The 57,671-nt window shown below is 35.7% G+C and carries 54 protein-coding genes, 1 pseudogene and 2 riboswitches (1 of these 57 running past the window's edge); of the genes and pseudogenes, 2 read left to right on the top strand and 53 right to left on the bottom strand.

All coding sequences use genetic code 11. The features are described from left to right. Positions 1 to 265 precede the first annotated feature (265 nt). The 47 genes and pseudogenes from BJL90_RS22930 to BJL90_RS00205 all read right to left on the bottom strand — a co-directional run bounded on the left by BJL90_RS22930 (position 266) and on the right by BJL90_RS00205 (position 50,500). Positions 266 to 589 (bottom strand): ABC transporter transmembrane domain-containing protein, encoded by a 324-nt coding sequence (locus BJL90_RS22930; protein ID WP_083329688.1) that lies wholly within the window; start codon positions 587 to 589, stop codon positions 266 to 268. After that, the gene (locus tag BJL90_RS22935) at positions 586 to 1,134 is read right to left on the bottom strand and encodes an ABC transporter transmembrane domain-containing protein (RefSeq protein ID WP_083329689.1); all 549 of its coding nucleotides are present in this window, start codon (positions 1,132 to 1,134) and stop codon (positions 586 to 588) included. The genes BJL90_RS22930 and BJL90_RS22935 overlap by 4 nt, the downstream gene beginning before the upstream one ends. Positions 1,135 to 1,151: 17 nt before the next feature. Then, on the bottom strand, positions 1,152 to 1,706 hold the full coding sequence (locus BJL90_RS00010; RefSeq protein WP_236904985.1) for a class I SAM-dependent methyltransferase: 555 nt from the start codon (positions 1,704 to 1,706) through the stop codon (positions 1,152 to 1,154). After that, positions 1,681 to 2,037: a hypothetical protein gene (locus tag BJL90_RS22625; protein ID WP_236904986.1), complete on the bottom strand. Its 357-nt coding sequence runs from the start codon at positions 2,035 to 2,037 to the stop codon at positions 1,681 to 1,683. The genes BJL90_RS00010 and BJL90_RS22625 overlap by 26 nt, the downstream gene beginning before the upstream one ends. A 248-nt stretch (positions 2,038 to 2,285) precedes the next feature. Continuing rightward, complete coding sequence (locus tag BJL90_RS22980; RefSeq protein WP_257786392.1) at positions 2,286 to 2,417, bottom strand: hypothetical protein; 132 nt, start codon at positions 2,415 to 2,417, stop codon at positions 2,286 to 2,288. A gap of 77 nt (positions 2,418 to 2,494) precedes the next feature. After that, the gene (locus tag BJL90_RS00015) at positions 2,495 to 3,640 is read right to left on the bottom strand and encodes a hypothetical protein (RefSeq protein WP_070963194.1); all 1,146 of its coding nucleotides are present in this window, start codon (positions 3,638 to 3,640) and stop codon (positions 2,495 to 2,497) included. 101 nt (positions 3,641 to 3,741) lie between these two features. After that, positions 3,742 to 4,176 carry a sigma-70 family RNA polymerase sigma factor gene (locus BJL90_RS00020; protein ID WP_236904987.1) on the bottom strand — a complete coding sequence of 145 codons (435 nt, stop codon included), beginning with the start codon at positions 4,174 to 4,176 and terminating at the stop codon, positions 3,742 to 3,744. 369 nt (positions 4,177 to 4,545) lie between these two features. Beyond that, positions 4,546 to 5,379: a nickel transporter permease gene (gene nikC, locus BJL90_RS00025; RefSeq protein ID WP_070963196.1), complete on the bottom strand. Its 834-nt coding sequence runs from the start codon at positions 5,377 to 5,379 to the stop codon at positions 4,546 to 4,548. After that, positions 5,376 to 6,323 carry a nickel ABC transporter permease gene (gene nikB / locus BJL90_RS00030; RefSeq protein WP_081562147.1) on the bottom strand — a complete coding sequence of 316 codons (948 nt, stop codon included), beginning with the start codon at positions 6,321 to 6,323 and terminating at the stop codon, positions 5,376 to 5,378. The genes nikC (BJL90_RS00025) and nikB (BJL90_RS00030) overlap by 4 nt, the downstream gene beginning before the upstream one ends. Before the next feature lie 23 nt (positions 6,324 to 6,346). Beyond that, positions 6,347 to 7,954: a nickel ABC transporter substrate-binding protein gene (nikA, locus tag BJL90_RS00035; RefSeq protein ID WP_236904988.1), complete on the bottom strand. Its 1,608-nt coding sequence runs from the start codon at positions 7,952 to 7,954 to the stop codon at positions 6,347 to 6,349. Between the two features lie 266 nt (positions 7,955 to 8,220). After that, positions 8,221 to 8,997 carry a class I SAM-dependent methyltransferase gene (locus BJL90_RS00040; protein ID WP_070963198.1) on the bottom strand — a complete coding sequence of 259 codons (777 nt, stop codon included), beginning with the start codon at positions 8,995 to 8,997 and terminating at the stop codon, positions 8,221 to 8,223. A 412-nt stretch (positions 8,998 to 9,409) separates the two neighbouring features. After that, the gene (locus BJL90_RS00045; RefSeq protein WP_070963200.1) at positions 9,410 to 10,096 is read right to left on the bottom strand and encodes a class I SAM-dependent methyltransferase; all 687 of its coding nucleotides are present in this window, start codon (positions 10,094 to 10,096) and stop codon (positions 9,410 to 9,412) included. A gap of 189 nt (positions 10,097 to 10,285) precedes the next feature. Then, positions 10,286 to 11,875 carry an ABC transporter substrate-binding protein gene (locus BJL90_RS00050; protein WP_070963202.1) on the bottom strand — a complete coding sequence of 530 codons (1,590 nt, stop codon included), beginning with the start codon at positions 11,873 to 11,875 and terminating at the stop codon, positions 10,286 to 10,288. Positions 11,876 to 12,131: 256 nt separating this feature from the next. After that, positions 12,132 to 13,130 carry an ABC transporter ATP-binding protein gene (locus tag BJL90_RS00055; protein WP_070963204.1) on the bottom strand — a complete coding sequence of 333 codons (999 nt, stop codon included), beginning with the start codon at positions 13,128 to 13,130 and terminating at the stop codon, positions 12,132 to 12,134. 20 nt (positions 13,131 to 13,150) lie between these two features. Further along, a complete protein-coding gene (locus BJL90_RS00060) occupies positions 13,151 to 14,125 on the bottom strand; it encodes an ABC transporter ATP-binding protein (protein WP_070963205.1) in 975 nt (324 codons plus the stop codon). Next, complete coding sequence (gene nikC / locus BJL90_RS00065) at positions 14,126 to 14,974, bottom strand: nickel transporter permease (RefSeq protein WP_070963207.1); 849 nt, start codon at positions 14,972 to 14,974, stop codon at positions 14,126 to 14,128. Next, the gene (gene nikB, locus BJL90_RS00070) at positions 14,971 to 15,912 is read right to left on the bottom strand and encodes a nickel ABC transporter permease (protein WP_070963208.1); all 942 of its coding nucleotides are present in this window, start codon (positions 15,910 to 15,912) and stop codon (positions 14,971 to 14,973) included. Before nikB (BJL90_RS00070) ends, nikC (BJL90_RS00065) begins: the two co-directional genes overlap by 4 nt. Positions 15,913 to 16,311: 399 nt before the next feature. After that, positions 16,312 to 16,496: riboswitch (cobalamin riboswitch) on the bottom strand. Between the two features lie 80 nt (positions 16,497 to 16,576). Then, a complete protein-coding gene (locus BJL90_RS00075) occupies positions 16,577 to 17,530 on the bottom strand; it encodes a M14 family metallopeptidase (protein WP_070963210.1) in 954 nt (317 codons plus the stop codon). A 418-nt stretch (positions 17,531 to 17,948) separates the two neighbouring features. Next, entirely contained in the window at positions 17,949 to 18,923 is a 975-nt protein-coding gene (locus BJL90_RS00080; protein ID WP_070963212.1) for an ABC transporter ATP-binding protein, read from the bottom strand. Positions 18,924 to 18,925: 2 nt separating this feature from the next. After that, positions 18,926 to 19,711: an ABC transporter ATP-binding protein gene (locus BJL90_RS00085; RefSeq protein WP_070963214.1), complete on the bottom strand. Its 786-nt coding sequence runs from the start codon at positions 19,709 to 19,711 to the stop codon at positions 18,926 to 18,928. A gap of 55 nt (positions 19,712 to 19,766) precedes the next feature. Continuing rightward, on the bottom strand, positions 19,767 to 21,326 hold the full coding sequence (locus BJL90_RS00090) for an ABC transporter substrate-binding protein (RefSeq protein WP_070963216.1): 1,560 nt from the start codon (positions 21,324 to 21,326) through the stop codon (positions 19,767 to 19,769). Between the two features lie 288 nt (positions 21,327 to 21,614). Continuing rightward, positions 21,615 to 22,433 carry a nickel transporter permease gene (gene nikC / locus BJL90_RS00095; RefSeq protein ID WP_236904989.1) on the bottom strand — a complete coding sequence of 273 codons (819 nt, stop codon included), beginning with the start codon at positions 22,431 to 22,433 and terminating at the stop codon, positions 21,615 to 21,617. Beyond that, on the bottom strand, positions 22,423 to 23,385 hold the full coding sequence (gene nikB, locus BJL90_RS00100) for a nickel ABC transporter permease (RefSeq protein ID WP_236904990.1): 963 nt from the start codon (positions 23,383 to 23,385) through the stop codon (positions 22,423 to 22,425). Before nikB (BJL90_RS00100) ends, nikC (BJL90_RS00095) begins: the two co-directional genes overlap by 11 nt. A gap of 204 nt (positions 23,386 to 23,589) precedes the next feature. Next, positions 23,590 to 23,772: riboswitch (cobalamin riboswitch) on the bottom strand. Positions 23,773 to 24,062: 290 nt separating this feature from the next. Then, on the bottom strand, positions 24,063 to 25,319 hold the full coding sequence (locus tag BJL90_RS00105; RefSeq protein WP_070963217.1) for a glycerate kinase type-2 family protein: 1,257 nt from the start codon (positions 25,317 to 25,319) through the stop codon (positions 24,063 to 24,065). A 355-nt stretch (positions 25,320 to 25,674) separates the two neighbouring features. Beyond that, a complete protein-coding gene (locus tag BJL90_RS00110) occupies positions 25,675 to 26,649 on the bottom strand; it encodes a carbohydrate kinase family protein (RefSeq protein WP_070963219.1) in 975 nt (324 codons plus the stop codon). A gap of 163 nt (positions 26,650 to 26,812) precedes the next feature. Then, positions 26,813 to 27,835: a zinc-dependent alcohol dehydrogenase family protein gene (locus tag BJL90_RS00115; protein WP_070963221.1), complete on the bottom strand. Its 1,023-nt coding sequence runs from the start codon at positions 27,833 to 27,835 to the stop codon at positions 26,813 to 26,815. 236 nt (positions 27,836 to 28,071) lie between these two features. Continuing rightward, a complete protein-coding gene (locus BJL90_RS00120; protein WP_070963223.1) occupies positions 28,072 to 29,088 on the bottom strand; it encodes a LacI family DNA-binding transcriptional regulator in 1,017 nt (338 codons plus the stop codon). Between the two features lie 225 nt (positions 29,089 to 29,313). Beyond that, positions 29,314 to 30,045, bottom strand: coding sequence for a DUF881 domain-containing protein (locus BJL90_RS00125; RefSeq protein WP_070963225.1), 732 nt, complete (start codon positions 30,043 to 30,045; stop codon positions 29,314 to 29,316). A gap of 21 nt (positions 30,046 to 30,066) precedes the next feature. Beyond that, complete coding sequence (locus BJL90_RS00130) at positions 30,067 to 30,732, bottom strand: cysteine hydrolase family protein (RefSeq protein WP_070963227.1); 666 nt, start codon at positions 30,730 to 30,732, stop codon at positions 30,067 to 30,069. A 232-nt stretch (positions 30,733 to 30,964) separates the two neighbouring features. Continuing rightward, positions 30,965 to 31,624 carry a 7-cyano-7-deazaguanine synthase QueC gene (queC, locus tag BJL90_RS00135; RefSeq protein WP_070963229.1) on the bottom strand — a complete coding sequence of 220 codons (660 nt, stop codon included), beginning with the start codon at positions 31,622 to 31,624 and terminating at the stop codon, positions 30,965 to 30,967. A gap of 17 nt (positions 31,625 to 31,641) precedes the next feature. Beyond that, the gene (locus tag BJL90_RS00140) at positions 31,642 to 32,274 is read right to left on the bottom strand and encodes a 7-carboxy-7-deazaguanine synthase QueE (RefSeq protein ID WP_236904991.1); all 633 of its coding nucleotides are present in this window, start codon (positions 32,272 to 32,274) and stop codon (positions 31,642 to 31,644) included. Continuing rightward, positions 32,261 to 32,455: pseudogene (locus BJL90_RS23225) on the bottom strand (6-pyruvoyl trahydropterin synthase family protein); the annotation flags it as partial. The gene BJL90_RS00140 and the pseudogene BJL90_RS23225, both read right to left, overlap by 14 nt. 563 nt (positions 32,456 to 33,018) lie before the next feature. Continuing rightward, entirely contained in the window at positions 33,019 to 34,281 is a 1,263-nt protein-coding gene (locus tag BJL90_RS00145) for an MATE family efflux transporter (RefSeq protein ID WP_070963231.1), read from the bottom strand. A 123-nt stretch (positions 34,282 to 34,404) separates the two neighbouring features. Then, positions 34,405 to 36,147, bottom strand: coding sequence for an ABC transporter ATP-binding protein (locus tag BJL90_RS00150; RefSeq protein WP_070963233.1), 1,743 nt, complete (start codon positions 36,145 to 36,147; stop codon positions 34,405 to 34,407). Between the two features lie 7 nt (positions 36,148 to 36,154). Further along, positions 36,155 to 37,705, bottom strand: coding sequence for an ABC transporter ATP-binding protein (locus BJL90_RS00155; RefSeq protein ID WP_236904992.1), 1,551 nt, complete (start codon positions 37,703 to 37,705; stop codon positions 36,155 to 36,157). Continuing rightward, positions 37,705 to 37,989: a hypothetical protein gene (locus tag BJL90_RS22630; protein WP_236904993.1), complete on the bottom strand. Its 285-nt coding sequence runs from the start codon at positions 37,987 to 37,989 to the stop codon at positions 37,705 to 37,707. Before BJL90_RS22630 ends, BJL90_RS00155 begins: the two co-directional genes overlap by 1 nt. Before the next feature lie 157 nt (positions 37,990 to 38,146). Further along, entirely contained in the window at positions 38,147 to 39,136 is a 990-nt protein-coding gene (locus tag BJL90_RS00160; protein ID WP_070963235.1) for a helix-turn-helix transcriptional regulator, read from the bottom strand. Between the two features lie 274 nt (positions 39,137 to 39,410). Next, positions 39,411 to 39,803 (bottom strand): 6-carboxytetrahydropterin synthase QueD, encoded by a 393-nt coding sequence (queD, locus tag BJL90_RS00165; protein WP_205684264.1) that lies wholly within the window; start codon positions 39,801 to 39,803, stop codon positions 39,411 to 39,413. Then, a complete protein-coding gene (locus BJL90_RS00170) occupies positions 39,796 to 40,575 on the bottom strand; it encodes an acyl-CoA dehydratase activase (RefSeq protein ID WP_070963236.1) in 780 nt (259 codons plus the stop codon). The genes queD and BJL90_RS00170 overlap by 8 nt, the downstream gene beginning before the upstream one ends. A 4-nt stretch (positions 40,576 to 40,579) precedes the next feature. After that, positions 40,580 to 41,575: a 2-hydroxyacyl-CoA dehydratase family protein gene (locus BJL90_RS00175; protein WP_070963238.1), complete on the bottom strand. Its 996-nt coding sequence runs from the start codon at positions 41,573 to 41,575 to the stop codon at positions 40,580 to 40,582. 276 nt (positions 41,576 to 41,851) lie between these two features. Then, positions 41,852 to 42,481, bottom strand: a complete 630-nt coding sequence (locus BJL90_RS00180) for a class I SAM-dependent methyltransferase (RefSeq protein ID WP_070963240.1) — start codon at positions 42,479 to 42,481, stop codon at positions 41,852 to 41,854. Between the two features lie 172 nt (positions 42,482 to 42,653). Beyond that, positions 42,654 to 42,776 (bottom strand): hypothetical protein, encoded by a 123-nt coding sequence (locus BJL90_RS22985; protein WP_257786393.1) that lies wholly within the window; start codon positions 42,774 to 42,776, stop codon positions 42,654 to 42,656. 671 nt (positions 42,777 to 43,447) lie between these two features. Continuing rightward, entirely contained in the window at positions 43,448 to 44,200 is a 753-nt protein-coding gene (locus BJL90_RS00185; RefSeq protein WP_070963242.1) for an ABC transporter permease, read from the bottom strand. Beyond that, entirely contained in the window at positions 44,175 to 45,209 is a 1,035-nt protein-coding gene (locus BJL90_RS00190; RefSeq protein ID WP_070963244.1) for an ABC transporter substrate-binding protein, read from the bottom strand. Before BJL90_RS00190 ends, BJL90_RS00185 begins: the two co-directional genes overlap by 26 nt. Before the next feature lie 2 nt (positions 45,210 to 45,211). Beyond that, the gene (locus tag BJL90_RS00195) at positions 45,212 to 45,922 is read right to left on the bottom strand and encodes an ABC transporter ATP-binding protein (protein WP_070963245.1); all 711 of its coding nucleotides are present in this window, start codon (positions 45,920 to 45,922) and stop codon (positions 45,212 to 45,214) included. A 199-nt stretch (positions 45,923 to 46,121) separates the two neighbouring features. Beyond that, a complete protein-coding gene (locus BJL90_RS00200) occupies positions 46,122 to 46,469 on the bottom strand; it encodes a cupin domain-containing protein (protein ID WP_070963247.1) in 348 nt (115 codons plus the stop codon). A 20-nt stretch (positions 46,470 to 46,489) separates the two neighbouring features. Then, positions 46,490 to 50,500, bottom strand: a complete 4,011-nt coding sequence (locus BJL90_RS00205) for an acyl-CoA dehydratase activase (RefSeq protein WP_070963249.1) — start codon at positions 50,498 to 50,500, stop codon at positions 46,490 to 46,492. 172 nt (positions 50,501 to 50,672) lie between these two features. Between BJL90_RS00205 and BJL90_RS00210 the strand changes: the two genes are divergently transcribed. Continuing rightward, entirely contained in the window at positions 50,673 to 51,350 is a 678-nt protein-coding gene (locus tag BJL90_RS00210) for a Crp/Fnr family transcriptional regulator (RefSeq protein WP_070963251.1), read from the top strand. 112 nt (positions 51,351 to 51,462) lie between these two features. Here the strand turns inward: BJL90_RS00210 and BJL90_RS00215 are convergent, their stop codons facing one another. From BJL90_RS00215 to BJL90_RS00240, 6 genes are all read right to left on the bottom strand, one after another. Further along, the gene (locus tag BJL90_RS00215; protein ID WP_070963252.1) at positions 51,463 to 53,322 is read right to left on the bottom strand and encodes an HAD-IC family P-type ATPase; all 1,860 of its coding nucleotides are present in this window, start codon (positions 53,320 to 53,322) and stop codon (positions 51,463 to 51,465) included. A 14-nt stretch (positions 53,323 to 53,336) separates the two neighbouring features. Continuing rightward, the gene (locus BJL90_RS00220; RefSeq protein WP_070963254.1) at positions 53,337 to 53,609 is read right to left on the bottom strand and encodes a hypothetical protein; all 273 of its coding nucleotides are present in this window, start codon (positions 53,607 to 53,609) and stop codon (positions 53,337 to 53,339) included. A gap of 299 nt (positions 53,610 to 53,908) precedes the next feature. Then, positions 53,909 to 54,166: a hypothetical protein gene (locus tag BJL90_RS00225; protein WP_070963256.1), complete on the bottom strand. Its 258-nt coding sequence runs from the start codon at positions 54,164 to 54,166 to the stop codon at positions 53,909 to 53,911. Beyond that, complete coding sequence (locus BJL90_RS00230; protein ID WP_070963258.1) at positions 54,153 to 55,412, bottom strand: HMA2 domain-containing protein; 1,260 nt, start codon at positions 55,410 to 55,412, stop codon at positions 54,153 to 54,155. The genes BJL90_RS00225 and BJL90_RS00230 overlap by 14 nt, the downstream gene beginning before the upstream one ends. A gap of 2 nt (positions 55,413 to 55,414) precedes the next feature. Next, entirely contained in the window at positions 55,415 to 55,906 is a 492-nt protein-coding gene (locus tag BJL90_RS00235; RefSeq protein WP_070963260.1) for a DUF3450 domain-containing protein, read from the bottom strand. Positions 55,907 to 56,312: 406 nt separating this feature from the next. Further along, complete coding sequence (locus BJL90_RS00240; protein ID WP_070963262.1) at positions 56,313 to 56,972, bottom strand: hypothetical protein; 660 nt, start codon at positions 56,970 to 56,972, stop codon at positions 56,313 to 56,315. Between the two features lie 198 nt (positions 56,973 to 57,170). Here BJL90_RS00240 and BJL90_RS00245 point away from each other — a divergent pair, with 198 nt between their 5' ends. Further along, positions 57,171 to 57,671, top strand: partial view of a cation-translocating P-type ATPase gene (locus BJL90_RS00245; protein ID WP_070963263.1) — the start only. It continues 2,391 nt past the right edge of the window; 501 of the gene's 2,892 nt are visible here — the first part of the coding sequence; the start codon lies at positions 57,171 to 57,173; its stop codon lies beyond the right edge, outside the window.

A 57,671-nucleotide genomic window follows, 5' to 3' on the forward strand; every position in this document is an offset into this window, starting at 1 on the left:
GGGTAGATTTCCCAGAACCAGATTTTCCTACGAAGGCCACCTTTTCTCCTGGCTTTATATGTAGGGAGATGTTTTTTACTGCTGGTCGTTTGCCGCCAGAATAAGCAAAGGTCACTTCTTGAAGGTTAATTCTGGTAAAGGTCTTTCAATAGATTGATGTAAAAACTGACTTTTTTCCTCTACAATCAATGGTTCATCCAACAAACTAAAAATACCTCTAGCAGCTGCAAAACCTAGAAAGCTTTGATGCCATAATCGATTTAAGTCATTTAAAGGGCGGAAACACTACCACTAAAAAAAGAATGACAAAGAGACTTTGTACAGGCAAATCGCCAGTGGTTACCCTTAGTGCCCCTACTCCTGTAGCAAAGGCAGCCCCTGCTGCAGTACCCCATTTTACAATAGCGGAGTCCAACAGGGATACACCTAAACTTTTCATAGAGCGATTATATACCCCTTTTGCTTCCTCTTCTAATTCCTGTCCTTTGTGTTTGCTGGCTTGAAAAACCTTTAAGGTCGTCATACCCTGCATAGCATCAATATACTGAGCATTTAATTTGGCATAGGATTGCCAGTATTCTAAAATTATTTTTTTGAAAAGTTACTGCCTAGCTGTGGTGCTCCTACCGCAATCAGAAGTCCTGCTGCAGTAATCCATCCCACTATAGGGTCTAATGTCCAAATGTAAATAACAACAGCCCCAGATCCTAGCAAAGATACCAACAGCTGAGGAACATATCCTGTCAAAAAAGGTTCTAGAGATTCAACACCATCGATTAGTACCGATTGTAAATTTCCGCTTCTATAGTTTTCTTGATAGCCTGGGCCTAAATCCATCAATCGCATCAACAGCCGCTCTCTAAGTTCATTTTTAATAAAGTAGGCAATTTTCTTTCCATAGATCTCATCGATCTTAACAAGAAAAGCTCTTATCACAATCAAAACCCCAATGATTATAATAAGAGGAATAATCTCATGAAAACTTCCTCCTGCAAATAATGTCTTCATTGTGGCTGCAGTGGCAAAGGCTTGTCCAACATAGGTACCCATGATCAGTAGTCCCAATGAAATTTTCAGTGCCAGTTGTACTCTTGCTCCTTTGAGAAATGTAAATAATCTAAAATACAAGTTCAAAGTTCATCAACCTCCATCTACTTCTTCTCAGCTCCTACCATAAACATAGGTGTAGAGCGAAATAATATCCTATCTTCTTCACTATGAACCCTATGAGAGATATTGGTTTCTACAAAAACCTTAGCATAACCGCAGTCTATCAAAGCTGCTGCATCCCATTGAGGTCTTCTCTTACTGCTTAAAAACAACTGCTTTGCAATGGCATCACTTTCTTTCATATCTGCCTTATCATGAGCATCAACAATCCCCAGCTCAGCTGCCCTTTTCTTATCTTCCTCATACTGCTTTTGCATTTCAGGATCATGAAGCCTTAGAGCCCAGTTTGCATCAAAAATAAGCAGTCTGCCTTTAGATTTTAGTACCCTATGCCATTCTTTATAGGCATCCATAGGTGCCCTTAAGGTCCATGTCAAATTTCTGCATAAGATCAAATCAAAACTTTCATCAGGAAAATCTAATTCATGGGAGTCCATTTTATAAAAATCTACCTTTACCCCTATACGTTCTGTATTATGTCTGGCCTCCTGCAACATGTTTTCTGTACAGTCAATAGCAGTTACCTGATGACCCATCAAAGACAGTATCATAGCAAAAAAAACCAGGGCCTGTGCCTATGTCCAGTACTTTTAAAGATTGTCCCTCTGGACGGTATTCAGCAATCATCTTCATCCATGCATCTTTTTTAAAGCTTTCCATCTCTCTCCATATCGATGTACTATAATCCGTTGCTCGGTCTTCCCAATAATTTTCTATTTTACTTTGAATACTCATTTTTATCTCCTCCATGTCTATAATATGTAATATAAAACAGCCTTCCACATCAAACAAACGCAAAAAAACCATGAGGAATAAACTTGCTTTAGCAAAGTTATTGGCCTTCATGGCTGTGTTCAAGAAAATCATATTCTTGCCTTATTTGTTTTAAGTTTCATACTTTTCTCTATTTTTGTACTATATTTCCATCTGATCTTCAATATCTATACGAAAATTTGTAGAAATTTTAACGATTTTTTTAAAAGTTTAGTTTTGAAAGATTTCTCCTTTTGCACTTTTTTATCATTAGCGTTAACTTAAGCCCTACCTGAAGAAAATTTTGGAGATAATAGGGTTAAGTTAACGCCTATGACTTTTTTATAAGGCTTTCTATCTCTCTACTTTATATCAATGCTCCAATTTCCGTTCATTACAAATTGAGGATAACTTATTTCAAAATTAATATCAGTAAGACCTTCAGTAAATTCTAAAATCATTGTAGCATCATCACCATTAAATTCACTGGTCATTTTTTTAACATCAGGGCTATACAAATCAAAAGATCTTATATTGATATTCTCATTTGTACCGGTATTTAATTGAAATTTTACCTCTGCCGATGTTGGAGATATTCTTCTAACATTTTAACAATAGCCTTCTGAATCCTTAAATCAATTTCTTGATTTAAAGTCACTTCCCCTTCATTAGGAATACCAAAAGAAAGTGAAGCAACTGTTTCCTCATAGAAGGTAGTGATTGCAGGTAACTTTAGTGTCAGGGCTTTGTTTTTTGGTGCATTTGTTTCAAATATACTTACCGGATGACCTTTTGAATTTTCTGGAATTTCAAGCTTATATTCATTGCCTATTTCATCAAATACATAAAGATCATCTGTTACTAACGAAGTACCTGAACTAAACAAACCATCTTCACCTCGATTTTCAAATGTTGATGAAGTCTTTATTTCTTTTGGTTTTCCGAACTTTAATAATTTTAGTTTTTCATCTTCAAATGACGCAACTAACTGAATACCTAATTTTTCCCTTTCTTCAAGGATTTTAGCACCGATATTTACGCCTTCCAAACCCTTTGCTGTAACATTAGAAGCATAAATTTTGCTATTTAAATCTAAACTTTTAGCTTTTTCTAATGAGATTTCATAGGAATTTCCTGCAATATTAAGTGTAAATTCTTTAAAAGGTGTAATGTTATAATTTTTTTCTGTTTCATTCATAAAAGAGAGAAAATGTTTATTATTATCCTCGGAAAAACTTCCATATCCTCCTACAGAATAGACTGTACTAGAATTATCTTTTGCTATAATATTTATAGGGGCTACTTCATCATCAAAATTTAATTCTGTAACTATTTCCATTTCTAAATTTCCTTCTGACACCATTATACTTTCTATGGTAATATTATCATTCAAAGGGTAGCTTTCTTTTAAGTAATAAGCTTCTCCATCAACAATCGTTGAATATATTGGCGTTTTGTTTAAAAATGACTTGATTGCTTGTGAAATATCATTGGCATATATAGTCGTTATACTTAATAAAAATAGGCAAACTGCTGCTACATATAAAAGTCGTTTCTTACCCTTAATCTTTTTATCATTGTTGTTTAGCTTTTGGTGAGCTTTCTTGTTGATAGCATCCATATCGATCTCCACGCCTTCTAATAATCTATCAATTTCCTTTTCCACCAAGTCATCATCCAAACTATTTAGCAATTGAATCAATTGATCTTCCTTCATAATTTAATGCCTCCTTTATAACTTTTCTACCTCTCAAAAGTCTATTGTCTATAGCGGATCTAGATAAATTAAAGGTTTTTGCCAAATCACTTATTTTTTCATCAAAAAAACCTTCTGAAAAATATTTCTTTATCTATTGCATTAAAAGAGTTGATTACTTCTATCACCTTTTCCTGGTCTTGCCTTAAGAAGAATTGTTTTTCTAAGTTATAGTTATCTTCTATTTGAAACGCCTCAATATCAACGAGATTTCTTGTTGCTTTTTTGCGTTTATAGGTAAGTGATTTATATTTTGTCAAAACTAAAAGCCATGTTCTAAAATTTCCTTTTTCCTGATCAAATTCATCAATTTTCCTCCATGCATCTAAAAACACATCAGATACACACTCTTCGATATCTTCTTTATTAAGTGATGGAGATAAAATATTATAAGCCAGATAATAAATTGTTTTTGTATATTTATTGATCATATAATTGTAAGCAGGCACATCTTTAGCTTTTATTCCTTCAACAAGTGCACTTTCTGTATATTCCAATCTTGTCACCTCCTATTGATTTCTTATGGCTAGCCTTTCATATATTACTACGCATTAAGCGTTGCTTTTCTCTTAAAAGTTTTCATATCAATCTCCAAAAAATTTATCCTAATTTTGTTTTTAGGGCATAAGACCTCTACCTCTAAGCGTTAACACAGGTGGAATTTTTTCATCAAAAAAACGCCTATAACCGCTTCTATTCTGTCATAGACGTTTTTTACACTTTAAATTTCTCAATAACCGTCTGTAAGCCCTGTACTAAACGTGATAAACCTTTACTAGCACCTGCAATCTCTATTGTTATTTTTGTCAATATTATTATCTTAGCTCTTTTTAGGTATCGTGTTAACTTAAACCTACTCTGTCATCCTAAGAAGTTTTTTGTATTTCCCGAGGATCTAAAATGTCTCGAAGTCCATCTCCTATTAAATTAAAAGCCAACACTGTAATAAGAATAGCTAACCCTGGAAAAATCATGATCCAAGGAGCTATATACATATAAGGTCGACCATCGTTCAGCATGGCACCCCATTCAGGATTAGGGGGTTGAGCCCCTAATCCTAAAAAGGATAATCCAGAGATGGCTAAAATGGTTGAACCCATATCTAGAGTAGCCAGTACAATGACTGGTGATAGGACATTCGGCAAGATATGGCGGAAAATCAAAGGAAAATGCTTACATCCCCCCGTTCTAGCCGCCAATACATAATCCTTTTCTTTGACAGAGGCAATCATTCCTCGAAGGATTCGTGCATAACGTACCCATTGAACAGAAGCCATAGCAATCATTACATTTCTAATACTAGGACCCAACATGCCTGCAATAACCAAAGCCAGTATCATTTCTGGAAAGGCCAGCAGCATATCTATCATGCTGACGATAATATCATCCACTTTTCCACCTACATAGCCTGCAATGCTGCCTACCAGCACGCCAATGGACATGATGATCACTAAAACCAAAAAAGATATGCTAAGAGAAGCCCTTGCCCCATGCATAATACGGGATAAAATGCATCTTCCTAGATGATCTGTTCCTAGGGGATAACTAAGAGAGGGTTTTTCCAGTCTATAATTTGCATCCATCTGTATTGGATCCTTAGGTGTAATCCATGGAGCCAGTAGTGCAACACCTAAAATGAGTAAAATCAAAATCAATCCTATAAAAGCCATGGGGTCTTTGATCAGTCCCTTTAACCTCATTTACTTCCCCCCTTCCCTGACAGCCGCATCCTAGGATCTATAAAGGTATAAGATATATCTATCATCAAATTTACTGTAACAAAAATAAGTGCCATCAGTAATACATATCCCTGAACAACGGGATAGTCCCGGGTGAATATAGCCTCCACCAAATATTTCCCTATACCCGGCCAGGCAAATATGGTTTCCACAATTACCGTACCACCCAGCAAATGTCCTAGACTCATGCCAAAAACAGTCACCAAAGGCAACAGGGCATTCTTCAGTGCATGACCTATAAGAATTGTTTTTTCTTTTAACCCTCGTGCACGGGCTGCTTGAATAAAATCCTGTCCTAAAACCTCCAGCATACTGGCTCGCAGTAAGCGAGCATAAGTAGCGGACATTCCCAGCCCTAGGGTCAGCCCAGGCAAAACCAAATGAAGCATACTTCCACGACCCATCACAGGAAACAAGGAATATTTTACAGCAAAAAAGTAAATGAAGATAAGCCCCAACCAAAAAGAAGGAAGGGAAGCCCCTATTAAGGCAAAAAAACGGCTGAAATGATCAATCTTAGTATTCTTATAAAAGGCTGAAAGCAAGCCTAAGGGAATAGAAACCAAGAGTAGTACTACAGTGCCCGCCAAGGTGAGTTCCACCGTGGCAGGTAAACGCTGCAGCAGTTCCTCCAGTACCGAACGTCTGGTACGGAAAGAAACTCCGAGATCTCCTTGTACCGCTTTTAATAACCATTTGCCATATTGAACAAGTACTGGATCATTTAGTCCCATCCTTTCACGCATAAGCGCCACAGCCTCTGGGGTAGGATCAATACTATCCATTCGTAAAATCACTTCTGCTGGATCTCCTGGTGTAAGATGACTCATACTAAAAGCCAAGAAGGACACCCCTAGCATCACCAGTAGTAAAAAGACCATTCTCTTGCAAATATATCTAAGCACTTTTTTCTCCTTTCCTAGCAACTTTATTCAACGATTCTTACATTGGTCAGTCCCTTCCCTAGTTCCCAAACATTGGCAGAAAACTCGAAGCCTTCAACAGATTTATTATACACTGCTATATTAGGTGTAATGGTCATAGGTATAATCACGAACTCCTCATTCATGAAAATATCCGCTATACGATCAAACTTTTCCCTTCGTTGATTGTCATCTAATGTCTGAAGTGCCTGCTGAAACAAAGTGGCTGCTTCACCTTGAAAGGCTGGAGCAAAATAAGGTCTTGCATCTCGTAATGACTTGTAAATACTCTGAGGGTCATACTGGATTCCCCATGAAACATCCGGCATTATACCGAAGTCACCAGTATTTCTACGGTCAAAATATACAGTAGACTCTACAGGGCTGATGTTGACTTTAATGCCTATTTCTGCAAGCTGTGCTTGTACAACTTCTGCTACAGTTCTTTGTGTGGTTACATCTGAACGTATGTTGTATAATACTTCTAGATTTTCTCCATTTTTTTCTACATAACCATCTCCATTAAGGTCTGCCCAACCAGCTTCTGCAAGAAGTTCTTTGGCTTTTTCTAAATTCCGTTTACTTCTTTTAGCGTTTCCTAAAACTTCTGGTATCTTGGTGGAAAACATCGTTTCTGACAGACTTTCCATACCTTCATAAGCCACAAGGTTGATTTCTTCAGGATCTATTGCTAAAGCTATGGCCTGACGTACACTCTTGTCCTTTAGCAGTTCTGTACTAGGATTTAGTGCAAGAAACTGTGCTACATCTCCCATTGCTATTTTGCCTTCTACGTTAGGATTACTTTCAAGACTTTTAAAATCCATATAAGATACTGCAGTTACACCACTGCCTATAATCAAATCTACTTCTCCCGCCATTAATGCATTTAAACGGACATTAGAGTCAGGTACAGGGCGTATAACGATTTTTTCAAGATTAGGCTTTTCGCCCCAATAATTTTCGTTCCTTATGAAAACGGCTCTTTCATCCTGTACATATTCTGCCAATATATAAGCACCTGTTCCCAATGGCTTGTCAAAGGCTATGTCGTCAGCACCAAAGCCTCCTGGACTAAGAAAACGTATGGGACGAACCATTGTTAGTTCAAGAAGGCTAAAAGGATATGCTTCCTTCATGTGCAATGCCACTGTATAGGGTGCTACGACTTCTACTGTTTCTAAATTATCAATCAAAGGCAGCCAGTTATGTCGGGTAGCATTGGACAAAACAGCATCAAAGTTTTGTTTCACCACTTCCGCATTAAAGGCTTCCCCATCGGAAAACTTTACATCTTCTCGAAGCTGAAATACTAAGCTTCGTCCGTCATTTTCTATTTTCCAAGAAACTGCCAACCAAGGGATGATATTTCCCTGCTGATCTAAGTTTACTAAAGGTTCATAGACTAAAGTTTGTGCCCCCATATCGCTGTCATAGAGGTGAGGATTCATACTGCCAATATCACCTACTCTGGCAATCGTCAATATTTGAGGAACCTCCTTCACTTCTCCTGAAGTGATGGGTTCTTTTTTTGTACAACCGGTATAGGCAAAGGAGCTTATTAAGATTATTAAGCAAAGAAGTATAAGGGATTTTGATTTTTTAATTTTCATTTTTATTCCTCCAGTCATCTAAAGATCATCTACTTGACTTGTGCAATTTTTAGCTATTCCTAAAGAAAATTAAATATATTAAGCGGAAGCATTTGAAAGTATTGTAACAACTACATTAAATCATTGCACAACTCAAATAACCTATTTATATAGATAAACAACATCAGGACTTAATTTTGATATACTAAGGGCTACATTTGCAGCCCACGGTTTTGGGGCGAAACCGTAGACCGTGTATATCAAAATTAAAGTTTGAACTTGCTTATCTATAACTGTCCGTATAAATATTTTTTATCTGTTTTTTCAGCACGGATCATAAAAGGCGGAATGGTACGATAACGAGCCTTGTTGACTTCGTTATGAATCTTTTCACTGACATCTGCATCCACTACAATTTTACCAAAGCCAATGTCCAGTAAATGAGGGATATCCCATTGAGGTCGGCGAACTTTGCTGAAATAAAGTTCATCAGCGATTTTAGTTCCTTCCTCTTGGGATTCCTTAGAGAACTTTTTGAATCCTAGTTTTGCTGCTTCCTCTTGATCTCTTTCAAAGGCTTCCTTCCATTCATTGTTATACATCCATAAGTACCAATTGCCATCAAAGATTAAAAGTCGTCCTCCCGGCTTTAAAACCCGATACCATTCTTTATAGGCTGTAATTGGGTCATACATTAGCCAGGTTACATTTCGTATAAGAATCATATCAAAAGAATGATCATCAAATGTAAGCTTATGTGCATCCATCAAATGAAAGGATACATCAAAGCCAGCCATCCTCACATTTTCTTTTGCGGTCTCCAGCATACTCTCCGTGCAGTCGATACCAGTAACATGATGTCCCATCTCAGAAAGCAGCAACGGGAAAAATCCAGGGCCTGTACCAATATCTAATACCTGTAATTTTTCTCCTGGAGGGCGGTTTTCTTCAATGAGTTGCACCCATACCTCTTTCTTTACGCCATTTAATTCACTTTGAATTACCTCATTGTATCTCTCATTTTCATTTTGCCAGTACCCTTCAATACGTTTTTGAATTTGCATTTTTTCATCCTTCCTTTCTTATATTTAATAGTAAAAACCTACTGTAAATATAAAAACGGTCACAAAAAGAAGCTTCCATGTCAAGGAAACAGTCTTCATGACCGTTAGTTTCTATCATCTGTCTTAGTTTATCATCTCAAGACCTTTCAATGCCTTCATAGCATCTACTATAAAATTTATATTATATATATAAGTTGCAATAAAACTTTTACAACTTAGTGTGAGATAGCGGAGTCATGGGGACGGTTCATCTGGCACGTATGGTTTTTATGTGCCTGAGGAACTGTCCCCATGGCGTAGCGGATGTAACATATTTACTACAACTTTTATAACAAGTTTGAGGACAGTACTTTTTTATGGTGTTATAAGCATACCTTATTTTATAGATTCTCCATCAGTATATCCTCTATCTTTAGTCCTTTAAAGAAAAACGGAAAATATATGCCTGTTCATATTCATACTGTATTCGATCATTTAGACTTCTAAAAAATCGATCATTACTATTTATTTCTATATAATCATCTGGTATCATTTTTCGAATACCCACATTAAATCCTTCCTCAAGAAATGCATTAGAGATATCTTCAAGATCATGTAAAAGCATTGGTATAGAAGCATTTTCATCTATCTTTTTCTTCATATAGGGTAAGCTAGGGTTACCATTGTAGTCTGTATAAGTGGCATAATAAACACCTTTAGATTTAAGGATCTTTTTTATCTTGGATGCATGTTCTTTTAAGTCAGCGATTAAATAAATCACCGATATACTAAAAGCCAGATCAAACTGATTTTCATATTTTTCAGGGGTATTAGTAGCTTCATATTGAATTGGCAAATTTCCTTTTCTGCTATTGGCTACTTCAACTGATTGACGAGCTAGATCTATTCCCAAAGCATTTTTAAAGGGTTTCTCGTAATATAAAAATCTTAAAAAACCACCTTGATTACAACCAAAATCGAAAACAGAAAGATTGGATAAATCCTCCTCCTTGATATAACTCAATACTTTCTTCCAAAATCTATTATGGGTCTCCTCCATAGCTTGTTCTGTTTCTGCTTGGTCCTTCCACCAAACATTGTACAAAAAATTAGCTGTCATCAATGATGCTCCTTTCGGTATTTAAAATTTAAAGCTTATCAAAAAAACATTTCTATTCCTATGTATCAACATGAATTTTAATACACTAAGGGCTACAGTTACAAATCTTGACTAGATCTTCCAACTAATATGAAACCGTAGACCATAGGTATTAAAATTCAGTTGCACAATCACCTATATAGATAATTCTTATTCTACATAAACACCTTTTAAATCTACTGCCCATACAGAAGAATGGGGTTGAAAACCTTTGACTCTACTATTTACAATAACAACCTCTTCATCATGCACATATGGAATCAATGCTGCGTCTTCATAAATGATTTCTTGTACTTTTCTATACATTTCTTCTCTTTTTTCTTCCTTAAGCTCTTTTCTTGCTTCTTCCAACAGCGTTTCTATTTCCTTATTTACATAGCCAGGGGAAGCATGGGTAGAAGCACCAAATAGTTCAGAATGAAATCTGCTCATAAGCTGATAATCCGCCCCACCATGAACACCTGGTGTTGTGCTGGCAAAAATATCATACTTTCCAGCATCTCTCAATTCATTAAATGCTCCTCTCTCCATAACCTGTACATTCACCTTGATGCCAATTTGCTGAAGCTGTGCTTGTATCACTTCTGCTGCTGGTTTCCAATAAGAACTCCATGGTTGAATAATGATATCAAGTTCTAAAGGTGTACCATTATGTTCCATAATATTGTTACTATTCAGGGTATATCCAGCTTCTTCAAATAAACCCATTGCAATCTCTGGATCATAAGGATACCATGCTTGTCCTAAATGTCCAGGTATAGCAGGAGATACAATCCCTGTGATATTATGACCATATCCCAGTAAAACTTTTTCAACAATGGCATTTCTATCGATGGCATGGTTGATAGCCTTTCTAACCCTTACATCTTTAAATACATCTTTAGTTGCATTAAATCCAAAATAATGTGTTCTTACACCTGGAACACTGAGGATCTGGTACTCACTGTTCTTAAATGCTTCAATCTCTGGGGCATTTAAGTCCCTTATGATATCCACTTCTCCAGCTCTTAAAGCCATTGTACGGGCACTTGAATCTGTGATAATCTTGTAAATTACTTTTTCTAAGACAGGCTTTTCACCCCAATAATCATCATTTCTAACTAAAACAATCTCTTGTTCAGGAACAAAAGCTTCTACTTTAAAAGGTCCAGTACCACAAGGATTCATCTCATATCCATCACCCTGCTGTTGTACTGCAGTTGGGCTGACAATAGAGGCAACAGGGTTCATTAACCACTCTAACAAAGGAGAAAAAGATTCTTCTGTTATGATTTGAATCGTATAATCATCCTCAACAATGATTTCTTTTATAGGTGGCGTTGTCCATGCAGGACCTTCTTCTTGCTGTCTTTCGAGGGAAAATTTCACTGCTTCTGCATTAAAAGCTGTTCCATCGTGAAAAGATACCCCTTGTCTTAGTTTAAAGCGCCAAGCCACTTCATCGATTCTTTCCCAGCTTTCTGCCAACAAGGCTTCTGGTTTCATGTCATGACCGGGATACACCAATGTCTCATTAATGTGATGTCCTGGAAACCATACCAGTGGATCTGGTGTCTTCAACACATCTAAAGTTGCGGTGTTTTTATCCATACCTATCGTTAACACTTGCTCACTGGTTATTGTTTCACTGCTGGCATCAACATCATTATTACTGTTGCTGCTGCAACCAACAGCTAAAAACACAATAGCCAGTATAATTAAAAGCCCTACCCCCCGTTTAAATTTCAGTACTTTTTTCATTTCATCATCCTCCTAGATTAAAAATAATTGCTTGAAGATCATATAAAAATCACAGATTTTCTTAAAATTTATTTTATTAGGTAAAGATTATTAATAGTTTCTATATAAGTTGTAGTAAATATATTACATCCACTACGCCACGGGGACAGTTCCTCAGGCACATAAAAACCATACGTGCCAGATGAACCGTCCCCATGACTCCCCTATCTCACACTAAGTTGTAAAAGTTTTATTGCAACTTATTATATCTGCTTTTTCAATATCTATGACAAGCAACATAGTGCATTGGACTTATTTCTCTTATATCCGGCTCTGAATAGCTACATATATTTAACGCTTTTCTACAACGAGGATAAAATTTACAGCATTTCGTAAAGCTTACAGGGTTTAATGCTTCGCCACAAAGCAATTGTTCTTTACTTAATCTATTATCAGGATTAACGCTAGGGATAGCTTCAATTAAAGAGATAGTGTATGGATGAGCTGCATGCTCTAACAAATCCTGACTTTTAATTATCTCAACAATTTTTCCAAGATACATAATAACAATACGGTGGCTTAATAGCTTTACAGATGCTAAATCATGAGAAATAAATATATAGGAAATTTTATATTTACTATGAAGCTCATATAGTAATTTCAAAATTTGCACCTGTATTGATACATCTAAGCTTGCAATCGGTTCGTCACAGATGACTATTTTGGGATTTATTGCCAATGCTCTTGCTATTGCGATCCTTTGTCTTTGCCCCCCACTGAACTCATGTGGATATCTTGATAAGTGTTCCTCTTTTAATCCTACAAGTTCAATAAGATATTTAATCTTTTCCCTCTGATCTTCTTTACTAAGCATTTCAAAGTTGGCTATAGGTTCTTTAATTATTTCTTCAATTTTCATCCTTGGATTCAGAGAAGCATATGCATTCTGAAAAATTATCTGAAAATCTTTTCTTAGCTCTCTAAGCTTCTCTCCACTTAAACTTGTTATGTCTTCTCCTTTAAATAAAATTTTTCCCGCTGTGGCTTTTTCTAGTCTTAATAGTAATCTTGTCAACGTACTCTTCCCACAACCACTTTCTCCTACTAATCCTAAAATTTCATTTTCATACAGGGTTATAGAAACCCCCTCGACTGCATTTAAAACATTATTTTTAAAAGAAAAATAATTGTTTTTCGTAAAATAACTTTTTTTCAGATTTATCGTTTCTAATATCGGTATTTTGTTTTCAAATAGGATCTCCTCTTTACAATTCATAGGTATGTACCTTTCTAATATTAGATTGGAAAAAAGCAAGAAACAAAATGGTTAGAATTAATTTTCTCCATCAAGGGTTGATTGTTTTCACAAAACTCTTTTCTATATGCACATCTAGGGTAAAATGAACAGCCTTTTCTTTCTTCATATATCTCCGGTGGTTGTCCTAAAATCTGTTGCAGAGAATTTATATTGTTAGCAAAATCAGGAATAGAACACAATAATCCCTTTGTATATGGATGTGATGCTTTATAAAAAATTTCCTTTACTAAACCATATTCAATAATTTCACCAGCATACATCACACAAACCCAGTCTGACAATTGAGCTATAACACCAAAATTATGAGATATTAGTAAGACTCCCGTATTATATTTCTCTTTCAACTTCTCAATTTCTATTAATATCTGGGCTTGTATTGTTACATCTAAAGCAGTTGTAGGCTCATCAGCAATAAGGAAATCTGGCTTCATTGCTAATGCCATAGCAATCATTACTCTTTGTTTCATTCCTCCACTAAGCTGAAAAGGATAACAAGACAATATCTTCTGAGAATCAGCAAGTCCCATTTCCAATAAAGATTGACTTGCTACGGCCAAAGCTTCTTTTTTAGATAATGACATCCTATATTGAAGTGTTTCAATAAATTGTCTGCCTATGCTTCTTACAGGATTAAAAACCGAATGTGGATCTTGAAATATCATTGCTATACGCTTACCTCTTATTTGTCTCATATCTCTGCTGCTTAATTCCAGAATATTCATATCATTAAAAAAAATCTTGCCGCTGGGGGCACTGATTTCAGGAGGAAGCAGTTTCATAATAGAAAGGGCCGTCATACTTTTGCCACAACCACTTTCTCCAACTAACCCTAAAACTTTTCCTTTTGGTATTTCAAAGTTTACCCTATTGAGTACTATATTTTTTTTGCCCTTATTCGTGAAAACTACTTCGAGATTTTCAATTTTAAGAAAGGGATTAGTTTCTAATCTCAATCAATCACTCCTCTCTTTTTCGGTTTGACTTTTAGGATCAAAGAAGTCCCTCAAACCATCTCCCATAATATTGAAGGAGAATACCGTTAACAAAATCGCCAATCCAGGATATATCATAAGATCTGGTTTCAATAAAAAATAGGCTTTTCCATCATTTAGCATAGCCCCCCATTCTGGTGCAGGAGGTTGTGCCCCTAAACCTAAAAATGACAATCCGGAAATCGACAAAATGATTCCTCCCATATCTAAAGATGCTAATACAATTATAGTCGATAAGATGTTGGGTAATATATGTCTTGTAATAATGTGGAAATGATTGGTTCCTGAGGTACGGGCGGCTATAACATATTCCCTTTCTTTTATTGAAATCACCATACTCCGAACAACCCTTGCATATCCAACCCAATGAACAGCCATAATGGCAATCATAACATTCACCAGACCTGGTCCAAGAATACCTGTTATAACGATTGCAAGAATCAAACTAGGAAAGGCCAAAATGATGTCTATAATGCTTACGACAATTCTGTCAAATCTTTTTCCTATGTAGCCAGACATCAAACCTATGGTTGTTCCAATTGTCATCACTGTAAAAACGATGATAAAAGAAACACTTAAGGAAATTCTTGTTCCATAAATAATTCTAGAGTATACACATCTGCCTAGATGGTCGGTGCCAAAGGGATAATTTCTTGATGCACTTTGTAAAGCATTGCTCAAATCAATCTGTAGAGGATCCTGCAACACTAGATAAGGAGCAAGAAGACCAATAAAAGTTATCAAGATAATGATGATGGATCCTACTAAGGCAACTTTATATTGAAAAAAAAGTTTCAGTCTCTCTATCAATCATCACTCCCTTCAATGTTTATTCTTGGATCAATGAATTTATAGGTAAGATCAATTAGCAGATTAATACCCGAAAAAACCACCGCCATGAACAATGCATATCCTTGAATCATAGGATAATCTCTGCTAAAAATTGATTCCACGATTAGTTTTCCTAATCCCGGCCAGCTAAAGATGGTTTCTACGATGGTTGTCCCTCCTAATAAGTGGCCTAAACTTATTCCCAGTGAAGTTATTACAGGCAGTAAAGAATTCTTAAAAACGGTGAAAATAATAATCATCGACTCTTTTAATCCTCGGGCTCTTGCGGCTAAAACAAAATCCTGACCTAACACTTCTAACATACTTGCCCTTAGCAACCGAGCATATTGTGCTGACATCCCTAATCCTAATGTAATAGAGGGTAGAATAAGATGAATAAGTCCCCCTCTGCCCCTTACCGGAAACATAGAAAATCTCACTGAAAAAAAGTAAATCAGTACAATACCCAGCCAAAAGGAGGGTATGGATGAACCTAATAAAGAAAAAAGTCTTATGATATGATCAAATACAGTATTTTTGTAAAAACAAGAAATAATCCCAACAGGTATGGAGATGAAAAGCATCACCAAAAATCCAGCTATTGTAAGCTCAATTGTAGCAGGCAGTTTGTTTAATAATTCCTCCAATACCGGTCGACCTGTTCTGTAGGAAATACCTAGATCCCCCCTTGAAACTTGTTTCACCCAATCTTTGTACTGCATAATAAAGGACAAATCCAGACCCAGGTCCTTACGTGTTTCTTCAATAATTCTTTTTTCTGGTTCAATTCCTCTTGATATTAATACTAGCTCTGCTGGATCTCCCGGCGTAATGTAGGTCATTAAAAAAGTTAATATTGAAACACCTATTAAAACCAAGAACATATAGCTAATTCTTTTTAAAATGTAGCTTTTCATTTTTCACCTTCCTTAACTAACCACCGCCACCAACTGTCTTGTATACTCATATCGATCTTTGCTCATGATTTGATTGCTCATAAATTCATCTACAATAAGATAAAATGAATGCATAATAAATCCTCTCATTGTCCTTAATAGATTATATTGTTTCCCTCACAATCTTCAGCATTAAAATAAGTACAAAAACCATGAAGGAAAAACTCCCTTTTTAGTAATTTCATTAGCCTTCATGGCTGCATTATAGAAGATCATCTTCTTATTTGTATGTTAAGGTTTCATATCTTTACCAATGTGCTCTAAAAACATAAAAAAGTCTCTTAGTATTGAATACCAAGAGACTTCCCCATCTAAAGTCACCAAATTTATTTACAGCAGAAATTGATCCCCTTTCTATCTGAACATCATCAATTTAAGGCAGGTCTCCTGACTCACGGTTCATACGCCTCTTCGCCTTCCCAGGTTTCATACCCAGTGGCTTTTTGAAGACTTGTCCCCGATTACAGTGGTGGGTCCGTGCTGGATTTCAACCAGCTTTCCTATTCTCCCTTTTTCAAAAGGGCACCTTAAATCTAGTTTTATTAAATTCTTATTATGTTCATGGTAGCACTTTATGTATAATTTTGTCAATAATAACTTGTATATTTTTTAACATATTTTCCTGCTATTCTGGTTTTCCATAGCAGACAATACCGCCGTCTTTGTCTACCCATAAGGCAGAGGTTCGGTATAAAATAACACCATCATATTCTGCATAATAGGTAGCCAGGAGATTGCTAAAGTAATCTCTGATTTCTCCTAGTTTTTGACCTTCTTTCACTTCATCTCCTGCATCAACACTGGGGTACCAGCATCCTGCAACATCAGAATTCAAATAAATCAAATCCACCAAATCCTTTGGCTTGTTTTGAACTTCCGTCATAGGACCCTTTATTAATCCAAGATGTATTAAAATGTTATAGACGTCTTTTTTGTATAAATCTACCGTTTCTTGATCCCATATACCACTACAGCCTCGTTCCATCAATATACTAGGTGTCCCCTGTAGGCCACAATAGTTGTAAGCCCCTGTAGTGGCCATGGAGCGAACCATATATTTACAATCCATCACGCTTGCAGCGTTTCTAGCGATTTCAACTGCTTCTTCTGTAGAATTTCCTACATAGTATACATAAGGTGTTAACTGTTCATGGGCCTCTCCACCATGCATATCAATATAAAAGTCTGCCTGATTTTGAAATTCATTTACCTGCATATAGGCAATTTTATCGGCTAATGTACCACTTTTATTTCCCGGAAATACACGGTTTAAATTTTTTCCGTCCTCGGGGACAATGCTAGGTCTTCTGGCTTCAAACCCATTTTTATTTAAAGGGTGACAGATCATTAAACGGCCTTTTATATCCTCTGGTTGAACTTCCTTAGCTAATTCTATCGCTGTTTGAATCCCCGCATATTCACAACTATGCACACCACCAGTGATCAGCACAGTTTTTCCTTCTTCACAACCATTGATCAATGTTACAGGAATGACTGTGTCGGTGTCCATGACGGTTACAAAACCCTGTACTTTTATTCCTTTTTCAGTGCTTAAGTTTCCTACTTTTAGTAATGCCATATCCTCAACTCCCCTATGTATTTTCGTAAATATGTATCATAAATATAAACGTATCTAAGCATGCAAAGAGTCTCGTAACTCTACAGCCATCCATTTTTTGCTATAAAATCGTTTGAAGCAAAAAACATCCCCAGGGTTTAGTCTGCAATTAATACCATCCATGCTCCATATAGTTCAAATCCTAAAGGAAAACATAGCATCCAGGTTAGGGTGGGTCAAAACACCGCTATAATAGCTAATGAATGTAAGACCCTGTATTAAAAAGCTAAAATACTACTTCTTGTGCAACCTACCCACTTAGCAATGTGTTGATAATGAATTTCATTTACTTAATGATTATATACTATTTATACACGTATGTAAATAATTGCATATATCTATCTACACAAAATTTTTTATGTAAAAGCTTATCCCTTTTCTATACTACCGAAGCAATCCTTCTAACTTCTTCATACTTTCTACAGGCAACGCTAACATATTGATTCACCTTTACCAAATGGGGTTTTTCTTCTAAACATCTTCTTGATTTATTTAGGCACCCTTCTGCAAACACACATCCCTTTGTACCGTTAAATGCCCTATCTATCTTTCTATTCACTTCAATTCTCTTATCAAAGTTTTTAATGGAAAATACTGAATCTAAGAGCATGCGGGTGTATGGATGTCTTGCCTCGCTAAGAAGATTTTGTCCTTCCAGCACCTCGACAATTTCTCCTAAATACATAACATATATCTTATCACATATGCTTTCTGCTAGGGCTAAATCATGTGTGATAAATATAGATGAAAAATTTGTCTTTTTCTTTAAATCTATGAGAAGCGCTATAATCTGTTTTTGTATGGATACATCAAGAGCAGAGGTACATTCATCACATAGGATAATATCTGGTTCAAGACCAATGGCCCTGGCTATAACTACTCTTTGAAGTTCTCCGCCACTTAATTCATTGGGATATTTTTTCATGTAATCTTTACTAAGACCCACCTTCTCTAACAATACCTCAGCATATTGATATGCCTTCTTTTTGCTCATTATTTTAAAATTAACAAAGGGCTCAATTAAATAGGCCCCTATTTTCATTCTTGGACTAAATGTGCCTAGAGGATCTTGAAATATCATCTGTACATTTTTATAGTACATTTTAGTAGATTTTTTAGGAAGAGCTGTTATATCTTCTCCTCTGTAAATGATCTTGCCTTCTGAAGGAGCAGTTAGCTGAGCGATTATTCTAGCAAGTGTACTCTTACCACAACCACTTTCTCCAACGATACCTATGCATTCTCCTTTTCCTAAGGCAATATTTACATTATTCATAGCCTTCATGGTTTTACCATTATTATCGCTAAAAACTTTATGAATATTTTCTAACTGAAGTATTATATCTCTCTCCATCACTAGAATCCTTTCAGTTCAGGTATCGTTTGCAACAATGTCCTGGTATATTCGGCTTTAGGTTCTAAAATAATCTGCGACTTATTGTCACACTCTACTACTTTTCCGTCATGCATCACCACAATTCTATCTGCTATGTATGCAGCAAAGCCTATATTATGTGTAATCATTACAATGCTAGTTTTGAATTTATCCCTAAGATCCAACAGTTCATTAGCTATCTGGGTTTGTGTTATTACATCAAGGGCGCTGGTTGGCTCATCAGCTAAAATAAGTTTTGGCTCCATCGCCATGGCCATAGCAATAGCAACTCTTTGCTTCATACCACCACTTAATTGATAGGGATAAGAATTCATCATCCTATCCCCATCATCAAGACCCATTTTTTCTAGGGTATCTTTAGCTTTTTTTACTGCCTGAGCCTTAGAAATATCTCTATGACTTCTGATACTTTCTATAAATTGCTTTCCTATTTTCATAATAGGGTTCAAGTAAGAACCAGGATTTTGAAAAATCATGGCTATTTCATTACCACGAAGCTTCCTCCACTGCTCTTTATTGTATTTTCCTATATTTTCCCCACAGAATACTACTTCCCCAGAAACGATCTTAGCATTGGAGGAAAGTAGATTGATGATGGCTCTTACTAGGGTTGTTTTTCCACTTCCACTTTCTCCTACAATACCAATAATCTCTTGATCATTTACATCTATATTTATGTTCTCTATGGCATAGCCCCCACCGTCATACTGGACAGTAAGATTCTTAACTTCCAATAATTTATCCATTGATCTTTGAGCTCCATTCCAGTCATAGACTTCTAAAACCATTTCTACAACATCATTACTTTATCTTAACTCTATCATCGATATAGTATATTTCTGATATAAACCTGTGTACACCTTCTAGATTTTTTCTAGTTACTACTGTACCCTCTTGATAGTATAAGAATAAAGAAGCCACATCCTCCATAAGAACTTCTGATCCTTTTATTCCTAATCTATCTCTTTCCTCTTTATCAAAGGTATTCCCTAACGCATCACAAATCCTATCAAGCTCTGGATTACTGTAATTTCCATCATTTCCCGCACTACCTGTTTTATAGCTGGCTTCAAGGAAATATTGAGGATCTGCCGTTGGTGCAGAAGTCCATCTTTCCCATAGCAAATCAAAATCTCCTGCCGCTGCCATATTGGCATAGTTTTCTACCTGAATAACTTCAAGTCCTATTCCTATTTCTTTGTATTGGGCCTGCATAGCTGTGCCTATATTGTTGGCATCATTTCCATGGTTGGTTCTGGAAACAAATCTCAGTACAATATTTTCACCATCTATTTCTCTAATACCGTCTCCATTGGTATCGATAAATCCTGCCTTATCCAACAGCTTATTTGCCTTATCGGGATCATAAGGATAAGGATCATCCTCTGTATAACCAAAGGAAAGCATGTCATTAAAGGGTCCTTTAGCAGCCACACCATTGACTATTTGTGTAGCGTAGGTCTCTTTATCTATACCATGGGCAAGGGCTTGTCTAAATTCTAAACTCTGCATATAAGGTTTATCCATATTTAATCTTAATAAAAATATTCTTAGATTAGGTCCCTTCTGTACGATAAACTCATCATTATTCTCAAATAAACTTAAGTCCCTAGCCTGTATTTGGGTAGCCAAATCAATCTCACCTGATTGTAATGCCATAGTGCGGGTAGCACCATCAGGTATGTACTTTACATTAACTCTATCTACCCCAATATCTCCACGCCAGTGCTCTTCATGCTTCTCAAGAGTTAAACCAAGGTCTGAACCAAACTCAACCACTTTAAAAGCACCGGTGGCAATAGGCTTATATTTAAAATTTTCATCGTCAGCTACTGATGCATCAATGATGACATATACAGGATCTGCTAGATTGTTAAGCAACATAGGAAAAGGTGCTTCTGTTTTTATGGTTAGCTTTTGATCTTCTGCTGTAATAGATTCCACAAAGAATTTCACATCATCTCTATCGGATATCTTAAGGGCTCTTTCTAAAGAAGCTTTAACAGCCTCAGCATCTACAGGGTTGCCATTATGAAACTTCACCCCTTCCCTTATATCAAAAACCATGGTTCTATCATCAACCCATTGGTAAGACTCTGCAATCACAGGCTTCAAATTCATATCCTCATCAAATTGCACAAGATTTTCCCCTATACCACAACGGGTCAATGTCCAACCGTTCCATCCTTCCGTAGGCTCTATATTACTATCTAGCCAAAACAAAGCCATATTTAAGGTTTTAACCTCTTCAGCTTCATCTCCATTGCTACTTCCCACTTTAAGAGATTCTTCTTGTTTACTGCAAGCAATTAACATAAAACATAGCAATAGCATAAATACCCTCGTTAGAATTTTTTTCATTTCTACACTCCTCGTATGATTTAGTTTACTCGACTTGTGCAATTTTTTCAGTTATTTTGAGGGAAAATCAAATATATAAAGCGAAAGCATTTGAAAGTATTGCTACAACTCTTAACGACTGGAAATATTAAATCCGTTAAGAAATTCGCATGTTTGAACGTCAGTGAGTTTGCGAATTTTAGGATTTGATATTGAAAGGAGTTTTAGAGTTGTCAATACTTGAAACTAAATGAGCGTATATATTTGATTTTCACTTCTACATTAAATAATTGCACAACTCAAGTTAATTTATAGATGTTTGGGGTCAAGTAAATCTCTTACACTATCTCCCAATATATTAAATACCGCTACTACAATAAATATCGCTGCTCCAGGATAGATCAACAACCAAGGAGCCGTTTGAAGATAGGATCTACCTTCATTTAGCATATTTCCCCACTCAGGTATGGGAGGTTGTACCCCTAAGCCTAAAAAGGATAGACCTGCAATAGCCAGCATCATCCCCCCCACATCTAAGGCCAGTTGTACTACCAAAGGCGATATAATATTTGGAAAAATATAATGGGTGATAAGTTTTACCTTACCTGCCCCAGCCATTGTTGCTGCATGTATGTATTCTTTGTTTTTAACCGTCATAACCAAAACCCTTGTCAACCTAGCATACTTTGTCCACCAAATGACAGATAGTGCTAATATGGTATTTCTCATGCCAGGGCCCAAAATTCCTACGATAGCAATGGCAAAGACGATATCAGGAAAAGAAAGTACTGTATCTGCTATTCTCATGATGATGGTATCTATAGTACCTCCTGCCATACCAGCAACAGTACCCATCATCAATCCTAGAATGAAAATAATACTTAAAAGTAAAAAGGTAGTTCCAAGAGAAACCCTAGCACCGTAAAGCACTCTGGAATATATACATCTACCCACTTGATCGGTACCAAAGAGGTATTCACTGCTGGGTTTCTGTAAAATTTGAGAAAAATTAGTGTCTAAAGGATCATTAGGTGCAAGTATGGGAGCTATCATAGCTAATATAACCATGGAAATAGCTAGCAATAGCATTACCACAAAAACAATTTCTTTATTTTTTCTATTTTTCACTTACTTTTTCCCCTCCCTTCAAACTAATTCTAGGATCGAGAGTTTGTGTTATGATATCCACAATAAAATTGATGGTGACATAAATCAAAGTCATAAAAACTACATAGGACTGTAGTAAAGGATAATCCCTATAGGTTATAGCCTCTAAAGCCATAGACCCCAATCCTGGCCAAGAAAAAATATTTTCTACTATCACAGTTCCTCCTAAAAGTGATGCTATAGATAGCCCTAAAAGTGTAACGATTCCTAAAAGAGCATTGGGTAAGATGTGCTTGATTATTATTTTGCTTTCCTTTATACCTCTAGCTCTGGCTCCTATAACATAATCCTGAGAATACTGTTCTAATATCGCCTCCCTTATTTGTCTTATATATCTTCCCATCAATGGTATAGCTAAAGTCATAGCTGGCAGGATAACACTTTTAAGGGATGTTTGCTGGGTTATTTTAAACCAACGAAGCTCCACCACAAATACATACATCAACATAAGCCCCAGCCAAAAAGCAGGAATAGATATTCCCATAAGGGAAAGTCCCCTCACTATATAATCTAATACTGTATTCTTTTTAACAGCCGATAAGATGCCAAGGACAAAGGAAAAAAATATCAAAAACAATAATGAAGCAACAGCCAGCCTCACCGTCATAAAAATCCTTTGAGGCAGGATATCTGTTACCAATCCCCTTGTGAAATAAGAATAACCAAAATCCCCCCTCAGCAAATCCTTAAGCCAGTTTCCATACTGCATTATAAAGGGATCATTTAACCCCATCTCCTCCCTTGTCCTTTCCAACAGTTCCTGAGTAGGAACAATATCATGAGCTGTCAGCAGCATCTCAGCAGGATCACTTGGGCTGATATAGGTAAGACTAAAGGTAATCAAGGATGCTAACATCATAACACTCATTAACTGCAATATTTTCTTTAGCAAATTACTTTTTATCATATTCATTCACCATTTCATCCTATTTGAGATTTGAATCTCCTGTTCTAGTTTCTTTCCTGATTTTATAAGAAAGTTCTTCGTTATTTTAAGATCCTTCGCTATGCTCAGGATGACAAAATAAAAAAAGTCTCTTAGCATTAAATACCAAGAGACTTTCCCATCTAAAGTCACCGAATTTATTTACAGTAGAAATTCATCCCCTTTCTATCTGAACATCATCAATCTAAGGCAGGTCTCCTGACTTGCGGTTCATACGCCTCTTCCCCTTCCCAGGTTTCATACCCAGTGGCTTCATGAAGATTTGTCCCCGATTACAGTGGTGGGTCCGTGCTGGATTTCAACCAGCTTTCCTATTCTCCCTTTTTTAAGGGCACCTTAAATCTAGTACTATTAAGTTGTCATTAGGTTTATGATATCACTCGATGTATAATTTTGTCAACTATAACTTGTAGTTTTTTTAACACTCAGTACCGTTCTTCCAGTTTTCTACAGCAAGCAATACTATCTTCTTTCTCTGTTCATTAAGTATCTGTAGGATATGAAACATTTTTCCATGAAATATGCACCTTTATAAAAAACAACTTAGCTATCAACTTTGCGAAATTTTTTACGACAATTAGAACGCAAACCACTTAGTAAATAAAACTAAGTGGTTCGATTCTTTCGTCTTTTTATCTATTTTTTTATTTACATAACACAACCGCAATATCATTTACATTTGTTCCTGTTGCACCAGTTATAATCAAGTCTCCACTTGCCTTTAATGCATGATAGGAGTCATTGTTGTCTAAGTATATTTGCGGTGATATATTTGCTGATCTCATTCTTTCTGAAGTTTTTCCATCCACCATGCCTCCAGCTGCATCTGTTGGTCCATCTGTTCCATCCGAGCCTATAGAAAACAAGACAACATCTTCCATCCCTTCAATTCCTAATGATGCCGCTAAAGCTATCTCTTGATTTCTTCCACCTTTGCCCTTGCCTGTTAAATGTACTACAGTTTCTCCCCCAGCGATGACTGCACAAGGAGGCTGTAAAAATGTTCTACTGGTTTTACTATTTTTAATTTCTCTAGCAATAGAGGCCATAAATTTTCCCGCTTCTTTTGCTTCGCAATCCAGTGTAGAAGAAATAATTACTGGTTTGTATCCAAGCTTTTCTGCACTAGCAGCGGCAGCTTCGCATAAGGCGGTGACACTTCCAGTAACGACAGTTTCACAGTTTTCTACCTTTTTAGGTGTTTCAATATTTAATATCTTTCTTAAATGATCTGCCACCTGCAGCTTGTATTTTTCTACGATCCCTAGGGCTTCTTTTGATGTTGAACTGTCAGGATAAGCTGGTCCGGAAGCAATGGCATCTAGTCGATCTCCAACTACATCTGATAAAACAATAGCATAGATATTAGCTTTTCCACATTGAGAGGCAAATCTTCCTCCCTTCACAGCTGAAAGATGTTTTCTTATAGCGTTGATTTCAACAATATCTGCTCCGCAGGCTAACAGTTGATTTGTAATATCCATGATATCCTCAAGGGTTACTCCCTCCATTGGCTTCTCAAATAATGCTGACCCCCCTCCAGATATTAAGAAGATCACATGATCCTTTTCTGTTAGATTCTCAACTAATGCCAAAGCTTTACTAGCTCCTTTAATAGAGTTTTCATCTGGTACTGGATGTCCTGCCTCAATGATTTCAAAGCCTTCTATGGGACCCTTCGAATGATCATATTTTGTCACTACAACGCCCTTTGAAACCTTGTCGCCCAGTGTAGTTTTTGTAGCTTTTGCCATATTCCATGCAGCCTTTCCGATAGCAATAACAACGACATCTCCTGTAAAGCTCTTTTTTTCCAATGCTTTTATTACCGCTGCCTCTGGCAAAACAGATTTTATAGATTCATCTATTATCGTTAAAGCATCTTGTCTAATTGTATTCATTAGCATCCTCCTTGCCGTATAGGCCAATTTCATAATTTTTTATACCCCACTTAAGCCTTAAAACCCTTCATTCACATACTTTACTATGATTTTTACATTTTTCCACTTGCAAGAGTCTATAGTTTTTTATATACACTAGTCTACCCACTCCTTTTTATTTTCACTTGCAAGTTTCAGCATTCCTTGAAAAAAAATTATTAAAAAAGAAGCTTTCTATAAGGAAAGTTTCTTTTTAGCAATAAATCATTCTTCTAAAGACTATTTTACAAAAAATTTTCTTTATTTACCATTAAAATATAAGTATAAATTACAGTTTTTGTGTTAATAAAATTTATTGCATATCTTAATTGACTTATTACGGTTCTATCTTAGATATATTTTTTATACAGTAAACTACCTCTTCTATTGAAGGCACCGCAGGCGTCGCACCCTTCTTTGTCGTTGTTAAAGCACCAACCGCATTTCCAAAATCAACAAGATCCTCTACTTCAGCTATCGTCAAAGTTTTTAAGTCCTCCAGCGACAATCCTCTTAGTTTATAAAGTATGCCGCCAAGAAAGGCATCTCCTGCACCTGTAGTGTCAACTACCTTTACGTCATAGGTATGAAGTTTTCCAGTTTTGCCCTGATATCTATAATAAGTGCCAGCAGCGCCAAGTGTAACAAATATCAAACTGATTCCCAAGTCCTCCAGAATTTTTGTTCCTATATCAAGATCCTTTTCTTTTGTAATAAATACAAGCTCTTCCCATGAAATTTTTAGTACATCAGCATAGACTAATCCTCGCTTAATTTCACCTTCTGCCTCCTTTATAGACTTCCACAGAGGAGGTCTAAGATTTGGATCATAGCTGATAATCAACTGATTTTCTTTAGCAAGCTTCAAAGCGTTAAGGGTAGCACTTCTAGAAGGCTCATCGGTCAATGATATAGAACCAAAGTGAAAAATTCTAGAGCTTTTGATAATATCTACTGGCACATCCTCTGACATCAGCATCATATCTGCCCCCGGATTGCGATAGAAACTAAAAGACCTATCACCATCATCTGTCAAATGGACAAACGCCAGCGTAGTAGAAACATCTGGACTTGTCTTTAAACCTGAGGTATCTATTCTATTTTTTTGTAAACAGTTCTTTAAAAATTTTCCAAACTGATCATCGCCCACTTTACCAATAAAAGCTACATCTGCTCCCAACTTTGCCAAAGTAGTCAATACATTTGCAGGTGCACCCCCAGGGTTCCTTTCAAACAGTGGATAACCATTTGCGGAAGTTCCATAGGGAGTAAAATCTATGAGTAATTCCCCTAATGCTACTACATCAAACATAAGCACCACGATCCTTTTCGTTTTTATTCTTCGGCGTATTGCTAAGACGCCCACTTCTAGCTGAACAAATTAAGTGACTACCACAAAAGTTAAAGTACAAATTTTTGGCCATCTATTTATGAATGAAGTCTCATTTTATCTTAATGTTTCTATACCTACTCCCTTAAGGCTGAATCAACACTTTAATACTCTGCTTTCCAGAGATGACCGTATCGAGCCCCTTTGCATATTCATCCAGGCTAAATCTGTGGGAAATAAGCTTATCAACCTTCACAATGCCTTTTTCTAAAGCATTGATTGCCCTATCAAAACAGTGGGTCTGTGCAAACGAACCTATGATTTTATATTCATTCGCGAAAATTTCATAGGGACTTATGCTAATCCTATCTGCTTCATCGCACACACCGTAAATAACAATTTTAGAACCTTTTTTTGCATACTTAAAACAGGATTGGGTGACAGAAGCAGCTCCTGTTGCATCTATAATAATATCAAATCCCTTGGGATACATGCTCTTAATTTTTTCCTCATGTACACTTTCATCCTGCTTATCTATCACAACCGTTTCGGCGATGCCCAGTTCTTCTAAAATATCCAGTTTAAACTTAGAGGGAGCCGCCACCACGATATTTCCCGCACCTCCATATTTTAAAAGCTGCGCTAGAATGATTCCTGTAGGTCCAGCACCAAACATTAGAACATTATCTCCATTTTGAACATCTATCCTATCCATGCCATGAACTGCACAGGCGGTAGGTTCAGCAAAAGAGGCTATATCAAAACTCAAGCCATCACTTATACCAAAAACCTTATCTTGATTTACTATCACATATTCAGCAAATCCTCCCGGGCCTGTTACCCCTAAGGAATGAAAATTCTCGCAGTATAAAGGCTGGTTTCTTCTACAATAATAACATTCTCCACATAAGACAGTATTATCTGCTACCACTCTGTCACCTTTTTTAAATGCAGTCACTTTTGATCCAACAGCCTCAACGACACCTGTAAATTCATGTCCCGGTGTCAGCGGAAACTTCGATAAAAACTGTCCATTATGTATATGTACGTCAGTTTTGCAGATGCCACAAGCAGCTACCTTTATTAAAACTTGGTTTTCCTTGCAGGCAGGAGTATCAACCTCCATAATATTGAAATTTCTTGGCTCAGTATACACTAAAGCTTTCATCTTGCCATCATCTCCCTTTAAAATTTATTGAAAACAAATACCTCCATAGCTACAACTGCCAGGCCGCAGTAGTGTGCGTTTTTATTTAGCTCTACAATTTTAGGTGTATAGATAACCATATCTTCTCTGTATTCAGAATGGCCTCAAACAAAACAGCCTATGATTTTGTTAAAGCATAAAATTAATGATCTAGATTGCATGAGTATGTAAAGCTTTGCATTTAACTGCAAATGAATTTACACAAGAGCACTACAGGATTGCCTTACTAACAACTGAGGTTCCATAATAAATTTTTTCTGATGAATCTGTTCACCGTTAATTATTTTTGTTAGTATTTCAGCAGAAAGCTTCCCGGTTTCATAGGGATACTGGTCAACCGTTGTGAGCCCCGGATATAAATCTCCTGAAATAGGTATATTAGCATATCCCACAATGGAGATATCTTCTGGAATCTTTAATCCTATTTCATAGGCAGCCTTCATAACACCCATTGCTATTTGGTCACTGCCAGCAAAAATGGCAGTAGGTCTTTCCTCTTTCTTGGATAAAAGTTGAAGAGCAGCTCTTTTCCCACCTTCCGGATAGGGCAAATTATGAATAATAAAATCCTTATTCATTGCTATATCATGTTCCTGAAGTGCTATCTCATAACCTTTTTGTTTGTTTTGATAAGTTGTATAGCTGCCATCTCCAGTAATATAAGCTATTCTTCTATGCCCTAAATCAATTAAATATTTTACTGCCTTATATGCTCCTTCAACTTCGTCAGTTAAAACTGCATAAACACCTGCTCCTAAAACATAGTCGTTAACCATAAGAAGAGGAATCTTGCTACTTATTCTCCCGATATGATTACTTTTACAGGGGTCTACTGGCCTTGTACCCATAAGAATAATACCATCCACTCTTTTTTCAAGAAGTGTATTCATATACTTTTTTTCCTTTTCAATATCCTGATCTGTATTACATAAGAACACATTATAATCATTGATTTCAAAGACATCTTCAATTCCTCTCACAACAGCGGGATAGAAAAGATTGTTAATATCAGGGATAATTACGCCAACTGTTTTCGTTTGGTTTCTTATAAGTCCTCTTGCAAGGGCATTTGGCTGATAGTTCATCTCATACATAATTTTATTTACTAATTCCTTCTTCTCTTCACTGACCTTATCTGGATTGTTTAATACACGCGATACGGTGGCCGTTGAAACCTTAGCCATCCTTGCTATATCCTTTATCGTTATTGCCACAAAACTCTTCCTTTCAAAATGTAATGCTTTACATTTATAACAAATATATTCTCTACAAGATAAAAATATCCTTCCTTTGTTTTAAAAATTATTTATGAGATAAAAATCCGCTTAGCTAGCAGTTTTCTTTATAGAATAAAAAGATTTGCCATTTTAGTGGCAAATCTTTATTATTATATAAAGTATAAATCTACAAAGTTGTTGGAATACCTTAGCGGAAAAATTTTATTCTGTATCATCATATTCCACTGGTTTTGCATACTGATATTGAATTACTTTATTATATCTTGGTAGGACAATAGCATCTTCTTTCTTCACATTTACCTGCAAATTTTCTTCCTTCATTGTCCATATAATACCAAACTTCATATTCATCGCAGCCTCTAGACCTTCAGGATTACCGATAGCTTTAATCGTAATAGGAGGTCTAGTAGGCACAGCATTAATCAACATCGTATTAGAGGCAGTGTGAATTTCAGTCGTTGCTATATACCTTTGATCGTTAATAGAAATCCCCTCTGCCCCCGCAGCATTAAGCTGATTTATTAGAGCTATTAAAAAATCATAATAGTACATAACTGTACTTTCTTCTCCTGCCACCGAAAAATCCTTAGGAGGATCATCAACAGTAATAACGATCCCCGGTCCTTTCCCTTCTTTATATCCTGCTAGTAATTGATGTCGTTCTAAATCTTTTTTCAGGTTCTTTATCGTCAAATTTTTATCCGCTTCAGACATTTCATATGCCTTTAAACGTTCTTCTAAATACACTAATTCTTCATTCAATTTCTCTTTTTCTGTTTTGAGATTGTTCAATTCCATGGTTAGCTGTTGAAGCCTTTGTGTTGATAAGTGTCCCCCTTTTATTTCTTTTTTAACAATATTAAACTGCAAAGATATAATAAGCCCTAATATCCCACAAAGCACGCCAATAGTGACTCTTCCTCTTAGACACATCCTGTTTGCTTCTCCCTTGCCTCAATAGATTTCTTTTTCCGTCAATGTTTTGCTAGAAGATAGCTTTATTCCACTTTTCTGATAAAGTTTAGCTACCTCTTCCTGTGTTTTATGTGTCAATATCGCTTCTTCAATGACATTCACTTTATAACCTCGATTCAAGGCTCCTATAGCAGTGTAATATACGCAGTATACTGCATCTAGACCAACAAGGTAAAGCTCGTTTACTTGGTTAGTTATTAAAAATTTATCTAAATCCACATTTGAAAAAGCGTCCGATATGTTTTTTGTAAAATTATTTTCACTTATTACCTTAATTCTTGAATCAATTTCAACGCCTGGGTGCCCCTCAATTAATCTGCCGCGTGTTAGCATTCTATAAATAAAGCTGTCTTTAAATGCATGTCTAATATAAACCACTTCCACTCCTGTGTCAGAAGCATGTTGAATTACTTTATTGATCATTTTAATCTTTTCTTCAGTATCTTTATAGGGTTTCAGCGCCATCCTGCCAGTAATACCTTCTTGTACATCAATTACCAAAAGGGCTTTACGGGGATTTTCATATTTCTTTATTATTTCGCCTTTAGTAGAAGTATACATCTTTTTACCAACATGTCTCAAAAACAAAGCAAGTAAAATTCCTATACCTACAAGAAAAATTACAACATAACCAACTAAGGACATGATATTTCCCTCCTTCTAATCATCAATCTACTTTTACATTATTTTTATTTCTACACGTTTTATGTATATCCTCCTATTTTTGGTAAATAATAGAAGGTTTTTTAGTCCATCAATATAAAAAGAGCGCCTATGGCGCTTTCGCTAGGGAATCCTATGGTTCCCTTCGACTTATATAAAAAAGCCAAGAATATTCTCGGCCTTTATATATTGGTCACACCTTATTTTTGCTTTGTTATTTATACGCAATGGGATCTTCTAATTTTGCTTCCTCAAAGCCCTTTAGCCTTAACACACAGCTATCACACACGCCACAAGCTTTTTCTTCCCCATTATAACAGCTAGTGGTTAAATGGTAGGGGACTTGCAGTTGATGGCCTAGTTTGATGGTTTCCGCTTTACTTAAATGAATCAGAGGTGTTATAATTTTAATAGATTTTCCTTCAACACCTGCTGCTGTTCCAACATCCACTATTTTTTGAAAGGCTTCAATAAACTCTGGTCTACAATCAGGGTACCCACTGTAGTCCACCGCGCTGACACCTATCACAATCGCCTCTGCTCCTATGACTTCTGCATAGCCTAATGCATAACTTAAAAACAAAATATTCCTAGCTGGTACATAAGTAATAGGAATATGATGATCTCCTTTATAGACTGGCACATCTATTGACATATCCGTCAATGCACTACCCCCTACATTTTCCATGGAAATAATTTCATGTTCTTCTGCGCCATAATAGGCAGCAATTTTTTTAGCCAGTGCTAATTCTCTCTTATGTCTTTGGTTGTAATTAAAGGAAATTGGATACAGCTCATAGCCTTCATTTTTCACAACTGCCATACAGGTTGTGCTATCTAACCCTCCTGATAATAGTACTACTGCTTTTTTCATAAGTTTTTTCCCTCCTTTTAAACTCCTCTTGCCTCTGGATGCCATAGAATCTTGTGAAGCTGCAATTGAAAACGTGCATCTATCCTGTCCTCCAGCATCCACTGAACTATTTTTTTAGGATCAATCCTATTATAAATGGGAGAAAAAGTAATGATCCCTTTTTTATAATGTTGTTTTAAAAGATCCCTTGCCCATAAATAATCTTGATAATCCCCAAGGACGATTTTTATTTCATCCTTTTCACGAAGATATTTAAAATTGCTTAAACAATTACTATCTGCTTCACCAGAAGAAGGTGTTTTTATATCCATGGTAAAGCGATGATTCTCTCCAAGGGGAAATAAACAAATATCCACGGACCCATTTGTCTCAATATTTATTTCATATTCCTTCAAGGCTGCTAAAAGTATCTTTATTTCCTGCTGTAGTAACGGTTCTCCCCCTGTCAAACAAACTCTTTTATAACCATAGGAGGTTACTTTTTTAAAGACTTCCTCTACCGTCATTTCCTCCCCTTCTGCATAGGAGTAGCTGGTATCGCAATAACGACATCGCAGATTGCAGCCAGCCAATCTAAGAAACACAGTAGGATAGCCTGTAGAAATCCCCTCTCCTTGTATACTTAAAAATATCTCATTAACTTTCAGCATCATACCTCCCCTTTTTTAGTAAACCTTCTAATTTATTAAAGATCCATACCAACATGTTTTCGCAGGTGGGATTGAAGTCTATCACCATCCCACAATCATCGATCTTTCCACGAACTGTAATCTCCAGTTTATAGGTATGTCCATGCAAGTATTTATAATCACCGTCATAATTTTCTAAATGTTGGGCACTGTCTCCAGTATTCTCATTGTTTTCACTCCTTTAAGTTCTTGAGCATACCCAAAAAGGGCTCTGTCCTTAATTTTGCACGGACATCAACTTTTCCCGGTAAATCCCCTTCGATGGTTAATATAGGAAGATTTAATAAAATTAAAAAAGCTACCTCATCATAAGGCAGCCTCAATACACATACACAAAAAACTGGTACAAAAAAGAAATTATTCTTTAATTTTGTGCCTTAGTTTTGTTTAGAGACAGGAGGCTTTCGAACTGTCCATTAATAATTTATCATAATTGGATTAGAAATACAAGCAGTCAAAATTCCCAATAATAATCTATTCTGTTTCTAAGTTTTAAAATTAACTTAAGCAGCATCGCTATAAGTTGTAAAATGCAGAATACACAACAAAGCATAATATAAACTTTAAGATTTTATTAATTAAGCAGTATACAGCTTCACTTTTGCTTTTATGGATATTATACAGTTTATTCTAAACTATTTCGACTCTTGGAGGTATTTTTGAGCTTTAAAAAGGAAAACCTCTGAGATTTACGCTATGTTTTTTCTAGAGGTAAAAATTAGATTCTATCACATTACAGGTATATAAAAAATCAATTGTCGTGCAATACCTATTATTGCGGCTGGTTTTCCTTGTATTAATAGCAGGATAAAATGTCATCATCATAAATATAACAGGTAAAATAGACAAAAGCGCCATATACGTCCTAAAGTATAGTAAACTAGTAGCATCAAATATTTTATTGGTAAACATTAAACCCAATACAGCTTCAGGTACAAGCATTGTGATGATCCAAAAGGGCAGCATCATCAAGGTACTGGCTATTGCAAATATTTTAAAGCTGCTGATGACACGAAGATTATTTTTTGCACCATAATTAATGCCGATAACAGGCTGCAATGCCCTCATCAATCCAAAGATTGGTGTCAGCAACAAAGTAAATATTCTATATATAGCACCATAAAGAGCTAAATCATAAGTGCTGCCATATCTGGATAAAGCATTAAAAACCACTACAGCCTGCACAAGACTCATAACACTCATAATTAAAGATGGCATCCCCATGGAAAAAATATCTTTTATCATCTTTTTATCTCTAAAAAATTTAAAGGAGTGGGCCTCAAAGGACGCTTTGCCTTTTGCAAAATAGATAAAACCCGCAGCTGTATATACAAACATACCAAGATTTGTCCCCCAGGCTGCTCCTGCAACCCCCATATCCATCACTACGATCAAAATATAATTGGCTGTAATATTCACCATAAGCCCTAGTGCCATAATCAGTGCAGCTGTTTTCATTTTTCCCTCGGCACGAACAATCATGTTTCCTGCTAAACCATAAATCCAAAATAATGCCCCTATGACAGTGATTTGAAAATAGGTTCTGCCTATCTCTAATGCATCCCCTACACCCCCCATTACTTTAACCAGAGGTGTTGTCAATAACAATGCAAGGATTACGTAGATCACTGTTACAACAATGGCTAGATAATTCACATTGCCTAATATTTTTTTCTGAGTCTCTTTGTCCTTTGCTCCTAAGGCGATGCTAAGGGCTGATCCTGCACCAACACCGATTAGAGAACCTAATCCAAGGGTGATTTGAGACAATGGATAGGCTATGGAAACTCCTGCTAATGCTGTTTCTCCAACAAACCTCCCTACAAATATCGCATCAAATACTGAATTCAGTCCATATAATACCATTGCAATCACTGCCGGCCATGAAATGCTATACATTACCTTCCATAAATTCTCTGAAAGAATCATTTGTTTCTGTTTGTCTTTTTCATTTAATTTTGTTTCCAATTGGTATCACTCCTTAATCAAATACTTTACTGGGTTAAGACCCCCACTTCTATAGATGAGCTTTGAATCAGAAGGAGTAGAATCTCCATCTGATTCCCCGATGTTCAACCTTTATTTCTGTATTTATAATGCCTGCACCCTCCAGCCTGAGGCTTGCTGCTGAATACGCCACAGATGATGGTACAAGCCTTGTTTTTCCAATAACGCTTCATGTGTTCCTTCCTCTAGGATCTTTCCTTTCTCTAATACGATGATTTTATCTGCTCCTTTTATGGTTTTCAATCGATGAGCAATGATAATCACAGTCTTATTCTTCACCAAAGCATTAATGGCCTGTTGGACCTGGGTTTCATTTTCAGGATCAAGGGATGCAGTGGCTTCGTCAAGGAGTACAATAGGAGCATCCTTCAAAAGTGCCCTGGCAATAGATATCCGCTGTTTTTCTCCCCCTGAAAGGGTGCATCCCCCTTCTCCCACAGATGTATCATAACCTTGAGGCAGTTTCATGATAAAGTCATGGCAGCAGGCCTGCTTTGCCGCCCATTCAATTTCCTGCTGGGAGGCATTGATTTTTCCAACGCTGATGTTATTGCGAATGGTATCCTTGAAAAGATACACATCCTGAAATACCATGGAAATCCGTGTCAGCAGCTTTTCAGGGTCAACCTCTTTGATATCCTCTCCATCAATCAACACCCTGCCCTCCTGCACATTCCAAAATCTTGCAATAAGACGAGTTATTGTGCTCTTTCCACTGCCGGAAGGTCCTACCAAAGCTGTAATGCTCTTGGGAGGAATAGAAAAGGATACATTTTTAAGGACGTCGGTGTTGTCATAAGCAAAGGTAACATCCTGAAATTCAATAGAATTTCCCTCAGGAGGATTTTTTTCTCCAGACAGAGGTTTTTCATGACGAATCTGCATGATACGCTCTGCACTTAAAACCGAATAACGTATTTCAGCATAGTTGATAAACACCATCGTCAAAGGTTCAAAGACACGAGTGCCCAATAGTAAAAACACAAGAAATACAGGCAAAGTAAGCTGACCCCCTACAAGAAGAAAGGTCCCCGTAAAAATCATCAGGGTAAGGCCTGCCCGCATCAGTGCTATTGCCACCACCATCACAGGACCAATCATGCCCTCCAGCCGGATTGACTCCCTCATTAAACGTGCAAAAGCTTCCTGAAGTCGCTGAAACCTCTCGCCGCTAAGGTTATGAGATTTAATCTCCCGCATACCAAACAGGTATTCCTGCAATCGGCTGGCACTGTCCACCTTGGCTTTCACATGATTTTTGCCAAGCCGCAATTGAAGTCCTGTTGAAAGCCATACAATCAAAATAGAGAAGGGTAAAGCAATAAACATAGCAATGGCCATTTGCCAGTTGATAAATAGCAATGCAATAAAAGCTATGATGGGAAAGGCTGTAGCGCTGACTAACTGGGGCACATAGTGAGAAATAGTGGTTTCCACAGTTGCATAATCTCCCAGCATCATGGTGGTAAGATCCCCTGGGTCCCGACTGCCCAAAAAACCCAAGGATAGCTTGCGGAGATGTTCTGCAAGGGCAGCTCGGCCATTGGCGGAGGCATCGTATGCGGCAGTAAATGTTTTACTGTAGGCGAAGCCAGAGATCAAATACTGTACCACCATCCATCCTATCAACATGCCGCATACTCTCCATAATCTTTCAATATTTAGCGGTATTTCAGGATTTGTAAAGGAGAAATATAGGGTGTTAATTACATCAAAAATAAGAGCCGCAGGCACTATTTTACAAATCCCCTCTAAAAAAGAGGCAAAGCAAGGCATGACAAGTGCTTTAGGATTGCCGCTGGATATATTATAAAAAAATTTTTTCATTATATATTCACCGCCTTTGATTTATTTTTTTAGAAAATTCCCATGCTCCTGCATCTATATGGGCCTCCCACATACGGTGGTAGAGTCCTTTTTGTTGGATTAATTCATCATGTCTGCCGGAAGCTACAATCTGCCCACCATCCACCACAAGAATTTGTTGGGCCTCACGGATTGTAGATAATCTATGGGCGATGATGATGACTGTTTTTCCTTTGATGAGGGCACTTAATCCCTCTTGTATTTTTGTTTCGTTTTCCGCATCGGTAAAGGCAGTGGCTTCGTCCAGTACTAAGATGGGAGCATTTTTTAAAATTGCTCTGGCAATTGCAATCCTCTGTGCTTCTCCACCCGAAAGATAAGTGCCTCCTTCACCGATTTTGGTTTGATAGCCTTGGGGTAAATCTTGGATAAATTCGTGGCAGCAGGCTGCCTTTGCTGCTTCAATGACCTCAGCATGGATAGCATTTGTCTTGCCCATGCGAATATTTTCTTCAATCGTATCATAGAAAAGATGCACATCCTGAAATACGAAGGAGACGATCTCCATCAATTTCTTCGTACCTATATCCCGTATATCCATACCTCCGATACGAATACTACCAGAGGTGATATCCCAAAATCGAGGGATTAAATTGGCGATGGTGGATTTTCCACTGCCAGAGGGTCCCACTAAAGCGGTTATTTCCTTCTCTTTTGTAATAAAAGATACACAGGTCAGTGCTTCTGTACGGGTTGCAGCATCCTTATTGTCATAAGTGAAGCTTACATTGTCGAATTCTATATTATAATCCTTAGGAATTTTCAAAATTGACGGTTCGACGATGGGTTTTTGAGCAAAAATCTCGTCAATTCGCTCCACACCCTCCGAAATAAGACGCATATTTCCACCTAAATACATCAGCTTCATCATTGGAACAGATAAACCTGGAGCCAATACAAGAAAGAGCATTAATGTCAAGGCAAAGGCTTGATGATCCGGCTGACCGCTAAGAAGCAGAATACCTACTGGAAGAATGAAGGAAAAAAGCGATGCAAGAATCGTCATAAAGATGATGTAAGGTCGTTTGCAGAACTTAGTGTATTTTACTGCCCAATCCCGATAGCCGTTGATGGCGTTATGAAAACTCAAGAAAGTATCTACTGTAAGACCAAACACCTTGACGGCAGACATTCCCCTCACATACTGGACGCCTGCGGCATTCATCTGCTCTAGAGCATCATGATAATGCTTGATAGCAAGGTTTCCTTCTTTACCAAAAAAGACAATGGATTGCAATAGATAGGCAGCCACAATTGGCACAGCGCAGGCTAAAGCCATACGCCACTCAAGAAGAAACATGCCAAATAGCATAATAAAAGGTAATGCTACCGCCCCTACAAAGTCGGGAAGCTGATGGGCAATAAAACCTTCTATTTTCTCCACGCTCATCTCCAGTGTTTTCTTTATAGCTCCTGAAGACTGGCGTGTATGATAACCCATGGGCAGCTTCGCTAAATGCTCTGCTAAACGGATTCTAAGACTATAAAGGATGCGAAAAGCAGCAATATGAGAGGCCATCAAACCCCATACAAAAATAAAAGAGCACCTAAAAGAGACAATAGTGCCCGTAAGCCCCATTGACGAATGAGAAAAATATTGCTCAAAGCTGGATTTGCTGCATTGTTTAAAAGCTCTGCCACAATAAAATAAGTAGCTATAAAAGGAACAAACATCAATAGGGTGCTTATGATTGATAGTATACCTGAAAGCACCAGCAGACCTCGTTTCTCCCCTGCAATCTCCAACAGACGGGAAATACCTGTCTTTTTCTTTGTTACAATAGCATCATTCATTACCTTCACCTCGCATAGATATTGATATTCATTATCATATTTCTATGATAAGAAAATCATATCTCATTCTCCTCTCTCTCTCTACGCCAAAAGGGATAAATTTTATGCCAAAAAAAAATTTAGGAACAGAGAAATCATTTCTTCCCTGTTCCTAAGACAGATATTTTTATAAACTTTTACTGTATTGCGATGGGTTCATACCATATTTTTTTCTAAATTTTTCTGCAAAATGGCTGGCATCACTATAACCCACTGAAAGAGCTGTATCCGTAACACTCAACTTTTTATTCTCCATTAAAAAACGTGCCCGCTCCAATCTTTTGTCAATAACATAGGCATGAACAGGCATACCAAACAATTCCTTAAATCCGGTTTTAAGCTTATATTCATTAAGATATACCAATCTTGCCAGCTTTCCTATGGTTGGTGGTGCTGTGATGCTTTCATCAAGAATCCTTCTGGCTTGATAAAGTGACTTTATATCAGATGAAGAAAGGCTGGGTGAAGGATACAGATCCCCGTTTTCAAAGATAGATTCATTCATATAAACAGCAATCAGTTCTAATATTTTCCCTTCAAGATATATTCTTTTTACCTGATCTCGATAAGGACAATGAATCATCTCATTTAGGATCAGCTTAATGTTAGGTGAAAATTTTCTCTTATAAAAAGAATGGTTTCTATAGGATTCTTCAGGGTGCTCTTTTCCCATATGATGAACAAGACTTGTTATCATTTCAGCCTCCAACTGTATACCAAGGCCGCAAAACCGCTGTCCTGGATTATAGCTGCATATACTGTTTCCCTGATTTCCATTGAAAATATAGCTTTCCCCACACTTTAGCTCATACTCTTTTTTATCCTCTTCTACTCTCCACTGAAGGGCTTCCCCTAAACAAAATGCAAGATAATAAGCAGGATCACCTTGTCTTTCTCCCATGGTAATACCTTTGTAAAAAGTTATATCGGATATTTTTATTTCCATTGAAGGTTTGACAATAATTCTACGATAATAGCCCTTTCCCATTTCTTCAGGCATTTGCATTTCTTTTTGAAAGGAATCAGTTGTGTAGATGCTGTTCAGCATGGCACATACAGGACAGTTTTTGTTTTTTGGATTAAAGACTTTATGTTTTTCAGATACATTTTCTATCATCAACAAGAACCTCCTAATAATATGATATTGATTATCAGTATCATATTAAATAAAGTATATACCATTTTTAACCATTTTGCAATAGTAAAATTAAGCATGTACATCCTGCTATCAGCTGTCTTTCTTTTTAAACAAATTCATGCTTTCATCTCCTGCAAAAGTTATGTTTATTTAGTACCAAACTTAAGTTCTTTATCGTCTTTGGCATATGTAGTGCCATTATTTTTGCAAAAAATAACACTTCCTTTCTCCCTGTATGCTTAAAAATATCTCACTAACCTTCAACATCGTATTGCTCCTTTTCTAAAGTGGCGAAACTTGTTGGTGTTTCCCATAAAACTACTTTTTGCAGCCAATACCGCTCCTTTTTTAGTAAATCTTCTAATTTATTAAAGATCCATACCAACATGTTTTCGCAGGTGGGATTGAAGTCTAAAACTTCATTTAAATAACGGTGGTCCAGAGGTTTAATGATTTCTTTTTTCACAATTGTTTTTAATTCACTAAAATCTATCACCATTCCACACGCATCGGTTTTTCCCCGAACTGTAATCTCCAGTTTATAGGTATGACCATGCAAGTATTTGCAATCACCATCATAATTTTCTAAATGGTGGGCACTGTCAAAAGTAAAAATTTTGGTTACATCAATTCGTTTTTTATACATGCCTTTCCTTCCTTTCTTTTATCATGCCTAAATAGCCACACCCTATTGCTCCATTTAGCTGGGGGTACTGGGGAAGAATAACTTCACCAAAATCCTTCTTCAAATAATGTATCATGGCATCATTCTGTGCTACACCACCGGTTAACACAAGGATTTTGTTCCTTAGTTTTTTAATCTGAGGTTTTATTCTCTGATAGAGGGAGTAATTAATCCCTGCTGCAAGCTCTGGTATACCATGACCCAGGGCAATCTGCCCAATCAATTCTGACTCTCCAAAAACAGCACAGGTGGTATTTAAATGCACTGGATTTCCATAATGCCTTTTCAACTCTTCTAAAGATATTTCAATGAGGGTTGCCATGTTTTCCAAATATCTTCCACTAGAGGCAGCACACTTATCGTTTAAAATCATATCCACCATGATACCATTTTCTACTTTTATGACTTTAAAGTCCTGCCCACCAATATCTAATAGGGTAAAATCCTTCAAACCCGTCTGATAGATACTGCCATACACATGGGCCTTTAATTCATTAATGATCAAAGCCTCTGCCACCTGAATATTGTTTCTACCATAACCGGTACTGATGATTTTATCTATCTGATGAAAACCTACGGAGACAAGGTCAATCACCACTTTTCCATCTACAGTCAAGCAATGATCTCTATAAAATTTCATTGTACTGATGATCTTGTTTCGTAATATTTTTTTATCCTCAAAAACTACCATTTTCACTGAACGACTTCCTATATCTATGCCTAGTATCCTCATTATTTCACTCCTTTAAGTCCTTTAACATATCCAAAAAGGACTCTATCCTTAATTTTGTGCGGGCATCTGCTTTTCCTGGCATATCTCCTTCTATGGTTAATATAGGAAGATTGAGCTCTTTTTTTATGACAATATCTTCAATGCCACGATGACAAAAGCTTTGGGTATAGTGGATAATTCCATCCAGTTTTCTTTCTATGATCGCTGCCCTGATATCCTTTAAGCGGGTTTGCAAATCATAAGGATAGGTAAAGTTTAAATACATTTGATAGATATCCACATCTACATCATTCTCCGCCATAGTAAAGGCTTTTTGAACTTCATTATAAACAACTCTTCCTTGATTGTTTTCTATCAGTGTATAGAGATCATCAATAATTGGCGGCACACCAATATAACCTAGTCTAACCTCTTTGTCACCGAAGGATCTTCTTTTTTCTATGCTTCTAATCACCTTCTCGAGATCTATTGAAAACTGCTGTGGATCACTATTAAAATCACTACAGGAAACCTGCCATAAATGATTTTCAAAACCTGTTGCTTTATTATATTTCCAAGTCAATTCATCTAAATATTTTACTCGTTGACGTATGGGATATAGCTCTCTTTTGATTTCCTCTGCTGCTTCTATGTTAACCTGAAAATGCATCATTAAACCATTGATTGCCTGTAGTATTTCCTCATATTGACGTTTTTGTGGAAAACCAAAAGAAATTACATCAATGCCTTTTGACTGCCATACTTCAATAAGGGATTTTGTATTAGAACAATCCCCTTCTGTCACACCGATGATGGTATCAATCCCTTCAGCTATAGCAGCGGCATACAGCCCCTTGATCCATGCACAAATATTTCTTGGAAAACCATCTATTTCTGCGGCTTCTATTAGGTTCAATGCCTTACCACTGGTAACAAAAATATTATTTAAGTCCACAGGCATTACCCCTGCTGCTAATAGTATTTCTACCGGTACTGTCGTTGTTAATCCTACCCTTTTCATCTTAATCTCCCTTCAACAAAACCTATATTATGCCAGCCTCTATCTTTAAATTTTAATAACCAAGATCCACGACTTCTCCCTAAATCAACAGAAAATTCAAAGACACTAAAAAAGGCTGCCTAAAATAAGGCAGCCTCAATAAACATACGCAAAAAACAATGGGTACAAAAAAGAAATAGTTCTTTAGTTTTGTGCCTTAGTTTTGTTTAGAGACAGGAGGCTTTCGAACTGTCCAGTAATAATTTATCATAATTCGGTTAGAAATACAAGCTCTCTTTATTTTTCCCCCACACAGCACAACCAATTTTTTTCCTCCACCAAATCTATGGCTATGCTATGATAACCTGCTTTTTCTAATAACTCCTTCAATTCTTCAGGTGTATGTATTTTTATATTTCCTGTTGCAGCAAATGCTTCATTTCTTTCTTTGAATTTCTCGCTGGCATACATTTCGTTGATAATGATGAATTTGCCTGATGGCTTTAAGACTCTTCGCACTTCTTTCAAATTTTCTAAAAGATTAGGCCAAAAATAGATGGTCTCCACTGCAAAAATAAAATCAAATTTATCCTCTTCGAAGGGCATTTCTTCTACACTAGCATGTAGAATCTCTACTTGACCTTGGTGAAGAAGCTCTTGATTGTATTCTTTTGACCAATTTACGCAATCCATTGAATAGTCAATACCAAAAACTTTGCCTTTTGTTGTCATAGAAGCCAATCGATTTACCGTTCTTCCCCCACCGCATCCTATATCTAAAATCATACTATTTTCTTCAATACTTACCTTTTGAAGACCCCAACCAGTTAGCTCAAAGTGTTTTTCATTCATGTCCTCTACAACAAGTTTTCCAGGTACTCCTGTAGGTTTTCTGCATTCTTTTAATCTTTTGGCGATTTCACTCATATTTTTATCCTCTCTAATTAAGTATTTTTTGTATTTTACTATTTCTATTATTTACATCTTTAACAACAGAAATAAATGATTTGTATAAAAAACATTGGAAGTTTTAAAATTTGCAGCAGATATCCCTTAATATTTCTCAAGATACCTGCTGCTGTTTCATACTATAATTCTATTATTTTTTTTCGCAGTTACAAGGGTGTCCTTTGTCGTCTCCATGACATTCTTTGGTTTGCTTTTCGCTGCACTTTTCACTTTCAGATTTTGACTTAGGCTTCTGACACTTACACTCACCCATTACTTTTCCTCTCCTTTTTTACGACATTGCTTTTTGCCAATGTATTATTTCTAATACTTGTTTTTTCTTAAATCATTTGAGGTGCTTCTTCTATAGTCTCTTCCTCAAGTTTTTGGAAGTTTATAACAAGTAAATAGTTGCTTAAAACTAGTGTATTCAACTTAAATTATTTTGTAGACTTTTTCACATATAAAATTCGGCTACAATTTAGGGGGAGGAAGTAGGGCTTGATCTTCCACTTGCATAAGTAGATAACCCAAATCTTTGATTTGATGTTAATCACTTAGTTTATTCACCTAGAAATGGAGGTTTTAACAATACACCGTAGGATAAATTTCAAACTTTCTTTTTTCATAATTAAATTTATTTTATAGCGATGAGCAACATTAGAAGATAAAGGATAGGCATAGTTTTGAACATTCAGCAGCGTTAAAGCATTCTATTAATGACCTTTTCTATTTTTTGCATGTCAAATAATTTTTTTACAAAGAATAACACTTCTTTAAATACGATTAAGAAGTGTTGAATCATAGAATCCGTTCATTTTAATTATGAAATACATTTATGAAAAAATATATTCTCATCTATGTTTTTATTAGCGGTACTGCTCTCTTGCTTTTTCCTTGTTAATATTTCATTACAGTTTTTAACCCAACACTAAGATAAAAGTCTCAGTTTTTTTGCATCAATTTTACCACACCGTCCAAAACCGCAGCCATTACGATGGCAATAATTGCCCAGGCAAATACTCCTGCCGTATTAAGATTTGCCTTTTCTATTTGAAAGTTTGTTCCTATAGAGATTCTGGGTTGACTTAGCACCTCTGCTGCTATAACAATCTTTAGATTTAGACCCAATGCAGTTGAAGCACCTGCAATTAAATAAGATTTTATAGAAGGAATATATAATTCTCCTATCATTTTAATTTTGTTTACTTTATACAATTTTACCATTTCAATAAGCTTCTGATCTACATTTCGAATGCCTTCAACAACATTATAGTATAAAAGTGGAAAAATCACCAAGAAGCCTACTAAAATAGGGGCCTTCTCTGATTCAAGCCATATAAGGGCTAAAAGAATCACTGCCATGGTTGGAACAGCTTTGTTGATAATTATTACAGGCTTCAATAAGTAATATATAGGTCTAAAAAAGCCAGCAAGCATACCTAAAATAAGGGCCAATAGAAAGGCTATAAAAAATCCCAGCATAGACCTAATTAGTGTACTTAATATAGACTGTAAGAAATTTTCTGCTCTGATAATCATAATTAACTTACTGAAGGTAGCTTCCGGTGAAGGTAGAATAATTTCTTTTCCCACCCATATAGCTAAAATTTTCCATAACATAATTAATACTACTACAGAAATAATGGTATAGATTATTTCTTTGTACTCTTTATTTTTTGAAGTAGAAATCATCATCCGGTAGTTTACCTCCCACTATATCCGGTGAATATTCAAGTAATATTTTTAAATAGGTTTCAATAGCCCTTTTAGCCTCTATGGCATTGACAAATTTAATATTTGACCTTTCCATACCTTTTTCCACCACTTGTGAATTTAATCCAGTTTGTAATTCTTCGCTATAAATTCCTGCTTCAGCTGGATAATCATTTGCCCAGTTTATACTCTCTTCAAACTCCTTCAGAAAAGCTTCTACAAATTCTGGATAACTTTCTATAATATCTTTCCTTATAATTAAAGAAGCTTGTGGATAGCTGGAGTCCATATTTGTCGTCTTTGCCCATTCTTCCTGAAGATTTAAGACTACTTTTGTATCTGCTTTCTTCATAAGGACATTTGAAAGCACTGGCTCAGGTATAACGGAAATTTTACTTTTTTCTGCTATAAAAGCAGACGCCAGTTCCGTTGCTTCTCCAAGATAGTTTAAAGTTACATCCTTTTCAGGATCTATGCCATTGCTGCTTAATAAGTATCTTAATACAATATCAGGCGTTAAACCTCTGCCTATGGTATCAATTTCTTTGCCTTTTAAATCATTCCAGTCATTTATATCTTCACTGCTTACTAAATACAGTACACCCCATACATTAGAAGCTGCTAATTGATAGGGAATTCCCTTGTTATAAATATTTGCTGCAAGATTGGTTGGAACTACCGCAATATCTACTTCACTTGACATCAATCTTGAAGCCATTAAATCCGGCGATTTAACAGACTCATAGCTTACTTCTACGTTTTCTCCTAAAGAAGGGTTTTCTTTAAACATTTTTATCATACTCAGAGTCGGTGCTCCTGAAGGTGCTGCAACCTTGGTATGAATTTTTTCCTCTTGTTTTACTTCAGCAGCAGCTTCTACATCGTTTTCTGCCGGTGTATTCTCCGGCTGTCTTTCTGTGTTGTTTGAACAACCTACAGCTAGAACAGTCATCAGTGCTAGGCTCAATAATAAACCCATCATTCTTTTCATTTTTATGCACCCCTTTTCTTTCTTTTAGATAATAAATCTATAATTTCATTGCGAACTCCAGCAAATCTTTCATCCTGTAAACTCCTTTGATCCTGAGGATAGCCTAGTTCAAAAACTTTTAGTATGCTTGTGGGTCTATCAGACAAAACAATGATTCTATTTCCTAAAAGTAAGGCCTCGTCTATTTCATGTGTTACAAATACAATAGCATTTTGCGTCTTTTTCCAAAGCTTAACTAAATGATTGACCATATTCCTTCTCAAATCATAGTCCAAAGATTTAAAAGGCTCATCCATAAGGAGTAATTCTGATTGATAGTTAAAGGCCCTGGCTATTGAGCATCTTTGCCTCATGCCTCCACTAAGTTGATGTGGAAACTTATTTTCAAAGCCTTTTAAACCCATATCTGTTATTAGTTCATCAATTTTTTCTTTACTGCTGTGCTGATCCACTAGTTTTATATTTTTATATACCGTTCTCCACGGCAGCAGTCTATCTTCTTGAAAAACATAAGCAATTTTGTTACTTTTATTCATTAATTCTCCTTGGTCAGGTTGAATTAAACCGGATATCAAGTTTAAAATCGTAGATTTTCCACAGCCGGAAGGTCCTATGATACAAACTATTTCACTTTCCTTTATTTCAAGAGAAAGATTATTAAAAACTTGTATATCATTATACTTTTTATGGATTTTTTCTAATTGTAATATCATGATTCACCCACCTTTATAAACAGTATTATTTCAAACAACGCTACGCCACGGGGACAGTTCCATCGTTTTCCCTTCGGTCCTTCACTACGCTTAGGAAACGCTGGAACCGTCCCCATGACTTCGCTATGAACAGTATGGTTTAATCGGAAATAATTTTCATTATCATTTTATGTTTATACTTGTTTAAACTTCTAATCTATTATTTTACTGGCTTTACAACAATTAACAACATCTTAAATTTCTCAATCGCCTTCAAACCATGAGGTATATTTGCAGGCATTACTGTGGTTTCTCCTTCTGATAAGATTAATTTATTTTCTCCAATGGTAATTTCTACACTGCCATCTAAAATATATACCATTGCATCACCAGGTGCTGAATGGGTACTTATTCCTTCCCCTTGATCAAAGGCAAATAATGTTATACTCAAGCCTTCCCTCTGCGCTAAGGTTCTGCTTATAACTTTTCCCTCTTGGTAAGTTGTAAGCTCCTCCATTTTTAATACCTCTGCAAAAGGGATGTTTTTAATAAATTTTTCTTTTTCCATAAATCATTCCTCCTATTTATTTAGATATAATACATAAAAGATTGAATCTTTGTCTTATCGTTTTCATTTTTGTTTCCATCAAAAGTTAGATGAAGTACAGGTTTTAAGTGTTTTTCATCAACTCCTTTATATAGTAGATTTAATATGGTATTTGTATTTTCATACATGGATGCTGCAGTGATTATCCCATCGATATTATTGAAACCAGATAATATTTTTGCCTGTCGATATCTTCCATTCCCACCAGTATAATATTTCATTCTTTTATCTGCTGTAGCAATTAGGTCACTCAGGCCCTTTGCAAAGGGACTCTCATCTGCTAAACACTCAGATATATCATGGATATAGTACTCAAATCTACTTAATCTCTGGCGTAGTATTTGGGCCTTTTTGTCTAGGTTTTTCATTAAAAAATCCTTCCATATAAACCACATATATTCACTTAGAGGACTATAAATGATTCTATTTTCCTCATCCTCAATATGATTGAAGGTAAAGTTATTCATAAAATCATTGAAAAGAACCATAGGTTCCCCTATTACAAGAACTCTTTTTTTGCTTTTTTCAAGTCTTATCTCATGATATATTTTTTTTGCTATTTCCTTTAGAGGATTTATTTTAAAATCATTATTTTTAATTAATTCAATGATTTCATTCAAATACTTATCTCTGTGATTCTTATGTGCAGTTCTGATCATGTCCCCTGCCAATAAGCTTAAGTAAATCCCTTCAGCATCTTCATCTTCGTATAACAAATCTTCTATAAAGGGGGCTATCATCTCTACATGATGAAAACCTTTTTCATTTAATTTCGTCCTCAACAGACGATCATATTGTCCATCTGCTTCTGTTCCCTCTGACTTAGGTATAAAGAAGGCTATGTTTTCTTCATCTTTTTTTAATCCATAGAGTTTTTTGAAAACATCTCCTAATATTGCTGTCAATGAAAAGTACTCTTTGGTGATGGTAAACTTTCTTCCTATATCAACAGAACTGGCATTGGTCATCGGTAAAACATCCGCCCTTATTCCCTTTTTCATCAATAGCTCCTTTAACAGCGTTGAATAAGGATATAGGTATGGTAAATATACTATCCTTTTATCTTTTAATTCATTAAAACTATTTTTTATATTCACCTCCTTATGTATAACCCTATTGGAGTAGGTTTTTAAATCCTCAGCTTTTTTCATCTGTACTTCCTTTGTTTTTAAGCTGTTAACAAAAGCCTCCACCCTGGTTAGTACCCCAACACTGGAGGAATGTTCATCTACTTCAATACTTAAATAGGGCTTTCCCTTCATTTCTTCTCTAAAATAATGGGATAGTATCGTATCTGGGCCGCAGCCATGATTGGTGATGTAAATGGCATATAAATTAGGATGCTGCTTTACAATCTGTGCTCCCGATAAAATATGCTGTCCAAAGGGCCAATACATATTAGGATATTCTTTAGAGGTATCATGGGTATGGGCTGGTAGATTGGACAGTGTCAAGACTTTATACCCCATATTCATCAGCTTCTTAGGTATGCCCATATTGAGTACTGGATCAGTCACCCCATAGGCCCTTGTAATAATCACAAAGGCTTTTTCATCGGTTCCTAGTTTTTCCACGGCTTCCTGCCCTATCATCTCAACCTTTTTCTCAAAGGTTTTTAAAGCCTGCATTCCTTTTTGTAGGGCAAGCATGCTTTGAATTGTATTTTTTCCAAGGTTTTTTCCTAATTCTAATAAGGTTTTCATCATATATTTTTTACCGAACTTAAAAGATAAAACTGGTGATAGCAGCTTTATTCCTTTTTTGTCCAATTCCATTGTCTGATGGATCATAGCAGGTGCCGCCTGCATATATGCACATCCATAATCCTGTCTTGTCTTTGATATAGGGTGGGTCATGGTGTATAAAGCAGGTAAAAATAAATAATCCACCTTTTTATTGATCAATTCTGCCACATGGCCATGAATTAACTTTACAGGGTAGCAGGTTTCGTCCAGGGAATGCTCTTGACTTAATCTAATGGTTTCTTCCTTTGTTAAATCCGATAAAAGAACATTGAAACCTAATTCTTTAAAAAATACATGAAACATAGGGAATAATTTATGCAAAAATAAAACCCTCGGTATACCCACTGTTTCTTTTTTTGGATCGATGGAAGCATCATATCCTTTTAAATACAGCTTCTCAATTTCATTATAAATTTTTCCCTCGCCCTCTGCCTTAGGCTGATGATGCTTTTGTTTTTCAATAAGGTGTACTTTTGTATCAAAATCAAATCCCTTGAATTGACTCTTTTCCTCCAGCATTTCCTCTTTTGCCAAAATTGCAGCACCATAAGCACCGGTTACACTGAAAAATGGTGGAACAAATAATTTATCTCCCACAAGTGCTCTGAAGGCATTGATAACCCCTTGATTATATGCTACCCCTCCTTGGAAAAATATTTTATTTCCTATTTTCTTTTGCCCCACCACTTTGTTAAGATAATTTTTTACAATAGAATAGCAAAGTCCTGAAGCAATATGATCTATCTTGGCTCCTTTTGATAAACTGGCTGCTATATTTGCTTCAATAAATACTGTACATCTTTCTCCTAAATTTATTGGATAATGACTGTTTAGAGTCATCTCTCCAAAGTCACCTATGGGTATATTCAGCTTTTTAGCCTGCTCTTCAATAAAGGAACCGGTTCCTGCTGCACAGATTTTATTCATTTCAAAATCTGTTACAACACCCTTTTCAAGTCTAATGTATTTAGAATCCTGCCCTCCTATTTCAAAGATGGTATCTACCCTGTCGTCTATGGTCACTGCTGCCTTTGCCTGAGCTGTAATTTCATCCTTAATGATATCAGCGCCAATGAGCTTACCAATCATATATCTGCCAGAACCTGTGGTACCTACCCCCATCATCTTTATCCTATCTCCAAACTCATTTTTTAAATCCTTCAGACCCTTCCTCACGGCTTCAACAGGATTTCCTAAGGTTTTTAGATATTTGTAAGCAATGATTTCATTTTCTTTATTCATAAGAACCAAATTGGTGCTTGTAGAACCTATATCAATACCTAGATAACATTCTAAATTGGTTTTCCCATTATCTATGCTTTTGCAAAGGTGTTTATTTTCACTGTCATTTTCTCCAAAGGGTTTTAATTCAGGTAACCGGGTCTCATCATCCTTTACTTCATGACTATCTTTTTTGTTTTCTAGACACTCAAGGAGTTTTTGTAAATCTATTTTCATCTTGTCTTTTTTTGCTATTACAGCTGCTCCCAAAGCACCAGTATTACCAGGTGTTTGAGGTACAATGAATTCTCCTTCATCTAAGCCCAGTACATCCTTCAGGGCCCTGATAATTCCTAAGTTATATGCAACGCCGCCAATAAATACTATAGGTTTTTTTATGGGGAGCTTTTTTATGACTGCTGCTTTATAGTTTTTCACCAAAGCATAGGCCAGCCCTAATAATAGATCTTCCACACAAACCCCTTCCTGCTGATGATGAATCATATCTGTTTTGGCAAATACACTACATCTGCCTGCAATTCTTGGAATAGATTGCGCCTTCTCTGTAAAAACAGAATAATCTTCTAGTTTTAAGTCCAGTCTGGATATTTGTTCCTCCAAAAATGAACCTGTACCGGCAGAACAGTCGGAATTTATAGCTATTTTTATTCCTGATTTATTGCTTTCCCTAAATTCTGTAATATATTTTGCACTTTGTCCCCCAATTTCTATAATTGAACCAATTTTTTTCTCTGTGCTCATACTGCCTTCTACAATTGCCGTTACTTCATTTATAAATTGAAGTTCTTGATCCTCAGCTAAAAACTTACTTCCAGTCCCTGTTATGGCTGCAAATTTTATATCCTCTAGTACATAGCTTGACATTAAGTTATATATAGCTTCTTTTAAAACTTCTTGAATTCTTCCTTTGTGTAGCAAATATGCTGTATGTTTTATTTCATCATTACTATTGATTAATACAAGTTTTATTGAAGTGTATCCTATATCGATTCCTAAGCTGTACAATCAAACACCTCCTTAATGTTCAACTTATTTTATTGAAAACTTATTAAGTAATTGCTATTGATTATCATTGTCATTATTGTTATGATTGTATTATACTACAATATGATTGATCAAAAAGTATCTCTTGCAACACTTTAATAATTTTTTTATATTTTTAGAAAGGAAACTTAACATGGATTCTATCTTATTCTCCCTGCAAGGATGTAACTTGTTTAAACATAAGTCTTTAGAGGAAATTGACTCCCTCCTATCGAATATTCATTATAGAATTGACGCATATAAAGAGAATGAAGTCGTATTTTCTCCTTACCAAATTGCAGATAAGATGGGGATCATTTTGTCTGGTGCTGTAGATGTTCAAAAACTTTTTCCATGTGGAAAAATTGTTACCCTCAATCGAAGAACAACTTCAGACCTTATTGCTGAGGCTTCATTGTTTTCTAAAACAAAACATTACCCATCTACGATTTCTGCATGCACAACCTGTCAAATCCTATTTATACATAAAGATGAACTTTTGAAATTATTTTTAATGGATAAAGATATTATGTCATGTTTTTTAGAGTCCGTATCAAACCGTGTATTAGCATTAAATAGGAAAATCGAAATCCTTTCCCTAACTTCTATCGCAGAAAAAATAGCGTACTTTTTGATACATGCCCATCATGATGATGATAACAATACAATCACCCTACCTTTTTCAAAAAAAGCCTGGGCGGAGCATATGAATGTTTCAAGACCTTCTCTTTTAAGGGAATTAAAGAAACTTGAAATGGATGGACTTATCTCTATTGCTAAAAGAGAGATCAAGATAAAAGATTTTGAGGGGTTAAAGGAAATCCTCCTATAATAATGCTAGTAGTCAGTTTCTTCGATACCTGGTTCATTTCCTTACATAGCAATTTATCTATTTCCTCATCTAAAAGAACAAAATAAAACCAGTATCAAATTTGATACCGGTTTTATCCCAATCCTTCAGCTTCACGAAGATATCTACTACTTCCCTCTGTGCTAAAATATTCTATTCTTTTACTTAGCAGCAATACTAATAGTGAGTTAATGGTATTCAAAGACTTAGCAGTATACGGATTAAAGGGGATAAATACTGCTAAAACCCCCAGTGTGATATTATACATTTTAGAAAAATTCGTATGTCGCTCTATTGCTCTATAGGACTTTTTTGACAGTTGAATAAAATCTGCTACTTTATATAAATCATCCTGAAATAGGATACAGTCTGAATAAAGCTTGACTTTGTCACAACTAGCCTCCACCAAACCAACACTTACATCTGCATGGCACATGGCCTCTAAGTCATTGATTCCGTCACCTATCATCATAATATCATCTGTGCTTTTTAGTTTCTCAATAATTTTTCCTTTTTCTTCTCCACTACACTCACTGTAAATGTTCTCAATTCCTAGAGCTACACCTGCATGATCTGCCTTAGTAGCATTATCTCCTGTAAGCAGGGATAATTTTGAAATTCCCTGTTTTCTTAAAGCTTTTATTAAATCATAAGCATCTTTTCTTAAGGAATCTTTTACTGTATTGTTATCATAAAACTGATGATCTATAGGGGTCTTTAGCCTTCCTTGACTTAGTGTACCAGTCTTATCGAAGGCTACATGATTGATATGGGCTGCCTTTTCCAGTGCACCAGGATGCTTAAGAAAAATTTTATTTTTTCCTAGCAAGCGCAGGTAGCTATTGATTCCTGTATGAATCGCAAGCTCAGAGGCAGTAGGGCAAAGTAAAAGTACAATCCCTAAGGCATTTAATAGATTTCCAGTAATAAGATAATTGATGACGGCTAATACAATTGAAAAGCTTCCTATTTCCTCTTGATAGCTGCTTACCTTTTGATAGATACATAAATCCTCTACAGCAGGATAGATTTTTTCCCTCCTTTGGGGCAGATGGGTAATTTCTATGACAATATCTCCTGATAAAATCTTCATTCCTTCGTAAACATAGTCCTGTGGCATCATTTCTAGGATGCCTAACTGTCCAGTACTGTACATGCCATCAATAATGGCTTTTCCTTGTATAATTACACCCTCAATGGGAAGGATCTCTCCCTTTTGAAGATGAATCCTTTCCCCCACCTTCAAAGAAGCAACGGGTGTTAATATTTTTTGCCCTTCGGCAGTTTCTATTGTTACCAGCTCAGTATTTTCCATAATACTTTGATGAAGAATTCTTAAGTACTCCACCTCTGTAGAATATTTCAAATAATCACTTATATACTTCAAGCTTAGTAGCAGGCACCCCATACCATCCTGTCTAAGAAAAACAAGAGAGATGGCGGTAAGCCTTAACAAAACATCTGATAATCCAGGCGTTTTTTTAGAAATATTCTTAAAAAACCTTCTGAGTATTGGATAGCCTTCAATCGTGGTAATGACAGAAGCAGTTACTAATAAACTTATACTTCTGCTGATAGGAAATACACCAAATAAAGCATTTTTTATTTTAAACACTACATAGAGAGAACCATAAAATAAAAATCTATTTTGTGCTATTTTTTGATTCTTTATAGCATTTAGATAAGTTTTATTCTGCATCAAAACAAGACCCTTATCTTTTTTTATATTTTTTAGGATCTCTTTTATTTGCGCTTGAATGGATGCTTTACTTGTTTTTTCTATATCATACACAATTAACATAGAAGATGTATAATAATTTACCCTGCTATACTTTACTCCCATAAGTTTTTCTATAGCAAGATGCACAGCTGCTGCTATCTTCTTGTCATAAAGCTGGGGTGTTTTTAATCGAATTCGTCCTGGTAGAACATGAACTTCCTCCACAGCTAACACCTCGATCCTTCTTATTACAGTGCAGTTAAATTTTCCTCACATTCATCCATCTTTCTCTTTATTTCCTTCACTCTCTTATTCAAGGCTAGAATTTTTTCCTGAATTTCCTTTTCATTTTCTACTAAGCTGTCAAATTTCAGTTCTTCTAGTTTCTCACTGTCTTTTTGAAATATACCATCTCTACTCTCAGCCTGTTGATCCTGAATTCTTTCACTTTCCTTAAGCATAGTATATACAAAATAACTTATTATCCCTAAACTTAGACCATAAACCAACTTTTTTTTCATGATCTCTATCCACCTCCATTGTACAAAATAAACATCTCATTTAGTAGCAATAAAATGAGACTTAATTCATAAGTAGATGACCAAAATCTATGATTTTGTGTCAGTCACTTATACAGAGTGCAAGTTTGCATTTTAGCTTTTGTGGCAGTCACTCAGTTTGTTTATCTAGCGAGGAGTTTTTACTACCCCTGAATTGTAGCCGAATTTACTTCGAGGATGTAGTGCTTCACCTCCCACCTCTGCAAGCGGGCGTCTTAGCAATACACCGAAGGATAAATTTAGCCCCGACATAGGGACTATTAGAATCGCTTGAACATAATATATTTCATTAAATTCTTTCCTAGTTCATCATTACCACTTTTATCTATCTCTATAAAGAAATAATCTTTAATATTTTTTGTATGACTTGCCCACAACTCCATTAACTGTTTTTCTATTTGTGGATTTTCCGTTGCTGATGCTACACTTAACTTTACTACTTCTCTTAATATCTCTTCTGCTTTTTTAAGACTATTTTTTACTTCTTCTAATGAAGCATTGGTGTCATTTGTATGCATTATATAATACTCCTTTTCCCTGATGGATATTGTTTTGTAAGATGATTAGTTGGGCCAACATATTTATACCGTATATACCTATGGCTGTAAAAGGATGAATTTGTCTTATCATGGTTAAAAATAAAGCAATAACATTTATGGTAACTGCCCTTACTTGAGTACGAGTAATAAGTTCATCTGTATTACCACTAAATCGTAAAATCTGCGGAAGCTTTATAATATCCTTTTGTAAAAGATTGATATCTCCTTGTATCACTTTTTTTGATGACTTTGTTTCAATGTTCATCATCACATCTCCTGAGATTTTTTTTCTATAGGCTATGAAGTCTTGGTGGCAAATCAACAGTTTTACTTTTTGATGCTGTTCTTTTGTTATATAACTTTCCTGATCATTCAATTGATCGATATGATCTAGACCAAAATAATAAGCTATATACTCTGTTAGCGCATCCTTCTTTCCTGTACATAAGGTAATATTTAAAATTCCATATTTTCTAAGTTCTTGTATGATTGTTTGCCCTTCTGAACTTATGGGATTTTTTACCTTTCCTAAAGTAATAAGCTTTTGCAAGTACATTCTAGATAAGTCCTTTTCCTTAGCAATATTGTTGACCTTTTCCTCCTGCAATAAAATCTGATCCTGAATAAAAACATCAGTAGTTTTTCCTAATAAGCCAATGTTTTCACTTTTCTTTATAAAAATACTATGATATTTGAAGCTCTCAGCTGCATAATAATAAGCTACTGAAGCTATTGCAAACAAAATTCCTGGGTAAGCTAGTATGCCTATCGACAATATATTCATAGAATAGGATGTAAATAAAAATAAAGCAGTACCTAAAAGAAATCCCAATTTGATTAATGTCTTAGATAAAACATACTCATTTTTATAGATTTTATTTGGATACTTCTTTCTACCCAGGCAAAAAGGGTTGAGAGATTTAAAAATAATCCTTATAATAGACTCTTCTCTAGGCCAAGAAAATATATCTAAACATTTCGAAAAATCAAAACCCTCAATCTGTTTGATGATTTCTCCTTCATTTAAATACTTGTTATTATACAAAACTAGGATATTTCCTGTAGTGTTGTTGAAGGAGATATTTTCTATACCCCTTAAATCTTGAAATAAACAAACTACTTTATATCCTAGTTTTTCATACTTAGATGCCCCCTCAATCTTTAATCTTATTCTTCCAGGTATTGAAGAAATAATCTTTATTTTTTTATTAGGTAGCTTCATCATTTTTATTCAGTGTACATTTCTGACATTGATGACATCCGTGGATCCATTCTTCTTTTTTTGTTTTCATACTGTGCTTCTGCAACAATATCTTCAATACCTTCTTTGGCCATAGACATTTTCTCAACCGTCATATCAACAACGGTTAAAGCAGAACTTAATGTTCTTACTATACCTTTTCTAAAAGCGTTTCTAGGCATCATCCCCATACCTTTTCTCTTCTGCTGATTTGCTGTAAGATTATTCAGCTTATCTGTTATATCCTGCATCGTTTTACTCATCTGAGAAATCTCCTGTAGGGTTTCGTTGATATCTTCAAACTCTTCTTGCATGGATTGCATGCTTTCCTGTAAACTATTTATTTTTTTATCATTTTTCTTAACATTTTCCAACTCTTGTGCTAGTAATGTGTATTGATTTTTTATCTCCTTTAATTCTTTTTCTAAGTTTTGCTGATTAACGTTTGAATTTGTGTTTTGATCCTGTGAATTAGTCATTTGTATCACTCCTTCTAACCGCCTTCTAATGTTATGGTATCTCGATAAAATTATGTTTAGCAAAAACTAAAAAATATATACGATGTACTTTATGTATTTCATATTGAATCTATTTTTTTGAAAATCCAGTAAATTTACCCAAACAAAAAACAAGGATTTAGTTTTTGAATGCAACTTCCTTGTTTACAGTGCTTGCTATTTAGGCTTTATTAGACAGTTTTGTATTTATTAATTATAACCCTATCCACTTAAATTACTTAATTGTATTTGTAATGAAAAACAAATATATACTTAATTAAAACTTAGTTTAAAAATATCATAAAGATGTCACGTGCAAAAGACCATGAAAAAAGAATTTTAACATTCATTTATTTAGAAACACCAATCTTTGATCCCACTCTACACCCTATGCTATAGAGTAATTATTTATTTGTAGGATATTTTTATTGGTAGCCTGTATATTTTTAATGGTGTGTTCAACTAATCGATTTCTTATATTTATCTTTATGTTCAGTAATATCCCCTGAACTTGTTGAAATATTATTTCCTGATGCCTTGCCATCTGCTTTTTAGAGCTTTTTTCACTTAAAATTTTTTCACCAACATTTATTTTTTTCGTCATATACTGTACAGGAAAATATGGGCATATACTTTTAAAGGTTTTTGAAAAAAACATTTTAAGTATTTTTTCACAATTTTTTGTTATATCCTTAGTGATTTTAAAGGCTTCTAGTGTTTCCTTTAGCATACTGTATGTATCTGCGTCAGCTAACTGGCAGCAGTAGGTAGGGTCTATTTTTATAGAGCAATCCAGATGGTTTTCCATCTCTTTGTGGATTTTGATGGCAATACGATGAATAAGTGCTTCAATCTCCTCATTAGAAAAAACCATTTTTTCAAAAGTAGCAAGGTCAAAACCCTTAGTATCCTTTGAAAGAATAAATGAATAGGTATAAGCGGCTTTTGTATAGGCAGAAAAAAATACCTCTAAATCCTCTTCGATCATGGTAATACATCGCTTTTCTAAGTCATTTTCCCTCCCATAATTTAACCTATACTTATCCATCCTACAAACTACCCCCTTTTATAATTAATAATAATTATCATTCTTATTTTAATTATATCATAAATAAAATCAAAGTAAAATGAATTTTTTTGTTAAGTGTTTGTAAATTTATCATATGAAATCTGAATAATATCTTTTGTATAGGTAAATAACTAATGAAATATCATAAAAAAATCAACTAGGATAGGTGAAATATAAATGATTCAAGCTTTAAAAGATATGGCACAGCAGGATGATCAGGAGGTTTTATATAAACGAGTTAGAATCTCAGTTGATAATATTTATAGGAATGAAATTTTTTCCATCAACTTATCTCGTTACCTTATGTCTCTTTATGGTATTCAGCAAGCAAAGGCCAATCCTATTACGGGAAGGATTCTTGTTGTATTTAATGAAAGCGTCATCCATGAGTATACTATTAAAGAAGAAATTTTTCATTTTACTAATTCTCCCTCTGCCACTCCTAAAACTACTCATAAGCCTGGTGGGAAAACGCCTTATCACGTCTTAAGTCCAGAACATATGATGAAGACGTTGAAAACAGATTTTGAAAAAGGCTTGTCGAAGCAAACTGCTCAGAAAAGACTACAGCAGTTGGGAGCTAATGTTCTGTCGGAAAGCCGTAGGAAAAGTCTTTTTTCTAATCTTTTAGAAGGATTAAATGATATATGTGTAAAGGTATTGTTAGGTTCTAGTGTT

Source organism: Clostridium formicaceticum, assembly GCF_001854185.1.
Taxonomy (GTDB): Bacteria; Bacillota; Clostridia; order Peptostreptococcales; family Natronincolaceae; genus Andreesenella; species Andreesenella formicacetica.

What these genes read in the sequence shown, in the direction of transcription:
- BJL90_RS00010 (WP_236904985.1), bottom strand. Translation starts at nt 1,706, where the DNA reads ATGGGTCATCAGGTAACTGCTATTGACTGTACAGAAAACATGTTGCAG.
- BJL90_RS22625 (WP_236904986.1), bottom strand. Translation starts at nt 2,037, where the DNA reads ATGATTTTCTTGAACACAGCCATGAAGGCCAATAACTTTGCTAAAGCA.
- BJL90_RS22980 (WP_257786392.1), bottom strand. Translation starts at nt 2,417, where the DNA reads ATGACCAGTGAATTTAATGGTGATGATGCTACAATGATTTTAGAATTT.
- BJL90_RS00015 (WP_070963194.1), bottom strand. Translation starts at nt 3,640, where the DNA reads ATGAAGGAAGATCAATTGATTCAATTGCTAAATAGTTTGGATGATGAC.
- nikC (WP_070963196.1), bottom strand. Translation starts at nt 5,379, where the DNA reads ATGAGGTTAAAGGGACTGATCAAAGACCCCATGGCTTTTATAGGATTG.
- nikA (WP_236904988.1), bottom strand. Translation starts at nt 7,954, where the DNA reads ATGAAAATTAAAAAATCAAAATCCCTTATACTTCTTTGCTTAATAATC.
- BJL90_RS00040 (WP_070963198.1), bottom strand. Translation starts at nt 8,997, where the DNA reads ATGCAAATTCAAAAACGTATTGAAGGGTACTGGCAAAATGAAAATGAG.
- BJL90_RS00045 (WP_070963200.1), bottom strand. Translation starts at nt 10,096, where the DNA reads ATGACAGCTAATTTTTTGTACAATGTTTGGTGGAAGGACCAAGCAGAA.
- BJL90_RS00050 (WP_070963202.1), bottom strand. Translation starts at nt 11,875, where the DNA reads ATGAAAAAAGTACTGAAATTTAAACGGGGGGTAGGGCTTTTAATTATA.
- BJL90_RS00055 (WP_070963204.1), bottom strand. Translation starts at nt 13,130, where the DNA reads ATGAATTGTAAAGAGGAGATCCTATTTGAAAACAAAATACCGATATTA.
- nikB (WP_070963208.1), bottom strand. Translation starts at nt 15,912, where the DNA reads ATGAAAAGCTACATTTTAAAAAGAATTAGCTATATGTTCTTGGTTTTA.
- BJL90_RS00075 (WP_070963210.1), bottom strand. Translation starts at nt 17,530, where the DNA reads ATGGCATTACTAAAAGTAGGAAACTTAAGCACTGAAAAAGGAATAAAA.
- BJL90_RS00080 (WP_070963212.1), bottom strand. Translation starts at nt 18,923, where the DNA reads ATGGAGAGAGATATAATACTTCAGTTAGAAAATATTCATAAAGTTTTT.
- BJL90_RS00085 (WP_070963214.1), bottom strand. Translation starts at nt 19,711, where the DNA reads ATGGATAAATTATTGGAAGTTAAGAATCTTACTGTCCAGTATGACGGT.
- BJL90_RS00090 (WP_070963216.1), bottom strand. Translation starts at nt 21,326, where the DNA reads ATGAAAAAAATTCTAACGAGGGTATTTATGCTATTGCTATGTTTTATG.
- nikB (WP_236904990.1), bottom strand. Translation starts at nt 23,385, where the DNA reads ATGAATATGATAAAAAGTAATTTGCTAAAGAAAATATTGCAGTTAATG.
- BJL90_RS00105 (WP_070963217.1), bottom strand. Translation starts at nt 25,319, where the DNA reads ATGAATACAATTAGACAAGATGCTTTAACGATAATAGATGAATCTATA.
- BJL90_RS00110 (WP_070963219.1), bottom strand. Translation starts at nt 26,649, where the DNA reads ATGTTTGATGTAGTAGCATTAGGGGAATTACTCATAGATTTTACTCCC.
- BJL90_RS00115 (WP_070963221.1), bottom strand. Translation starts at nt 27,835, where the DNA reads ATGAAAGCTTTAGTGTATACTGAGCCAAGAAATTTCAATATTATGGAG.
- BJL90_RS00125 (WP_070963225.1), bottom strand. Translation starts at nt 30,045, where the DNA reads ATGTGTCTAAGAGGAAGAGTCACTATTGGCGTGCTTTGTGGGATATTA.
- BJL90_RS00130 (WP_070963227.1), bottom strand. Translation starts at nt 30,732, where the DNA reads ATGTCCTTAGTTGGTTATGTTGTAATTTTTCTTGTAGGTATAGGAATT.
- queC (WP_070963229.1), bottom strand. Translation starts at nt 31,624, where the DNA reads ATGAAAAAAGCAGTAGTACTATTATCAGGAGGGTTAGATAGCACAACC.
- BJL90_RS00140 (WP_236904991.1), bottom strand. Translation starts at nt 32,274, where the DNA reads ATGCTGAAAGTTAATGAGATATTTTTAAGTATACAAGGAGAGGGGATT.
- BJL90_RS00150 (WP_070963233.1), bottom strand. Translation starts at nt 36,147, where the DNA reads ATGAAAAAATTTTTTTATAATATATCCAGCGGCAATCCTAAAGCACTT.
- BJL90_RS00155 (WP_236904992.1), bottom strand. Translation starts at nt 37,705, where the DNA reads ATGGCCTCTCATATTGCTGCTTTTCGCATCCTTTATAGTCTTAGAATC.
- BJL90_RS00160 (WP_070963235.1), bottom strand. Translation starts at nt 39,136, where the DNA reads ATGATAGAAAATGTATCTGAAAAACATAAAGTCTTTAATCCAAAAAAC.
- queD (WP_205684264.1), bottom strand. Translation starts at nt 39,803, where the DNA reads ATGTATAAAAAACGAATTGATGTAACCAAAATTTTTACTTTTGACAGT.
- BJL90_RS00170 (WP_070963236.1), bottom strand. Translation starts at nt 40,575, where the DNA reads ATGAGGATACTAGGCATAGATATAGGAAGTCGTTCAGTGAAAATGGTA.
- BJL90_RS00175 (WP_070963238.1), bottom strand. Translation starts at nt 41,575, where the DNA reads ATGAAAAGGGTAGGATTAACAACGACAGTACCGGTAGAAATACTATTA.
- BJL90_RS00180 (WP_070963240.1), bottom strand. Translation starts at nt 42,481, where the DNA reads ATGAGTGAAATCGCCAAAAGATTAAAAGAATGCAGAAAACCTACAGGA.
- BJL90_RS22985 (WP_257786393.1), bottom strand. Translation starts at nt 42,776, where the DNA reads ATGGGTGAGTGTAAGTGTCAGAAGCCTAAGTCAAAATCTGAAAGTGAA.
- BJL90_RS00185 (WP_070963242.1), bottom strand. Translation starts at nt 44,200, where the DNA reads ATGATGATTTCTACTTCAAAAAATAAAGAGTACAAAGAAATAATCTAT.
- BJL90_RS00190 (WP_070963244.1), bottom strand. Translation starts at nt 45,209, where the DNA reads ATGAAAAGAATGATGGGTTTATTATTGAGCCTAGCACTGATGACTGTT.
- BJL90_RS00195 (WP_070963245.1), bottom strand. Translation starts at nt 45,922, where the DNA reads ATGATATTACAATTAGAAAAAATCCATAAAAAGTATAATGATATACAA.
- BJL90_RS00200 (WP_070963247.1), bottom strand. Translation starts at nt 46,469, where the DNA reads ATGGAAAAAGAAAAATTTATTAAAAACATCCCTTTTGCAGAGGTATTA.
- BJL90_RS00210 (WP_070963251.1), top strand. Translation starts at nt 50,673, where the DNA reads ATGGATTCTATCTTATTCTCCCTGCAAGGATGTAACTTGTTTAAACAT.
- BJL90_RS00220 (WP_070963254.1), bottom strand. Translation starts at nt 53,609, where the DNA reads ATGAAAAAAAAGTTGGTTTATGGTCTAAGTTTAGGGATAATAAGTTAT.
- BJL90_RS00225 (WP_070963256.1), bottom strand. Translation starts at nt 54,166, where the DNA reads ATGCATACAAATGACACCAATGCTTCATTAGAAGAAGTAAAAAATAGT.
- BJL90_RS00230 (WP_070963258.1), bottom strand. Translation starts at nt 55,412, where the DNA reads ATGATGAAGCTACCTAATAAAAAAATAAAGATTATTTCTTCAATACCT.
- BJL90_RS00235 (WP_070963260.1), bottom strand. Translation starts at nt 55,906, where the DNA reads ATGACTAATTCACAGGATCAAAACACAAATTCAAACGTTAATCAGCAA.
- BJL90_RS00240 (WP_070963262.1), bottom strand. Translation starts at nt 56,972, where the DNA reads ATGGATAAGTATAGGTTAAATTATGGGAGGGAAAATGACTTAGAAAAG.